General features: G+C 28.3%; 47 protein-coding genes and 1 pseudogene (2 of these 48 cut by a window edge). 11 read left to right on the forward strand and 37 right to left on the reverse strand.

Annotated features, from left to right (window positions below):
* From ARA56_RS02615 to ARA56_RS02630, 4 genes are all read left to right on the forward strand, one after another.
* A protein-coding gene (locus ARA56_RS02615) for an SDR family oxidoreductase (protein ID WP_055263659.1) crosses the window boundary here: on the forward strand, nucleotides 1–342 show its 3' end. It extends 435 nt beyond the left edge of the window; only the last 342 of its 777 coding nucleotides appear in the window; its start codon lies off the left edge, out of view; the stop codon is at nucleotides 340–342.
* 83 nt (nucleotides 343–425) lie between these two features.
* Entirely contained in the window at nucleotides 426–746 is a 321-nt protein-coding gene (locus ARA56_RS02620; protein ID WP_055263661.1) for a PadR family transcriptional regulator, read from the forward strand.
* A 2-nt stretch (nucleotides 747–748) separates the two neighbouring features.
* Nucleotides 749–1,099 (forward strand): hypothetical protein, encoded by a 351-nt coding sequence (locus ARA56_RS02625; protein ID WP_055263663.1) that lies wholly within the window; start codon nucleotides 749–751, stop codon nucleotides 1,097–1,099.
* 31 nt (nucleotides 1,100–1,130) lie between these two features.
* Nucleotides 1,131–2,699, forward strand: a complete 1,569-nt coding sequence (locus tag ARA56_RS02630; protein ID WP_055263922.1) for a MutS-related protein — start codon at nucleotides 1,131–1,133, stop codon at nucleotides 2,697–2,699.
* Between the two features lie 247 nt (nucleotides 2,700–2,946).
* On the opposite strand, the gene ARA56_RS02635 is transcribed toward ARA56_RS02630, so the two are convergent.
* From ARA56_RS02635 to ARA56_RS02680, 10 genes and pseudogenes are all read right to left on the reverse strand, one after another.
* Nucleotides 2,947–4,362, reverse strand: a complete 1,416-nt coding sequence (locus tag ARA56_RS02635; protein WP_055263665.1) for an aminotransferase class I/II-fold pyridoxal phosphate-dependent enzyme — start codon at nucleotides 4,360–4,362, stop codon at nucleotides 2,947–2,949.
* Between the two features lie 139 nt (nucleotides 4,363–4,501).
* On the reverse strand, nucleotides 4,502–5,716 hold the full coding sequence (locus ARA56_RS02640) for a M16 family metallopeptidase (RefSeq protein WP_055263667.1): 1,215 nt from the start codon (nucleotides 5,714–5,716) through the stop codon (nucleotides 4,502–4,504).
* A gap of 226 nt (nucleotides 5,717–5,942) precedes the next feature.
* A complete protein-coding gene (gene scfB, locus ARA56_RS02645) occupies nucleotides 5,943–7,295 on the reverse strand; it encodes a thioether cross-link-forming SCIFF peptide maturase (protein WP_055263669.1) in 1,353 nt (450 codons plus the stop codon).
* A 218-nt stretch (nucleotides 7,296–7,513) separates the two neighbouring features.
* Nucleotides 7,514–7,651 (reverse strand): six-cysteine ranthipeptide SCIFF, encoded by a 138-nt coding sequence (gene scfA / locus ARA56_RS02650; RefSeq protein ID WP_003371542.1) that lies wholly within the window; start codon nucleotides 7,649–7,651, stop codon nucleotides 7,514–7,516.
* 189 nt (nucleotides 7,652–7,840) lie between these two features.
* Nucleotides 7,841–8,419, reverse strand: coding sequence for a CDP-alcohol phosphatidyltransferase family protein (locus ARA56_RS02655; protein WP_055263671.1), 579 nt, complete (start codon nucleotides 8,417–8,419; stop codon nucleotides 7,841–7,843).
* A 148-nt stretch (nucleotides 8,420–8,567) separates the two neighbouring features.
* Nucleotides 8,568–9,233, reverse strand: a complete 666-nt coding sequence (locus ARA56_RS02660) for an HAD family hydrolase (RefSeq protein ID WP_055263673.1) — start codon at nucleotides 9,231–9,233, stop codon at nucleotides 8,568–8,570.
* 126 nt (nucleotides 9,234–9,359) lie between these two features.
* The gene (locus ARA56_RS02665; protein WP_055263675.1) at nucleotides 9,360–10,157 is read right to left on the reverse strand and encodes a MerR family transcriptional regulator; all 798 of its coding nucleotides are present in this window, start codon (nucleotides 10,155–10,157) and stop codon (nucleotides 9,360–9,362) included.
* Between the two features lie 182 nt (nucleotides 10,158–10,339).
* Nucleotides 10,340–10,432 (reverse strand): annotated as a pseudogene (locus ARA56_RS17100) (NUDIX hydrolase); the annotation flags it as partial.
* A gap of 97 nt (nucleotides 10,433–10,529) precedes the next feature.
* The gene (locus ARA56_RS02675; RefSeq protein ID WP_055263679.1) at nucleotides 10,530–11,882 is read right to left on the reverse strand and encodes an MATE family efflux transporter; all 1,353 of its coding nucleotides are present in this window, start codon (nucleotides 11,880–11,882) and stop codon (nucleotides 10,530–10,532) included.
* Between the two features lie 91 nt (nucleotides 11,883–11,973).
* On the reverse strand, nucleotides 11,974–12,924 hold the full coding sequence (locus ARA56_RS02680) for a substrate-binding domain-containing protein (RefSeq protein WP_055263681.1): 951 nt from the start codon (nucleotides 12,922–12,924) through the stop codon (nucleotides 11,974–11,976).
* Nucleotides 12,925–13,201: 277 nt separating this feature from the next.
* Here ARA56_RS02680 and modA point away from each other — a divergent pair, with 277 nt between their 5' ends.
* From modA to ARA56_RS02695, 3 genes are read left to right on the forward strand one after another with little or no spacing between them, the layout of a single operon-like run.
* Nucleotides 13,202–13,987 carry a molybdate ABC transporter substrate-binding protein gene (modA, locus tag ARA56_RS02685; protein WP_055263683.1) on the forward strand — a complete coding sequence of 262 codons (786 nt, stop codon included), beginning with the start codon at nucleotides 13,202–13,204 and terminating at the stop codon, nucleotides 13,985–13,987.
* A 32-nt stretch (nucleotides 13,988–14,019) separates the two neighbouring features.
* Nucleotides 14,020–14,703: a molybdate ABC transporter permease subunit gene (gene modB, locus ARA56_RS02690; RefSeq protein WP_148315732.1), complete on the forward strand. Its 684-nt coding sequence runs from the start codon at nucleotides 14,020–14,022 to the stop codon at nucleotides 14,701–14,703.
* A 1-nt stretch (nucleotide 14,704) separates the two neighbouring features.
* Complete coding sequence (locus tag ARA56_RS02695; RefSeq protein ID WP_055263685.1) at nucleotides 14,705–15,751, forward strand: sulfate/molybdate ABC transporter ATP-binding protein; 1,047 nt, start codon at nucleotides 14,705–14,707, stop codon at nucleotides 15,749–15,751.
* Between the two features lie 171 nt (nucleotides 15,752–15,922).
* On the opposite strand, the gene ARA56_RS02700 is transcribed toward ARA56_RS02695, so the two are convergent.
* The 9 genes from ARA56_RS02700 to ARA56_RS02740 form a co-directional block, all read right to left on the reverse strand.
* Entirely contained in the window at nucleotides 15,923–16,456 is a 534-nt protein-coding gene (locus tag ARA56_RS02700; RefSeq protein ID WP_055263687.1) for a DUF308 domain-containing protein, read from the reverse strand.
* A gap of 137 nt (nucleotides 16,457–16,593) precedes the next feature.
* A complete protein-coding gene (locus tag ARA56_RS02705; protein ID WP_055263689.1) occupies nucleotides 16,594–17,061 on the reverse strand; it encodes a MarR family winged helix-turn-helix transcriptional regulator in 468 nt (155 codons plus the stop codon).
* 21 nt (nucleotides 17,062–17,082) lie between these two features.
* Complete coding sequence (locus tag ARA56_RS02710; RefSeq protein WP_055263691.1) at nucleotides 17,083–17,790, reverse strand: lysoplasmalogenase; 708 nt, start codon at nucleotides 17,788–17,790, stop codon at nucleotides 17,083–17,085.
* Nucleotides 17,791–18,167: 377 nt separating this feature from the next.
* On the reverse strand, nucleotides 18,168–19,025 hold the full coding sequence (locus tag ARA56_RS02715; RefSeq protein WP_055263693.1) for an AraC family transcriptional regulator: 858 nt from the start codon (nucleotides 19,023–19,025) through the stop codon (nucleotides 18,168–18,170).
* 166 nt (nucleotides 19,026–19,191) lie between these two features.
* Complete coding sequence (locus ARA56_RS02720) at nucleotides 19,192–23,196, reverse strand: pectinesterase family protein (protein WP_055263695.1); 4,005 nt, start codon at nucleotides 23,194–23,196, stop codon at nucleotides 19,192–19,194.
* A gap of 382 nt (nucleotides 23,197–23,578) precedes the next feature.
* Complete coding sequence (locus tag ARA56_RS02725) at nucleotides 23,579–25,555, reverse strand: CotH kinase family protein (RefSeq protein ID WP_148315733.1); 1,977 nt, start codon at nucleotides 25,553–25,555, stop codon at nucleotides 23,579–23,581.
* 156 nt (nucleotides 25,556–25,711) lie between these two features.
* Complete coding sequence (locus tag ARA56_RS02730; protein ID WP_055263699.1) at nucleotides 25,712–26,953, reverse strand: sensor histidine kinase; 1,242 nt, start codon at nucleotides 26,951–26,953, stop codon at nucleotides 25,712–25,714.
* A gap of 2 nt (nucleotides 26,954–26,955) precedes the next feature.
* On the reverse strand, nucleotides 26,956–27,639 hold the full coding sequence (locus tag ARA56_RS02735) for a response regulator transcription factor (protein WP_055263701.1): 684 nt from the start codon (nucleotides 27,637–27,639) through the stop codon (nucleotides 26,956–26,958).
* A 124-nt stretch (nucleotides 27,640–27,763) separates the two neighbouring features.
* Nucleotides 27,764–28,291 carry a GNAT family N-acetyltransferase gene (locus tag ARA56_RS02740; protein WP_055263703.1) on the reverse strand — a complete coding sequence of 176 codons (528 nt, stop codon included), beginning with the start codon at nucleotides 28,289–28,291 and terminating at the stop codon, nucleotides 27,764–27,766.
* Nucleotides 28,292–28,513: 222 nt separating this feature from the next.
* Between ARA56_RS02740 and ARA56_RS16570 the strand changes: the two genes are divergently transcribed.
* Nucleotides 28,514–28,681 (forward strand): hypothetical protein, encoded by a 168-nt coding sequence (locus ARA56_RS16570; protein WP_156334249.1) that lies wholly within the window; start codon nucleotides 28,514–28,516, stop codon nucleotides 28,679–28,681.
* Nucleotides 28,682–28,767: 86 nt separating this feature from the next.
* On the opposite strand, the gene ARA56_RS02745 is transcribed toward ARA56_RS16570, so the two are convergent.
* From ARA56_RS02745 to ARA56_RS02825, 17 genes are all read right to left on the reverse strand, one after another.
* On the reverse strand, nucleotides 28,768–30,240 hold the full coding sequence (locus tag ARA56_RS02745) for a glutamate synthase subunit beta (protein WP_055263705.1): 1,473 nt from the start codon (nucleotides 30,238–30,240) through the stop codon (nucleotides 28,768–28,770).
* Nucleotide 30,241: 1 nt separating this feature from the next.
* Complete coding sequence (gene gltB, locus ARA56_RS02750; RefSeq protein WP_055263707.1) at nucleotides 30,242–34,786, reverse strand: glutamate synthase large subunit; 4,545 nt, start codon at nucleotides 34,784–34,786, stop codon at nucleotides 30,242–30,244.
* Nucleotides 34,787–34,806: 20 nt separating this feature from the next.
* The gene (locus ARA56_RS02755; protein WP_055263709.1) at nucleotides 34,807–35,358 is read right to left on the reverse strand and encodes an ANTAR domain-containing response regulator; all 552 of its coding nucleotides are present in this window, start codon (nucleotides 35,356–35,358) and stop codon (nucleotides 34,807–34,809) included.
* Between the two features lie 122 nt (nucleotides 35,359–35,480).
* Nucleotides 35,481–36,812: a type I glutamate--ammonia ligase gene (gene glnA / locus ARA56_RS02760; RefSeq protein WP_055263711.1), complete on the reverse strand. Its 1,332-nt coding sequence runs from the start codon at nucleotides 36,810–36,812 to the stop codon at nucleotides 35,481–35,483.
* Nucleotides 36,813–37,106: 294 nt separating this feature from the next.
* The gene (gene trxA / locus ARA56_RS02765) at nucleotides 37,107–37,412 is read right to left on the reverse strand and encodes a thioredoxin (protein ID WP_055263713.1); all 306 of its coding nucleotides are present in this window, start codon (nucleotides 37,410–37,412) and stop codon (nucleotides 37,107–37,109) included.
* Nucleotides 37,413–37,669: 257 nt separating this feature from the next.
* The gene (locus ARA56_RS02770) at nucleotides 37,670–38,446 is read right to left on the reverse strand and encodes a M15 family metallopeptidase (protein WP_055263715.1); all 777 of its coding nucleotides are present in this window, start codon (nucleotides 38,444–38,446) and stop codon (nucleotides 37,670–37,672) included.
* A gap of 120 nt (nucleotides 38,447–38,566) precedes the next feature.
* Nucleotides 38,567–39,865, reverse strand: coding sequence for a VTT domain-containing protein (locus ARA56_RS02775; protein ID WP_055263717.1), 1,299 nt, complete (start codon nucleotides 39,863–39,865; stop codon nucleotides 38,567–38,569).
* A gap of 153 nt (nucleotides 39,866–40,018) precedes the next feature.
* Nucleotides 40,019–43,243, reverse strand: coding sequence for a ligand-binding sensor domain-containing protein (locus ARA56_RS02780; RefSeq protein ID WP_055263719.1), 3,225 nt, complete (start codon nucleotides 43,241–43,243; stop codon nucleotides 40,019–40,021).
* Nucleotides 43,244–43,363: 120 nt separating this feature from the next.
* Nucleotides 43,364–43,831, reverse strand: a complete 468-nt coding sequence (locus ARA56_RS02785) for a hypothetical protein (protein WP_055263721.1) — start codon at nucleotides 43,829–43,831, stop codon at nucleotides 43,364–43,366.
* 143 nt (nucleotides 43,832–43,974) lie between these two features.
* The gene (locus tag ARA56_RS02790) at nucleotides 43,975–46,029 is read right to left on the reverse strand and encodes an FtsX-like permease family protein (RefSeq protein WP_055263723.1); all 2,055 of its coding nucleotides are present in this window, start codon (nucleotides 46,027–46,029) and stop codon (nucleotides 43,975–43,977) included.
* Nucleotides 46,019–46,786, reverse strand: coding sequence for an ABC transporter ATP-binding protein (locus tag ARA56_RS02795; RefSeq protein ID WP_055263725.1), 768 nt, complete (start codon nucleotides 46,784–46,786; stop codon nucleotides 46,019–46,021). The genes ARA56_RS02790 and ARA56_RS02795 overlap by 11 nt, the downstream gene beginning before the upstream one ends.
* Nucleotides 46,787–47,138: 352 nt before the next feature.
* Nucleotides 47,139–48,149, reverse strand: coding sequence for a sensor histidine kinase (locus ARA56_RS02800; RefSeq protein ID WP_055263727.1), 1,011 nt, complete (start codon nucleotides 48,147–48,149; stop codon nucleotides 47,139–47,141).
* Nucleotides 48,146–48,817: a response regulator transcription factor gene (locus ARA56_RS02805; RefSeq protein WP_055263729.1), complete on the reverse strand. Its 672-nt coding sequence runs from the start codon at nucleotides 48,815–48,817 to the stop codon at nucleotides 48,146–48,148. Before ARA56_RS02805 ends, ARA56_RS02800 begins: the two co-directional genes overlap by 4 nt.
* A 328-nt stretch (nucleotides 48,818–49,145) precedes the next feature.
* Entirely contained in the window at nucleotides 49,146–50,630 is a 1,485-nt protein-coding gene (locus ARA56_RS02810; protein WP_055263731.1) for a sensor histidine kinase, read from the reverse strand.
* Nucleotides 50,631–50,843: 213 nt separating this feature from the next.
* Nucleotides 50,844–51,305 carry a YdeI/OmpD-associated family protein gene (locus tag ARA56_RS02815; RefSeq protein ID WP_055263733.1) on the reverse strand — a complete coding sequence of 154 codons (462 nt, stop codon included), beginning with the start codon at nucleotides 51,303–51,305 and terminating at the stop codon, nucleotides 50,844–50,846.
* On the reverse strand, nucleotides 51,302–51,835 hold the full coding sequence (locus ARA56_RS02820) for a hypothetical protein (RefSeq protein ID WP_055263735.1): 534 nt from the start codon (nucleotides 51,833–51,835) through the stop codon (nucleotides 51,302–51,304). The genes ARA56_RS02815 and ARA56_RS02820 overlap by 4 nt, the downstream gene beginning before the upstream one ends.
* Nucleotides 51,836–51,906: 71 nt before the next feature.
* On the reverse strand, nucleotides 51,907–52,344 hold the full coding sequence (locus tag ARA56_RS02825; protein ID WP_055263737.1) for a MarR family winged helix-turn-helix transcriptional regulator: 438 nt from the start codon (nucleotides 52,342–52,344) through the stop codon (nucleotides 51,907–51,909).
* Between the two features lie 107 nt (nucleotides 52,345–52,451).
* On the opposite strand from ARA56_RS02825, the gene ARA56_RS02830 reads away from it, so the two are divergent.
* The 3 genes from ARA56_RS02830 to ARA56_RS02840 all read left to right on the forward strand — a co-directional run bounded on the left by ARA56_RS02830 (nucleotide 52,452) and on the right by ARA56_RS02840 (nucleotide 55,590).
* Nucleotides 52,452–53,846, forward strand: a complete 1,395-nt coding sequence (locus tag ARA56_RS02830; RefSeq protein WP_055263739.1) for an MATE family efflux transporter — start codon at nucleotides 52,452–52,454, stop codon at nucleotides 53,844–53,846.
* Between the two features lie 79 nt (nucleotides 53,847–53,925).
* Nucleotides 53,926–54,936 carry a PLP-dependent cysteine synthase family protein gene (locus tag ARA56_RS02835; RefSeq protein WP_055263741.1) on the forward strand — a complete coding sequence of 337 codons (1,011 nt, stop codon included), beginning with the start codon at nucleotides 53,926–53,928 and terminating at the stop codon, nucleotides 54,934–54,936.
* Nucleotides 54,937–55,083: 147 nt separating this feature from the next.
* The gene (locus ARA56_RS02840; RefSeq protein WP_055263743.1) at nucleotides 55,084–55,590 is read left to right on the forward strand and encodes a hypothetical protein; all 507 of its coding nucleotides are present in this window, start codon (nucleotides 55,084–55,086) and stop codon (nucleotides 55,588–55,590) included.
* A 345-nt stretch (nucleotides 55,591–55,935) separates the two neighbouring features.
* Here the strand turns inward: ARA56_RS02840 and ARA56_RS02845 are convergent, their stop codons facing one another.
* On the reverse strand, nucleotides 55,936–57,671 hold the 3' portion of the coding sequence (locus tag ARA56_RS02845; RefSeq protein WP_055263745.1) for a S8 family peptidase. Its footprint extends 40 nt past the window's final position; only the last 1,736 of its 1,776 coding nucleotides appear in the window; the start codon falls outside the window, past its right edge; its stop codon occupies nucleotides 55,936–55,938.

The raw sequence follows: 57,671 nt of genomic DNA on the forward strand, positions 1-57,671 counted from the left end.
GATACAGAAAGCTATACTGCAGCAAAAGGTGGGATAAGTGCATTAACTCATGGCCTTAGTATAAGTTTAGCTGGAAAAGTTAGAGTAAATTCTATAAGTCCAGGATGGATTGATACAGGTGCATATCAACATAGTGAAAATTATAAACCACAATATTCTATCGGAGATACTTCACAGCATCCATCAGGACGTGTTGGTGAACCTCTAGATATAGCTAATATGGTTTTATTCCTTTGCAGTGATAAGGCCGGTTTTATTACAGGCGAAAATATAACTATCGACGGTGGTATGACTAAGCAAATGATATACCATGATGATTGTGGTTGGAACTACGTAAAATAATTTGATACCACACTACTTGACAATACATAGTAGTGTGGTATTATTTTCATATAGCTATTACGTATTACAAAGTAGGTGAATAAATGGCAAATTCAACACAAATGTTAAAAGGTTTATTAGAAGGATGTATCTTAAAAATAGTTTCTACTGATGAAACCTATGGATATGCAGTTTGCGAAAAATTAATACAATACGGCTTTGAAGATATATCTGAAAGTAGCGTCTATCCTATTCTTATTAGGTTAGAAAAGAAAAAATTATTATATTCTAAAATGAAAAAGTCACCGCTTGGACCTATGAGAAAATATTATTACTTAACTGATGCTGGTATAAAAGAGTTAGATGAATTTATTGATACATGGAATTTTGTAAAAAGAAATGTTGAGAATGTATTGGAGGGGTAATTATGTTAGAAGTCTTAAAACTTAGAAATCTAAGATTAAAAGAACAAAAGAATTTTAACGAAAATAATCTTTGTTTATATGAACATATAACAAGCTATATAAAAGCAACTAATCTAACTTCATATGAAAAAGAAGAAATACTACATCAAATTATGGATATGCTACTACAAGCTCAATATGAAAATAGAGATGTAACACTTATATTTCAACTTATATTAGATAAAATGTTTTATATTGATCCTTATAAGTATTTTATTAATCTAAATGATGTTATACTTATAATTATTCCAATCATAATATTAGTTTTATTAGGAATAGCAGTTTATAAAAAGAATTATAATCTAAAATATTAATAGTTTTGCGGAGGAAAAAAGTATGAGGCTAATGGACAAATTAATGTGGCTTTATGATTGCATGAAAGCCGACTTTGGTGAAGAAAGAAAAAAGAAAAGATATATTAATAAAATAAGAACACTATTTGATATATATGAAGAAGATGAGTATACAATAGATGATCAAACTTGGGATGATTTCAACATGGATGAGATTTTCACAAAGCTAGATAGAACTTATAGTAGTGTTGGAGAGGCTGCATTATATAAAATGCTTAGAAATCCACTTCATGACAAAAGTGAACTTAATAAAAGATATGAATTTACTGAAACTTTAAGAACTAACACTGATTTAAGAACTAAATTACAAATGGTTTATTACAATCTTGGATATGACAAAAAAAATGCTTTATTAGAAATGTTAACTGAAGAATTAGTAGAAAATAAAAGTAAGTATTATATCTATACATTCTTAGGTAAATTTCTAACTATATCTAGTGCATTATTAGCTATAATATTTCAAAATCCATATATGCTTTTAGTTACAGCATTCACAATATTTATCAATATGTTTATAAATGATAAAGAAAGAAAAAATGTAAAATCTCAAGGATTACTTTATTTAAGAAGTATAATAATTGCAGCCAAAGAAATAAAAAAAATAGATTATCCTGAAATAAAGGAATATACTGATAAAATAAATGAACTTCTTAAAGATATAAAATCTATAGATAATGCAACTAAATCTATTCAATTTGCAAATGCTGGTGGTGGTGCTTTTGAAGTTTTATCTATGCCATTTTTATTAGAAGAAAGTGCATACTATAAAATTGCATCTTTATTAAAAGATAAAGAGGATTATATTCTAGACTTATATGAATTATTAGGTGAGCTTGAAAGCTATATTGCAATAGCATCATATAAAGAAGAAATGAAAGGTAAATATACAAAGCCCAAATTTACTGATGAAATCAACATAAACATAGTAGATGGTGTTCATCCACTTATTAAAGATGCAGTCCCTAACTCTATTACTTTTACTAAAAAAGGTATAGTTCTTACTGGTACTAATATGTCTGGTAAATCTACATTTTTAAGAATGATTGGCCTAAATATGATTTTAGCTCAAACATTCAATATTACACTAACTAAAAAATACGAAGCTTGCTTCTTTAACATAGTTTCTTCTATAAGTCCAAGTGATGACGTTACTTTAGGTAAAAGTTATTATATGGCTGAAGCAGAAGCTCTTCTTAGAATAATAAAAGCATTAGATAAAGAGTTACCTGTATTCTGTCCTATAGATGAAATATTTAGAGGTACTAACCCTATTGAAAGAATATCCTCTTCTGCTGAAATATTAACTTATATTAATAAAAAAAAGAGTATATCAATAGTAGCTACTCACGATAGAGAATTAACAGATATACTTAAAGATAACTATGAATTCTTCTACTTTAGTGAGCGAGTTAACAAAGAAGGATTAAGCTTTGATTACAAGCTTAAGAAAGGTGTTTCTAAGACACGTAATGCTATTAAATTATTAGATCACATAGGCTATCCTAAGGAAATAATTAAGAAATCTTATGAAAGAGCTGAAACTCTAGATAAATATATGTAATATAATTAATACTCACTAATAGAGATAACTCATTGGATGGAGAAGAAAAAAAATTATATAAGCTAGATAATACTTTCTTATCTCCTGAAAAAGTAGCAAAAATTATAACTTATAAAATGAAAAAAGCCAGTATAGGTTTCTAATACAAATCTATGCTGGCTTCTATACATGTCTTATTAATTAAAGTAAATTAATTAAAATCATTTAATTTCTATCTTATTATATTTTTGATATGGTTCCATAATTATTAGTCTAAAACAACCTTAATTCTATTATAGTACACCCCTAAAACTGAAATACATTTTCCTTGATACCATCTTATAGCCTTTACTACATCTTCTGTTATTTCTTCCCCTGGTAAAACTAATGGAATTCCTGGTGGATATGGAACTATAAAATCTTTTGACACCATTCCAACAGCATGATTTATTTCTACTTCTTCAAATTTCGCATTATGTACTTCAAAAGGTTCTAACCTTTTAATCTTCTCTAAATTAACATAGCCTATATTTTTTTCTTCGTCTTTAAGTGTTTCTATATCTAAAAACATTATAGCATGATATATCTTTTCAAAATCATCTCTTGTATTAAATGGAGATAATATTAGTACTACACCTCTTGAGAAACTCATTTCACTTTGGATATTATTTTCTAATAAATAGTCTAAAAGCTTATTACCACTATATCCTATTGGAAGTGTCAAGATATATCTACTTTTATCTAATTTATAATCACCTTCAATATCTTCTTCACTTAATATTTTAACTTTATCTAAAGAATTTATCTGATTTTTATAAACTTCTGCTAAATCTATTAATAAATCATAATCTGAATCACCGTAATTCTCCAAATAATATCTTGCATAATCTAAAGATGACATAATTAAATATGATGGTGATGTCGTATTAAATGCACTTATAAAAAACTCTACATTGCTATTAATATCATTTACAAGTAAATATGCACCTTGCGTTAAAGCTGGCAAAGTTTTATGAGCACTTAAAACAACGTAATGAGCTAATCTAGCCATACTTTCTGGAAGCCTTTGATTTACTCCATAATGAGCTCCATGAGCTGAATCTATTATTATCTTTAATCCATTTCCTCTTAACTTTCTTAATATTTTTTCTAAATTATAGGATATTCCGTAATAGTTAGGAGATGTTAATATTACACCTCTCGGATCTTTAGCTTTAATTAGAGCATCTTTTATATTTTTTTCATTACAAGGTAAAAGGATACCGTTATCCAAATCAATATTAGCTTCTATGTACACTGGTTTTAATTTTCTTAAAATAAGAGCATTATAAATAGATTTATGGCAATTTCTTTCTACAAGAACTTCATCACCTTCATTAAAAGCTGCAAATACGCTTGCTAAATTTCCAGAACTACTTCCATTAACTAAAAAATAAGCTCTATCAACTTTATACAAATTAGCTAAAAGCTCTTGTGCTTCTTTAATAACACCTTCTGGATGATGAAAATTATCTAGATTTCCGACCTCTGTTATATCTAAAAAACCCATACTATTTACAAACTCTTTCCCTATATCATCTCTTAAGAACCCTATACCACTTTTATTTCCTGGCATTGATAAAATTAAATTTTTTTCTTTATGGTATTTTAATACCTCTTCTAATAATGGTAGTCTATTCTTCATATCAACCTCGTAAATCTTCCTTTTTTATAATTTATATTTAAACATAAAAATTATAGCCATAGGACAAAGTTCCTATGACTATCTTATTATATTACATATCTTTATACTATTTAATATAATTAGTATAATTTTTAATATATTAATTTCTAATAACTTGTATACTCATATTTCTTAATACCTTAATAGCTGTATTTATTATATATTCTGGTGTAAGCTTTTCTAAATCTCTGCTTTCATCTAAATATATATTGTAATCTCCAAACATAGTATCATAAGTAGCTAATTCTTTTGCAAGCCTTACTGTCTGCTCTTCTCCAAATAACCTCTTAAGCTTGAAGCTTTTTATCATCTTAGCTATATTTTCAGTATTTAACTCTTTTTTTAAGTTATCCACATTTGAAATTAAATTTTCAACAATTTTAATAGACTTTTCAATATTCTCCACTGCTGTACCATATGTAATTTTATAAACCTTTATATATTCTTCATTTGCAACTCTTGTTAACACATCGTATACTAATCCATTAGTTGTTCTTAAGCTATCAAAAAGTACAGAGTTTACTCCTTCACCAAAATATTGATTAAATACTTTTAATGCTTTTATTTCCCATTGATTCAATTCATTAATAGGGAATATAATTTGAACCTTAGCACTATTTATATCATCTTTTTTATCTATAAATACCCCTGTATTTGGTGTGCTATATATTATCTCATCTTCTGGTAGACTTTCGCTTCTCCAATCTATAAAATATTCCTCAACCTTATCTACTACTTCATCAAATTCCAGACTTGATATCACCGTAATAGTTGCATTATTAGCACAATAATAGTCATTAAAGAAATCTATTGCATCATCAATAGTTAATCTTTCTAAAGATTCTTCTGTTCCTATGATTGGATACTGAAGCCTTCTGCCATCCATACAATTTAAATAAAGCTTATCCTCAGTATACTGCTCTAATTCTTCATCCCATTCTTTAAGTTCCTGCTTTATTACTTCCATTTCTTCCTTAAATCCCTCTTCAGTGAATACAGGGTTTAGAAGAATATCAGAAAGAATCTCCAATCCCTTACTTAAATCTTCATTTAATAAAGTTCCATAAAAAACTACATATGGATAATTTGTCATTGCATTTTGAAATCCAAAAGTATCGCTTAGCACTTTATTTATTTCTTTTTCACTTCTTGTTTCAGTCTGCTTATATACCATATGCTCAGTCACATGCGCAACCCCTAAATTTTCTCCATCACGGGCTGCCCCTGCATCTAATGAAATAGCAATAGAGCTTAATTCACTATTACCCTTTTTATATACTAACTTCAAGCCATTATCTAAAATATAATCTTTCATTTATTACACCTCATTTAAATTTCATCTATTTTGTATATTTCAACTTCTGATTATTTCATCGATAATCTATATTTTTTAATTTAAGTATAATTATATACTATATAAATAAATTTAGCTTAAAAAGATATAAAATATGAATAAAGTAAGCAGCTAACGTATTCTTCTAACATTAACTGCTTACTAGTTTTAATTATAACCAAAATCCTAACATTTTAGTTCTTAATTATTATTCTGCTTTTAGAGCGATTGCACATTCAATTCTCTTCTTTTGCATCTTACATCCGATTTCGTAAGGAATGTTCATATCTCCATTAAATGCAAAGTTATTTGATTGACATCCACCAGAGCAGTAGAATCTCGCCCAACAGTTTCTACATTTTGGCTTATTGTAGATATGTGCTTTCTTAAATGTCTTACCTAATTCAGTATCGTATGTGTCATCATATATAGAACCAAGTTTAAATTCTTCCTTACCTACAAATTGGTGACACGGATAAACTTCACCTTGTGGAGTTATTGCAACATATTCAAATCCTGCACCACAACCTGAAATTCTCTTATAAACACATGGTCCACCATTTAAATCTATATTGAAGTGATAGAAGTTGAATTCATCTCCTTCTTTCTTTCTTCTTACCATTTCTTCATATAACTTATCGTAGTTTTCAAATATTTCTGGCAAATGTTCTTCTTTAAGTTCTAACATATGACCTGATTCTAAAACTACTGGCTCTATTGATATTTCTCTAAATCCTTCATTTACCATTGCTTTAACATCTTCAAAGAAATCTGTATTAGCTCCTGTAAATGTTCCTCTTACATAGTAGTGCTTAGATTTATCTCTCTTTTCAATCATCTTCTTTATGTTAGGAAGTATATCATCATAAGAACCTGAACCATCAACTTTTATTCTTACATTATCATTTACTTCTTTTCTACCATCTAATGATAAAATTATGTTACCCATTTCTTTATCCATGAAATCCATCATTTCATCAGTTAAAAGAGTAGCATTAGTAGTCATAGTAAATCTAATATTCTTATTCCAAGCCTTTTCATTTTCTCTAGCATAAGCTATTATTTCTTTAACCTTGTCCATGATCATTGTTGGTTCTCCACCAAATAAATCAATTTCAATGTTTCTTCTTGGGCCACTTCTCTTAACTACATAATCTATAGCTTTCTTTGCTGTTTCCACAGACATTACACCTTTATGTCCATTATATTCACCTTCATCAGCGAAACAGTATTTACATCTTAAATTACATCCATGTATTATATTTAAACATACAGCTTTTATGTAATCTCTATCATCCATTGAAGAATGAGCTATCTCTTCATATTGATCTTTTGAGTATAATATTTCTTCATCTACTAACTCTTTTATCTCGTCATAAGCTTCTGATACAACATCAGCACCGTATTTTTCTCCAAATTCAGCTATAAGCTCTTCCTTTGATCTTAATATATTATCATCTACTAAGTCATATACTAGCTCGTCTACTATATGAACTGCTCCTGTATTTACATCTAACACAAAGTAGTTTTCACCTTGTTTAAACTTGTGAATTAAACTCACGTTAATCTCCTCCTAAGCATTTATATTGGTATCTATATTAAAAGCCTTCATCGGTTAAAAGTTAATAGTTAATAACTAAGAGTTACTATTGAAACTTCTCCGACCTTCTCTTCAAGAAACTCTTACCTCTACACTCTCAACTTTTAATTAAAAAAAAGCTAGAACTTTCACTAATGATATAGTAAGAGCTGTTGAGAGATTTCAACAGCTCTTATTGACTAGTTTTCACATTCTAAGTTAGCTACTGTACAAGATGTTTTACAAGCAGATTGGCAAGAGTTTGCACATTCTTTACATCCTGGTTTGCATAAGCTGTTCTTAATGTTTGTTTTATTGATTGTCTTAATATGTTTCATACTAAATCCCCTCCGGTATATTAATACTTTGACATTGTATCACATATAATACTCCAAATAAAGATATATTTTCGTTAAATGTTACTTATTTGGATAAATTAGATTTTATATCCTCTTAATATTTCATCTATTAAACAAAAAATAGCATCTTCTTCTTTCAAAGAAAATTCTATTTTAAATCGATAAAATTTATAAATCTTTATACATTTTTACATATTCTATCATATACATTATAAATGATAATGCCATAAAGAATGCCGATATTACCATTAAAATATTAACTACCATAGAATTCAACATTGGAAATGAAATTATTATAAATGTTGAAAAATAAAATACCGCTGTGGATACCTTACCAAACCACATTGCACCATCTAATTTTTTACCTTTTCTTAATAAGATAATCCCATTAATAAGCATTGATAGTTCTTTTATTACAAATAAAACTACTAAAAAGAACATCCACTTAAACTTAAACATCAGTGCAATTATAATCGCTGCTTGTGTTAACTTATCTGCAACAGGGTCTATCAATTTCCCAAGTTCAGTTACTTGATTAAACTTTCTAGCTATAAAACCATCACAGAAATCAGTAAGTCCTGATAAAAGTATAATAATAGCTGCTAAATAATAATCTACAGTATCCTTTGCATTCACATAAATATAAATAAAAGCAGGTATTAATAGAATCCTTATATAACATAATATATTAGGTATCGAGTATGCTTCTTTAAAAGTAATTTTTTTGTATTCAGTATTTTTATTCATTTATTTGTCTCCCCATAATTCCTTCTCATCTTAATTCTTACTTTTTTTCGATATAAATCTCTTATATTTAGATTCCTATTTATTTTTAAATTGTATTATAGCATAAATCTATATTTCTTTTTCTTTTATTAATATAATTCATAGATAATTAATAGTTTATTTGAAAATTCAAGTATTCTTTAAAGTCTATTAAATTTTTGAAAACTTTATGCGAAAATTTCTTCATTTCATCATCATAATCTCTTAAATCAGGAATATTTACTACTAACATTCCTGCATTATAAGCAGCCTTAACCCCCGCTAAAGAATCTTCAACTACTATGCAGTTTTCACTATCAACCTCTAACTTATTTGCTGCTTTTAGAAATATATCAGGATTTGGCTTAGCTTTCTCTACCTCATCACCACAAACTGAAACATTAAAAACACCTTCAAGATTAGACTCTTTTAAATGCTTGTCCACTCGTTCTCTCTTAGCAGATGTGGCTAAAGCTATATTATAATTATTTTCTCTTAAAAACTTTAAAAGTTCATATACCCCTTCCTTTGTAGGTACTGTTCCGTTCTCTATTCTATTAAAGAGAATATCATCCTTCTCCTTATACATCTTATCTATAGGTAAACCTTCACCATAAATACGCTTAAATGTATTTATTACATTCTTACGCCCTACTCCCATAACTGAAGTATAGACTTCTTTTGTCATTTTATATCCATACTTATCAAAAACCTCTGTCCAAGCTTCTAAATAAATTCTTTCAGTATCAAAAATCACTCCATCCATATCAAATATTACTGTATTTATTTTATCCATAGCTTGCCTCCAAACTCTTATCTTTCGTAAATCTTAATTCTAGCATATTATAAAATAATTTTTAGATTATGGCTAACTACATTTTATTCCACATAAAAAAGGTAGCACATTGTGCTACCTAAAGTATTAACTACTTATAATCCATTGCCATGTTTCTTCATTAAATTTTGCATTATAATAAGCTGCTATAGAATCTCTTAAGAATATTGCTGCACCTTCTCCAGCTGCATTATCATAGTAATCAGAAAATCTTTCATCATCTACATACATTTGCCCTAGCGATAAATGTGCTTGAACTGGATAGTTTCCAAAGAATGATAGCCATTTCTTATGAAGCTCTACTACTTCTCTAGCTTTTTCTCCCTTAGGATTTCCTTCACTCATAGCTTCTTTTAAAGTTTCATTTATAAGAGTACCTATCTTTTCTGCTTCACTCCACTGCTCCTTAGATAACTTACCAAACATAGCATAGCTTTCTTTTACTTTTTCTTCACCATACTTTTCTCTTATTTCTTTACCGTACTTTTCTTCATTTTCTTTTATTTTCTTCTTTTTAAAACCTTCAAACTTTTCTTCTGCTGACATTTCATTTCCTCCTTCTAAAGAACAAATAGTCTTTTCTACATTGATTAATAATCTTCTTAATTCTTCCTGTTTCCTTAAGATATTTTCCTTATGATCATATAGAGCTGTCTTAGGATCAAAATCCTTGCTAGTTATTATTTCTTTTATTTTTTCAAGAGGTAATTCTAATGCTTTATAAAATAATATCTGCTGAAGAATATCTACTTCTTTATCTCCATATATCCTATAACCTGATGAGTTTATTCTAAGAGGTTTTAATAATCCAATTTCATCATAATATCTTAATGTTCTAGTGCTGATACCTGCAAGTTTAGCTAAACTTTTAATGGAATATTCCAAGAAAATCACCTCCTAATATCAATATAGACTTTTACGTAACGTCAATGTCAACATTATTTATAAATATTTTTTATATTATCTAATATTCGTAAGTAACAATATGCTCTATTCCATCTTTTATACTTTTTAATCTATCTTTAAAAAATGTAGGATATGCTCTATACTCACTTAATTTATCAATAGGCAAAAAGTACATGTCCATTTTCAATAATAATTGCTGCTGCTCTATAACGAAACCATTTATTCTCTCTTTCAAATCCACAATCGTGATCCAATTACCATACCTCCATAAATCTCAAAACTTTTTACCATTATTTATTTTATATATTCTTTACTATAAATATAATTTACTTTAACGTAATTATTTTGACCTTACACCGTTGTGTAGTGAATCCATTTCCCTTTCCATACACGAGGTATAGTTATCAGTGCTTTAACACATTCATCACTTGATAAAATTAGGTAAACTAAAACTGGATGTAGTTTTAAAACAAAAGCGCATAGTAATCCTAAACCTATCTTGCATATCCATAACGTTGCTATATCTATCGCAGCACAGAATGCTGTATCTCCTCCAGCTCTTAATATTCCTACAAATATAGTTATAGTTATAGCTTGGAAGAATAATAAAAACGCTGATACATATAACATACTCTTAATTAATTCAGCTGTCTGTTCAGATGCATTTATAAATGATGGTGCTATCGGTCTAATAATTAATACCATTGTTATTACTATTATTCCTAAAATAATGCTTATCTTTACTAAAAATTTAGAAAAGCTTATTACTTCCTCTTCATGCTTTTTACCTTTACCTATAAGGTTTCCTAATACTACTCCAGCTGCTCCACCAAGTCCCATCATTGCAACACCTGAAAGTTGTTGAAATACATTTATAAAACTATTCGCTGCAATTACATTTGAACCTAATCTTCCAATAATAGCTGCCTGCATAGAGATACCTAATCCCCAATTTATTTCACTTAATAATACTGGCAAGCTATAAGTTGCAATACTCTTCCAATACTTAGATGTTTTGCAAAAAACATCTCTAACTCTGTATCTAACTTTATCTTCAATCTTATACATATAAATTAAAACTAATATACTTTCAAAAATTCTACTTATTAATGTTGCTATTGCCGCACCTCTACATTCTAATCTTGGCATACCAAACTTACCAAATATAAAAGTATAATTTAAAAATACATTTAGTATAAATGATAATCCATATATGTACATAGATATTTTTACATTCTGTATACTTCTAAGACCCATTAAATAAATTCCAGTAAAAGCTGAAAATACATATGAAAGTCCTACTATTCTTAAATATTGAGCTCCATAGTTAATTACTTCAGCTTCATTAGTAAATATAGAAACAGCTTGTTCTGGGAATATAAGAACAACTGCTGAGGCTAGTAGTCCCCCTATAATTCCTATTCTCATCATCAATCCCATAATAGCCTTTATAGCTCCTGTATCTCTTTGACCCCAATACTGAGCATTTAAAACCATTGAACCAGATGCTAGTCCAAATATTAAAGTTGTAAATATAAAATATGGTTGATTTGCTTGCGAAATACCTGCTAATTGTATTTCACTTATATTTCCTATCATAAGTGTGTCTGTAACACTTACTCCAACATTTATTAAGTTTTGTATAGCTATTGGAATAGCAATAATAATTATTTTCTTCAGTAATTCTCTATGTCTTTCTGTCATCCTCTTTCCTCCCATAATACCCTTTATTGTATTAATTATTTTAATAAAATATAAGGAGGTACTTTAACCATCTTTCACCTCCTTAATACTTTTATGTCTGAGCAATAATTTTCCCTATATCTCTTAAATCATATCCACTTAATCCATCAATTTCATCTCTAAAATCTTTTGATTGAATTATGTCAATAATAGCTTTATATATTGGTGATGATAAATCAGACTTTTTAATAACTAAATCATATCTCTCTTCTTGCATAGGAATAAAATCTATTCCTTTAACCTGAAGTGCTACTTTTTCTATTCCCATACCAACATCACCTTCTCCCCTCGCTATACTACTAGCTACTGAAAGATGTGAATTTCTTACTATGTCATATCCTCTAATACTATTTGAATCTATATTATTAGCCCTTAATTTTTCATCAAGTAATACTCTTGTTCCTGAACCTTTTTCTCTATTTACAATAGATATATTTTTATTAGCTAAATCATTCCATGCTTTAATATTATTAGGATTCCCTTTTGCTACATAAAAGCCCTGCATTCTATAAGCTAAATTTATAAGTATACAAGGTATCCCCGGCAGTAATCTTCTAACATACTCATAATTATAACCATTACTATCTCCATCCCATAAATGTGACGAGCATACTGATATCTTATCATTATATAAATCGTAAAGGTTAGTATAGCTTCCTACATTATTTCTTAGAACTCTTACATCTTTAATATTAGCCTTTATATACTCACTTAAAATATCTAAAATTTGATCCTGACCTGCAATTATTATATCGTTACTACTTATAGTATTCTTATCAATTTTCGGTACAACAACTTCTTTAGTTTTAGTTAAACTTTTCTTGTTATTACCTGACTTTTGATTCTCTATATATTCATTAACATCACATTTATCTATTCTTAACTTCTTACCTACTTTATAGCCTGGTAGCTCTCCCCTTTTTACCAATTCATATACTGTGTTTTTAGTAATATTCAGAAGTTCAGCAACTTCTATGGCATTTAGAGATTCATTCGAATTCATTTAAATCACTCCTTACTTCTATAATATTTTACCATTAAATCCTTAATAGATACAATTATGAACATTTGGTTCTAATATACACCTTCTTTAAACAAAACATGACGAAACATAACAAAACGTATTAAAACTTATCATTTTGGTATTGTATTTATAAGTTTTCAATGATAAAATACTACTTGTACACATTTACTGAAAATTACATTTTTCTAATTATTTTATAATAAACGTAAATTAATAAAATACTATAAAAAAATACAAATATAAAAGGGAGTTTATCATGAAAAAGTTTAGTAAAATTTTATCTCTATTACTAACATCATCTTTAATATTATCTTCAGTTGGATGTGGATCAACTAAAAAAGATGATACTACTTCAGTGGAACTTACAGTGTCAGCAGCTGCAAGCTTAAAAGAAGCAATGGCTGAACTTGAACCAATCTTTACTGAAAAGAACCCTAATATTTCTTTAACTTTTAACTTTGGAGCATCAGGTTCACTTCAACAACAAATTGAACAAGGAGCACCTTGTGATGTATTTATATCTGCTGGTAAAAAGCAAATGACAGCTTTAGCTGATAAGGATTTATTAGAAACTGATACAAATAAAGATTTAGTAAAAAATAGATTAGTATTAGTAAGTACAGATAATACAACTGTTACTAGCTTAGATGACTTAACTACTGATAAAGTTAAGCAAATTGCCGTTGGTGAGCCAAGTTCTGTTCCTGCAGGAAAATATGCTGATGAAGTTTTAGAAAACTTAGGGATTAAATCTGAAGTAGAATCAAAACTTGTTTTTGCAAAAGATGTTAAAGAAGTTCTTGCTTGGTCAACTTCTGAAAATGCAGATGTTGGATTTGTATATTTAAGTGATGCTTTAAGCAACAATTCTGCTAAAATAATAGAAACAATTTCTGAAGATTTACATTCACCAATTACTTATCCTGTTGCTGTAATAAAAGATAGTAAAAATATTGATGCTGCAAAAACTTTTGAAGATTTCTTATTTACAGACGAAGCTCAACAAGTATTCGAGAAATACGGATATAATAAAGTTCAATAAGTTCATTAATAATCAACCTTGGAGGAATTAACATGAGTATGAATCTGTCACCTTTATGGATATCCATTAAGACAGCCTTTTTAGCAACAATAATAACATTTATACTTGGTGTAGCTGCCGCTTACTGGATAGCTAATTCTAAAAATAAACTTAAAGGACTAATTGATGGTTTATTTACTCTTCCATTAATTCTTCCACCAACTGTTATAGGATTCTTTTTATTACTTATATGTGGCAAAAATGGTCCCGTAGGTAAGTTTTTATTAAACTTTGATATTACTTTAATATTTTCATGGACTGCTACTGTAATTGCAGCTACTGTAGTTTCTTTCCCTATGATGTATAGAACAAGCAGGGCTGCTTTTGAGCAAATTGATATTAACGTAATATCTGCTGCTAGAACTTTAGGCTTAAGTGAAATGAAGATATTCTTTAGAATTGCCCTTCCGCTAGCTTGGCCTGGAATTATTGGTGGATTAGTTCTTTCTTTTGCAAGAGCTATGGGTGAATTCGGAGCTACTTTAATGCTTGCTGGAAATATTCCTGGAAGAACGCAAACTATGCCTCTTGCAATCTTCTTTGCAGTTGAAGGTGGAGATATGAAAACTGCAATGCTTTGGGTATTAATAATAGTAGCAATATCATTATTTATGATAGTAATTTTAAATTATTGGTCTGATATTCAATTAAAACTTATGGGAAGGAGAAAGAGATAGTATGTCATTATTAATAGATATTGAAAAGCACCTTCCTACATTTGATTTAAAAGTTAAGGTAAATCAAGATAAAGGTGTCCTTGGATTTCTAGGAGCATCTGGTTCCGGTAAAAGCCTTACCTTAAAAACTATAGCTGGTTTAGATAAGCCTACTAAAGGTAAAATTATCGTTGATGGAACTGAGTTTTATAATTCAGATAAGAAAATAAACTTATCACCACAAAAAAGACAAGTAGGATTTCTATTTCAGAACTATGCGCTCTTTCCTAATATGACTGTATCTGAAAATATTCAAATTGGTTTAGGAAATCTAAAAGGCAACGAAAAATCTAAATTGTGTAAAGAATATATAGAACGTCTTGACCTTGGAGGATTAGAAAAACATTATCCTTGGCAATTATCAGGTGGACAACAACAAAGAGTTGCTTTAGCTAGAGCCTTAGTAATCTCACCCAAAATCTTACTTTTAGATGAACCCTTTTCAGCTTTAGACCATCACTTAAAACACTCTATGGAAAAGGAACTTATGTCTATATTAAAGGATTATAACGGAAATGTTATATTTGTTACCCATGATATAGAGGAAGCCTTCAGGGTATGTGATAATATAATAGTTTTTGATAAAGGAACTGCTTTAAACAATAGAAATAAGCTAGAGTTATTTAACTCACCTAAATCATATGCTGAAGCTAAACTAACAGGCTGTAAAAATATATCACCTGCAAAAGCTACTTCACCTAATAAAGTTTATGCTGAAAGCTGGGGGTATGAGTATACTGTTAATTCTTCTTTAGATGCTGATATTAGCTATGTAGGAATAAGAGCTCATCATATAGAGTTATCAACTTCTGATGACGAAGTAAACTCTTATCCATTTATTGTAGAAAATATAATTGAAAATCCTTTTGATTATACTATTTACATAAAGAATCCTAATCTAAAGACTGGAGATTTAATAAGATTTTCTTTAGATAAAAAGAAACTTAACTTTAAAATATCAGATATAATAAATGTAAAGTTTCCAAAAGAAAGTTTATTTTATTTTTAATAATATTTAAGGACTGTATCAAAATTAATTTTGATACAGTCCCTTTTTTCAATTAATTCTATCATATTTTATTTTTAATACATAAGTAGTCTATGCTTCATTTAAAGTATCAGATACTATAAATATAATACTGCTTAAAGAATGTTTGTTTATTTTTTTAGTACATATTAATCAAACTAGTTCCTCTTCTCCAGAATGTATTTTTATAATTTCAAATATACCTTCAATAATTAATTCAACACCTAATATAACAATATGTTCTAAAGCTTTTCCTAAGGGATCAAAAATTAATAAAATAGATAAGGTAAATTCAATAACTGCTTTCAATAAAGCTACAATACCTCCTTCTTTTTTATGAATTTTATATAACGCCTCATTTAAATAATTTGCAGATTTATTTAGTCCTAATAATCCCCAGAATATAACTACTACAACAAATGCATCATTCTGCTTTATTAATATTGCTATTGAAAAAGCTATCATTACAAGAGCTACTTCAAATTTCTTTCCATTTAAATCTTTATGATGGTCCTCTTTAATTCCTTCTATAAGCTTAACTACACCTTTTACTAATAAAACTATAGCACATACATCTGTTAGCCATTTGTATATTTCTTCATGAAAAAATATACATATAACTCCATTTATAATTATTAAAATAGTTGATATATAGTCCCAAACTCTTGAGCTAATCTTTCCTTCCATTTTATCACTATCTTTCTATATAGTTATATTAATTGATATATAGTTTGCCCAAATATATTATTAATATAATAATTATATTGATTATATTTATAAAAAAAAGCACTCTATCCCTTTAAGAATAGTTGTGCTTTTTCATTTTATTTTTCATTTAAGTATGAATCACAAATCATCTCAAGATTATATGTAATATAGAAGAAAACACGATAAAAGTTTTTTCGTTCATCTTCATCTAAACTTTTAGAAGCATTAGTAACTGCCTTAGCTATGGCTTCATTTATCTGATTATTTATTTCCTTACCTTCCTCTGTAAGTATAATTCTTGTACGATACTTACGACTAGGATATGTCTCAGAATATTTTACAAATTCCTTTTTAGTAAGCTCAACAATTGTTCTTGATACAGCTGCCTTATCCTCAATACATAATTTGCATAACTCTGTAGCTGTAAGTCCTTCTGGATTCTTACCAAGATAGTACATACACATCACATGACTTGGTTTCAATCCCATACGCTTAGTTTCAGCAAGCTTAATTTTTTGGATACACTTATATGCTTTTGCAACAGAAGTTGTAAATGACTCGAAACGCTCTATAACTTCAATCATAGTAATACCATTCCTTTCATTTTAAGAAGCTTTTGACATACTATTATTTTTCTCTTGTTTTGATGAATTAACACAAGCATATATAAATAGTGACATTGCAAGTAAAAATTGAGCTGGATAATATGTACTAAGACATAAATAAGAAGCAACTGAAATACCTCCAAACAAATCTAGCATCAACATAAAATCTGATATAAAGAATAATATACTTCCTATTGCAACTATGATATTAACCTGATTCTTCTCCTTTAATAAATTTGAAATTGCCTTACCAACCATAAATGAAATAATAATAGCATAAGTACAACACACACTTTGCATTAAAGAACCTCCAAAATCTAAAAATGGAGTAAATAATATAATAGTTACTGAAATCAATGAAATACAAATACCACATATTAAATCTCTAATGTTAATGGTCTCTAGCATACAGTAAGATACTAGATAAAATATATGTCCAAGAGCAAATACTGCTGTACCAAGATAGAAATTAAGTACAAGTAATATATCTCCTAGCATAGCACATACTAAAGCCACTATCATCCATATCGGAAATTTCAAGTTATTTTTATTCTTAAAACAGTATACTAAATTTATAACTCCTGCTCCAACAAACATAATACTAGCAATAGATTTAGCAGGTAATCCACCACCAAACATATAACAAACATCAAAAACTAATATAAAAATTAGCACAATAATATTTGTCAATATAAATGATTTCCTCATAATTTTCACCTTTCAATACGTCTAAAATTTGTTGAATTATCAACAATTTAAAATATATCAACAATTTGTTGAGTTGTAAACAACTCCATATTTTATGATATATTTATTAAATGAAAATATTGTGTATCTAAACTAAATAAAAAAACGATAAGCTACGTTAAACAAACATATCTTATCGCCTCTTTTATACTATAATATTACTTTCTAACTCTTCTTATAAATAGAATCCTACTATTATTAATAAAACTGTCATAGCTCCAGCCATTACGGAAGATGTTCCTCTTTTATCATTTGCTTTTCAAATAACCGTATAATGTTAGAATATCCTCCTACATTTAACTACTTCTGCTTATATATATATCTTATATAATTAATATCTATTTTTTCTTTACTGGAATCCAAATTTCACTATAATAATTTTTATCTAAGATCCCCTTTTCATACTTACTTGGGTCATTATACATTTCTATATTATAACCTGCTGCAATAGTGTATTCTCTTTCATTCGGTAGCCACTCTGAGAATATTTTCTTATTAGCTTCCTGAATTGCCTGTGGACTTGGTCCATAACAAGGGAAAATAGCCCATGTAAACTTAGGAATTGTTTTAACTATATATCCTTCCATTCCATCTTTCTCTTGAGAATAATCCTCTGCAATAAGATATTCAAATTCATCTCCACTCATTTTTTCATCAATGTTAATACCATACATTCCACAAATATCCTTTAATTTTCCTTGTGAAATATGCTCATTCCAGAATGAAGGAACCTCCATAAATGCAGATTCATACTTAAATTTCTTAGATGCTCCTATAACCTTAAACTCATCCTTCTCAACAATTTTATAATCCATAATATATCCACCTTCCAATGAAAATTTGATTCTAAGGGCAACGAAAGACTTTACCATTGCACCTTCTTTACGAACAGCAGATGGTGTAACTCCGTGAAATCTTGTAAAAGCTTTAGTAAAGCTATCTGGAGAATCATATCCATACTTTATTGCAATATCTATTATTTTTTCATTAGTAGATAAGACATCACTGCCGGCAAGCGAAAGTCTTCTTCTTTTAATATACTCACTTAATGAATAGCCACATAACATTCCAAATCCTTTTTGAAAATAAAAAGGAGAAATATTTACTCTATCTGCAATTTCTTCTATGGATAAATCCTTTGTAATATTATCTTCTATATAAGAAATAGCTTCTCTAATACTTTCAATCCATTCCATAATTTTACCCCCTCTTCATTTCGTTAATCTAATATTATCATCGTAAAAGATTGGCTTCCCGATTTTTTAGGCTTTCTTTTGTCCTATAATTATTATACTAAAAAAGTTATAGCAAAAAGCGATAAGCTATGATTTTCTTACATAACTTATCGCCTTTTTTATAATTTTACTTTTTGTCTTTTTTTCTAAATAAGAATACCCCTGCAACTATTAATAGAAGAGCTATTCCTCCTACTGCTACAGCAGACGTTCCACCTGTATTAGGTAAGTTATTAGAATTATTTTCTGTTGTATTTCCACCTACATTATCAGTTGATCCATTTACAGAGTCATCAACAGATTCATCATCTGCAGCATTACCATTAGAATTTCCATTATTGTTATCTTCAACAACTTCATCTACTACTTCTACTGTTACCTTTATCTCTTTAGTTACAGATGCACCTTGACTATCAGAAACTTTGTATACTACTCTGTATTCTCCAGCTTTTGATGTATCCACTGTATTTTCTACTACTTCGATATTTGATGTTATATTTCCATCTTCTTTATCATTTGCAGTTACATCTTCCATTACATCAAAGTTATCTCCTACCTTAATAGTTATATCTTTTGCTACTATTTCTGGTACACTGTTCATTCCTACTAATATAGGTAGTACTGTTACCTTTATTTCCTTAGTTGCTGATGCTCCTTGGCTATCTGTAACTTTATATACTACTTTGTACTCTCCAGCTTTTGCTGTATCTACTGTATTTTCTACTACTTCGATATTTGATGTTATATCTCCATCTTCTTTATCATTTGCAGTTACAGCTTCCATTGCACCAAAATTGTCTCCAACCTTAATAGTTACATCATCTGCTGTTATTACAGGTACTTTGTTCATAACTGTTAATGAAGGTAATACAGTTACTGAATATTCCTCTGAAATATCTCCTGCTGATACTGTTATAGTTTTTGTTCCAACAGCTACTGCAGTAACTACTCCATTTTCATCAACAATTGCTACATTTTCATCATTTGTTTTAAATGTTATAGTCTTTTCTGAAGCATTTTCCGGTCCTACTAAAGCATTAATAGTAGATGTTTCTCCAACCTTTAACGTAGCTTCTTTTTCCTCTAATGCTATTGAAGTTACTGGAATAAAAATTCCATATAATGTTTCAATATTAACCTTTGCTTCAACAGAAGTTGGTATCCAATCAAAAGTAAATGCATCATTGCCATTAGTCGTTGCTGAATTTTTAGCAAATACATTATTCATTTCATAATTTTTAACTTCTTCAACAGTTAATTGATTTCTTGTTTCACTTAATTTTGCTCCTAGTCCAAAGTTTCCAAATTCAAAGAAACGTGAGTCTACAGCTAAAGAGTCTGCTCCCATGTCTTCCCATCCTTTAGCAGTTATATGACTTCCCATATAATTATTAACATAAGTTACTGCTGGAGTCATTTTTTGAGTTTGGCTACTTGGTCTCCATGGTCTACCTAAAGAAACTGTATTATCTGCAATTCCTTCTTCCCCTAATAATCTTGAATTTATTATTAAGTATCCATACGCATCTTTATCCCATGTATCTGCTGCTGTAACATATCCATTATTACTTGTTGAATTTCTGTTTAAAGAAACTATTTCACAATCATTAAATACTGCCTGTGCACGTCCAAAAATAAAATCAACATCACCTTCAATATAACTTTTGTAGTAATATTGTCTTGCTGGCACTGAACTACTTGCATCAGCTAATAATGTGTCTTGGTTACCAATAAGTCTAACATTTATAAAAATACTTTGATCTGCTTGGTTATTTAAAGCAACTGCTTGCTCATTATTATTACCTTGTTCTTTAAATTCATTTGCTATAGTAATATTTTCTGCAGTAAATCCAATAGCTTTTGATTTTACTGTCACACTTGCACTTCCACTTGTTCCATATGCTTTACCTGTTTCAGGATTGATAGTCCCATTAGCAACATCATATGTCCATACAGTATTTTCACTATCTTCACCTATTATACTTATATATTGTGATTGAACTATTGTTTTTTCTTTATAAATACCATTCTTAACAAATATAACAACACGCTCTTCATTTTTAGTGCTTACAGCATTAACTGCAGCTGAAATTGTCTTATATGTTTTTATACCTTCAACAGTATCTCCATCATTTCCGCTGTAATTACTGTCTACTATCATATTAACATTTTCTTTACTTAATCTTACTATATTAAAGCTTTTTAATGTTTTCTTACAATCTTCTGTTGTTTGATATATATTAATAGTATTTCTTCCAAGCTTCAAGTTTAGCACTTGTTCAAAGCTTTCATTAGCAGCTTTAACTTCTGAATCTACTAATACTTTACCATTTTGCTCTATTGTTATAGTTCCATCTTTATCTGTATAACCAGCTATTTTTATAACAGAATCAAATACTGTATCATTTGGTTTTTCTGTAATAGTAAATTTAGCAGCATCTTTTCCATATTGAAGATTTAGTGGATTACTATTATTAGGCATCGCACTTGCTACTTGTGAATTATGACTTATTCCTTTTTCGTTTGTAGCAACTATTACATAGTAGTAATTATAATAATTACTTACATTATTATCTATATACATATTCTCTGAAGCTATTGCAATCTCTTCATAGTTTCCATCTACTGATGTTGCTCTTTTTACTATATAGCTTGTAGCATCTTCAACATTATCCCATGATAAAGTAACCTTTGAGTCACCTGCTACAGCTTTTACATTTTCTACTGTATCAACAGGCATAATATCTATCGTTGAATCATAATAAACCTTATCTGCAGTTTCTATTCTTACATTATCAAATGTAGCTGTGGCTGGAGATTCACTTCCACCATTACTTACTACAAATCCTACATTCCAAGTATTATTATCAGATGTAACGCCTTGATTTATAGGCTTAACATTAGAGAAGTCACTTGTATCAGAAATATATAAACTAAAGTTATTTCCTTGTTTAACTATTTTTATGTACTTACCTTTATCTGAAGCTGTTAAACCACTAATAGCTGCTGCACCTGTTTTGCCTTGAGCATTATCTCTATAAGCATATCTATATTGATCTTTGCTTGGTTCTACATATACTCCAAAATAATCCGCATTATTAGTTGTATTATTACCACGAATAAATACTCCAGCTTGTCCTTTAGGTGCATTGCTCATATCAAAATCTACAAGTCTTGCAGTAATTGTTGCATCACCTTCAACTTCATAATTAACAAATTGGTAATTATCAGTTACTCCATTATCTTTACCTATTAAATTTCCTGAACCTTCTATTGTAAAATTCTTATTTTCTTTATCAAAATTAGCATATGAAGTATTGTTTTCATTTCCAATGCTACTATTTACAAAACCTTCTGGTAAAATACCTCTATCTACAGGTGTCGTAAATGTATTACTATCAAAAACTAATCCTGTAGCATCGGTTATTGAGATATTATCAAAATTAGCTATGGTATTTGAATCTGATTCTCCGTTGCTTACTGCAAATCCAACATACCATTCATCATTATCACTTATAATTTCCTGACCTTTCATCAAAGTCTTATCAGCCGGGAAAGTTACATCATCTGAGATGAAATATTTAAAATCATTTCTCTTTTTAACTAACTTGATATATAAGTTCTTATCATTTGAAGTTATTCCTTCAATAGTTTCTGCTCCTGTACCACCCTTTTCTGAGTTGGCATCAGAGACATCTCTATAAGCATATCTATATCCATCTAAACTTGGTTCTACGTACACACCAAAATAATCTGCATTATCAGTATTATTAGTGCTACGAATAAATACACCAGCTTGCCCACTAGTTGCACTACTCATATCAAAATCTGCAAGTCTTGCAACAATAGTTGCATCTCCTTCAACTTTATAACTTACAAATTGATAGCTATCAGTTGCACCTTTGTCTTTACCTACGTATCCCCCTGTTCCTTCTATATTAAATTGTTTTGTATTATTATCATAATAAGCATTTCCTTCTGCATTGCTACCTATAGCAATACTTGAAAATCCTTCTGGCAAATATGTAAGCATATTTGCATATACTGTTTTCATATCTGGAATAATAAATCCAAATGTAAACATAACCATCAAAATACTACTTAGTATTTGATTTTTTAATCTTTTGTTCATAGCTTTCTCCCTTTCTATTTATGGTAAAATAAAAAACCGGCTAAGATCTAAAACTTATTAGATCTTAGCCGGTTGCACTGCTGACTTTATATATTCTAAGTGCCCATATTACAAATTGTAATTCTCTGTTTCTAATATATTACCATAATTATTAAATACTAAACTATCTTACTATTATTACAGATATTTAGTCTACATCCTATAACTGGCAACTACTGGTCTATATTGAAATATTTGTATTTTAATGAAGCTTAATCATAGATTTTCAAGGTGTTTTTGGATAATATTCATATATTTCCTTTAAAAATATCCTTATTAGATAGAATATATGTTGGATTTAATTTGTTTCTATTTGCTTACCACTTTCATTATCTCCACTCTATTACTGACTATTTCCAACTTCACCTTCAATATTCTGTTGCATATCATTAGTATTTATATTGGGCTGCTGTTCCATATTAACCCCATTCATATTTGGTGGCATCTGCTGAATATTTGCACCGTTCATATCCGTCGGCATCTGTGGTAGATTTTCTCCATTCATATCAGTTGGCATTTGTGGGATATTTTGTCCATCAATATTTCCTGGGATATTATTCATATCGAACATTCCACCTTTATTTCCACCCATACCCATTTGTTGTTGACCACCTAATACTGATAAATCAACAGTAGTTTCGATAGTACCATATTCTGTTGAAGGCTGTTCACCATTAAGTTGAGCAATTACACTTGATGATCTATCTTGCATAAATGTTCTTAACTCTGAAACTGCACTTTCATATTCATCGTAATTATAAAAAGCTGTCACATCTTCTTTAACATAATCTTTAATCATATTATCAATTTTAGTTACTAAATTATTAAAGCCATCATTGCTTATATAATTTTCTATAATTTGATTTAGATAGCTATGATATAATTCTTTATACTCATCAACTTCCAATAACTTCCCTATTAAAGGAGCATCTTCTAATGTACCTGTTACTGGTGAATCAATTGGGAAATTTACTGCACTACTAGCATTATTAACACCAAATCCTGCAAAGGACATATTTAAGTCCCAAGGCAGCATTTCAAATACTCCATCTCTTTCATAAAGATAATAATTATGATACATTCCACCGGAATAACTATCTAAATTAACTAAAAACGTATTTACTGCAAAGTATTTTAATATTTCTTCTACATTTAGATACTCTTCAAGATTTTCCCCCTTATTTAAGTTTTTTATCATATCTACAATCTTTTGATAATCAGCTTCTGTTGTAGTTTTAAATTCAGCGCTTTCAGTTATTGTTGAATAACTTACTATATCATCATCTATATATTTAAGATCTGCACCCCCATTATTTCCTTTATTAAATCCGCCCATCATTCCTTGCTTATTACCCTGCATATCATTTGGAATTCCTTCTGGAAGATTTTCTGGCATTCCTTGCATCATATTACCTTCAGCATTTTCTGTTGTTCCATTAAACATAACTCCTTCCATATTAGCAGGCATATCAGTAGGAACGTTGCCTTCCACTCCTTCAGGTATATTTTCTGGAATATTTGGCATATTTCCTTCCATTCCTTCAGGTATGTTTCCAGGCATACTTTGCATATTGCCATCCATTCCTTGTGAATTACTATTTGATGCTGCTGACTCTCCACCTATATCTTCATTCATTTGGAAATCAGGCTTTATCATTTCTTCACCTTTTTGCCCCATATCATTATTATTCAAATCCATAGTTTCAGGTTTATAAAGATTTCCCTCTACTGAACCATAATATTTTTCTATATATCTTTCATCAATATCTTCTATAGCAAGATAAAATCCCCATGGCTCTCCATTTATACTTATACTTGCATAAGAATACTCTGGAGTTGGAACCCCTAAAGATTCATATATCTCATATGATAAATATTCCTTCATGTATGTAGGGTCTTGATAATTATTATTTAAAGCTAATTTTTCTATTCCATTGTATGTTTGACCATCAACATATTTATCAAATTTAATCTTTAAACTATATCTATCTGTAGTATCATCCTTAGCTATATTACTAAGACTTGAATTTCCTTTAGCTCTTACCCCTACACTATAAAAAGTCTCTCCATTTATTGTTACATTTGCCTCATAGTATTCTTCTGCTGTTGCATTTTCTTTTAAATCCTCCCAGTCACTATCAGCAATTTCAATATTAATATTTGTAATATTATCTTTATCTAAGACAGTATCAACATTTTGTATATTTCCATAACCATTTTCAGTATTTGGATTAAATTTAACTAAATATACTCCAATTAAAGCTAAGCATATAATAATTAATGTAATTAAAATATACTTTGTCTTTTTATCATTCATTATTAACCCACCTCCATATATTTCTATTTCATTCTAATAGATGAATCTTAACATTAACTTAACATAAATAAAAAACTCTACGCAGAATTTATCTGTACCGTATACAGCATCAATTCTCTTTTGCATAGAGTTTATATTTTTACTTAATCTAAGTTATCATTACTTTATTGATTTAGGAATTAATAAAGTAAATTCTGTTCCAACCAATTCTTTTGAAGTTAATTTAACCTTAATATCTAAAGTTTTAGAAATAGATTTTAAAAGACTTAATCCTATTCCACTACCACTTATATTCTTAACTCTCACATCAGCACTTCTAAAGAATCTATCAAAAATACGCTTTTGATCTTCTTCCTTTATACCAATCCCATTATCTTTAACAGTTACTTTTATATTCTTTCCTGCATCTTCAAAACTAAGTTGAATTTTACCATTATCACCAGTATATTTAAAAGCATTCTCGATTAAGATAATTATCATTCTCTTAATTTTATTGTAATCCCAGCTCACTTTCAAATCAGAATCTACTGTTTTTACTTCAAAGGTCTTCTCTTGAATTTCAGCTAAATCAATATAGAATTCACTTAAATCTGTAATAAAATCATTTAAAGAAAATTCTGTTATATTAATACTTCCATCAACATCTTCCTTTGATAGTAATAGTAAATCACTATTAAGCTTTTCTAAACCTCTTACCTCACTCATCATTTTTGATATATGTTCAAAATTATTATCAATAGTATCTCCCCACTTATTAGCAAGAAGTTCTAGCTTCCCTCTTATTACTGCAAGAGGTGTTCTCATCTCATGGGATGCATCTTGAACAAAAAATACCTGCTTATCATAAGCCTCCTTAACAGGCTTCATTATCTTTGAAGAAAGATAATAAGATAATACAAGTGCTATTATAATTAGTATAACAAAACTTAATATTATTGAACTCATAAGCTGATTTACAGACTGTATCTCTGAATCTACATTTATTAATAATGATACAACTAAATCATTAAATTTAAATTTTATTCCTCTAAATGTATATTCCCCAAAGGTTAAAGTCACTATTTCATCTTCAGAGTTATCAGGAAAAACTGGTAGATTATCAGAGTCAAAATAGTAATTTTGATTCATTAATGCAACTCCATTACCAGTCTGTATTATCATAATAATATTAGGTGGTAGCTTAGGTATACCTCTCCACTCTCTTACATCTCTCCCTGTATTCATTGCATTGCTATAAGTATTTCTCTCATTCATAAGCTGTTGATCTATATGACTAAATACTATAGAAGTATATAAAGTTTTAGTGATTATCGCAAATATTAACAAGCAAATAAATACTATAGATAAACTCAAAATTATTACTTTCCTCTTGGTCTTTAAAAATATATCTTTCTTCATCATAGTTAGTCCTCAATGCTTTCGTCCATTAAATACCCCATACCTCTCTTTGTAACAATATATTTATCATATCCGTATTTACTTAAATTTTTTCTAAGTCTACTCATATAAACTTCTATTATTTCAGTTGATGCATCACTATTGTATCCACAAATATTATCAAATATCTGTTCCTTAAATAATAGTACACCCTTGTTCATTATTAAATATTCTAATAAACTATACAGCTTCTCATTTAAATCAATTTCATTGCCTTTAATATAAACCCTCTTAGTCTTCATATTAACTTCCATGTCTTTAAACTGAAGCATATTTGAACTTTTTATTTTTCCTACACTCTTTAATATTGCAATTATCCTTGCTTTAAGCTCTTCCATATAAAATGGCTTTGTTAGATAATCATTTGCCCCTAAATTGAAAGCTTTAAGCTTATCTCCAAGCTCTTCCTTTGCTGTAAGAACTATAACTGCTGTGTCTATACCTTTTTTAGACATATACTTTAATACTCCCATTCCATCTATTTCAGGAAGCATTAAATCTAAAATAATTATATCAAAATCATATAGCTCTAAATAATCAATAGCATCTCTTCCGTTATATACATTTTTAATATCCATTTCATCTTTAAAATACTCTAATATATTCTCACTAATCTTCTCATTATCTTCAACTAACAATACCTTTATCATCACTATTCCTCCATAATAAGCTACATTATTTCTTATTATTTTTATAATCCTAATTATAGCTTACATTTCTGTACATTACCTTAACTAATATGTACAGAAATTTTTCGTAAAATTTATATAGATTTTAACTGAATATTTTTCTATATTCATCCTCAAGTATAGACATTATGTATATACCTCTATACTGATTATCTATAAATATTCCATCTCTTTTTAATCCTTCAACCTTAAATCCTACTTTTTCATACATTTTCTTTGCTCTTAGATTATAGTCAAAAACTTCTAACTCTACTCTATGTAATTTTAACTTTTCAAATGCAATTCTTAATATTTCTACTGTTGCCTTATATCCAATTCCTTTTCCAAATGATTCTTTATTAAATATAGCTATTCTAAAATGACAGCTCTTATTATCATCATCTATTTCCATTAACACAGCTTCACCTAAAATATTATTATTTAAATCACAAATAACATAATCCTCCCTTGAATCATCTTTTACTACTCTGTCTATATAATTACATATTTGTTCCTCAGTTGGATTATTTGTTGTCCCAGTATAATACATCACTTCTTCATCTTGATTTTTAAACCCACTATTCCAATATTCCTTTTTATCTTCTAATGATAATTTTCTTAAGTTTATATCCATGTTAACCCCCATCTTCCTTATAACTAAATATTTGTGCACATTATTTTCATCTTTATTCACTCAACTATATTGAATATCAATACTACATATATCCCTATATACATTTAATTACGTAGTTAATCTTAATTATACATTTTTTATATCATTATTCCAATAAATGTATAATCAATATATAGTTTAACATATATTTTTTATATTACTAAAAATATTTGGAGGTATTACATGAATAAAAAAACTATTAATACTATTTTCAAAGTAGTTGGTTTATCTATGGGAGTAGCAACTTTAGCTTTATCAATTATAACAACTATTGATATAAACACATCTATAACTCTATTATCAATTGGTCTTACATCATTAGGAATAGCTCAACTTAGTTCAGAAAATTAAACTAGTTGCTCGTGCAAACATATTAATATGAAAAACTTATTTCTATTACGCATATAAAGGATGTCCAAATTGGACATCCTTTAATCCTATTTAACAAGATATTTATGAACATTATAAGCTACATCTATTCCTTCTCTTATAGCCCATACCACTAAAGATTGACCTCTTCTAGCATCTCCACAAACAAATATATTATCTTTATTTGTTTTATAGCTTTTATCATCAGCTTTTATATTTCCTCTATTATTTAATTCTATTTCTAATGCTTGAGCTAAATAATCTTCAGACCCTAAAAATCCCATAGCAATTAAAACTAAATCTACACCTATTAATTTTTCACTATTTTCTACTGGTATAGGTACAACTCTATTATCTTCAGTTTTTTCCCATTTTACGTTTGTTATTACAGCTTTTTTAACATTGCCGTTTTCATCACCAATTAACTCTTTTACTGAAGTTAAATATTTTCTTGGATCTTTCCCAAACTTAGCTACATACTCTTCTTGACCATAATCTTCTTTAAAAATATTTGCCCATTGTGGCCAAGGATTATTATCACTCCTAGCTTTTGGTGGCTTATCTGTTATTTCTAGTTGTATTATAGATTTAGCTCCTTGTCTTAAAGCTGTCGCAACACAATCTGTTCCTGTATCTCCTCCACCAATAATTAATACATTTTTATTCTTTGCATCTATATAATTATTATTATCTATTTTCGGTGATAATAAAGTTCTTGTATTTTCTTTTAGATAATCTACAGCAAACTCTATACCTCTTAACTCTCTGCCTTTAACATTTAAATCTCTAGGTTTTGGTGCTCCTGTTGCTAAGATAACTGAGTCATAATTATTGAGTATCATAGAAGTTACCTTGCTCTCTTTTCCAACATCTACCCCAGTTAAAAAGGTTACTCCTTCTTCTTTCATTAACATAACCCTACGATTTACAACGGATTTATCTAGCTTCATATTAGGTATACCATACATAAGTAGTCCCCCAACTCTATCTTCCCTTTCATAAACAGTAACTGTATGTCCTAACTTATTTAAAATATAAGCTGCTGAAAGTCCTGCTGGACCTGAACCTACTATAGCAATAGTTTTTCCCGTTCTACATATGGGGGGTTTTGCCTGCATTGTTCCATTGCTAAAAGCTTTATCTATTATAAATCTTTCATTTTCCTTTATGCTAACTGATACACCATTAAGTCCAACTGTACATCCATGTTCACAAGGCGCTGGACATACTCTTCCAGTAAACTCTGGAAATGGATTTGTCATTAATAATCTTTGTAATGCCAACTTATAATTACCTTTATATAATAAGTGATTAAATTCAGGGATTAAGTTGTTTAGAGGACAACCAGATACTCTATTATTTATTAAAATACCACTTTGACAATATGGAATTCCACAATCCATACATCTAGTCCCTTGTTCTTTTTGCTTATCTTCACTTAAGCTCTTATGAAATTCATCATAATTATTAATTCTATCTAGTGGAGCTATATTTTCTCCTGTTTCTCTTTCATATACTAAAAATCCATCAGGCCTTCCCATATTAAACTCCACTCCTTTCATAAAAAGCTTCTAAAGCTGCATCAGCTTTACTTAATCCACTCTTAACTTTTTCATTTATTAATTTTATAATCTTCGCATAATCCTTTGGCATTACTTTCTTAAAGTATCCTGATTCAAAGTCAAAATTATCTAAAATATTTTTAGCAATCTTAGAGTTTGTCTCTTTATAATGTTCTCTTATAAGATTTCTAACTTCCATTACTTCATCATAATTTAGACCTTCTATAGATACCATATCTTTATTTACTCTATTTTCTAAAATAAGTTTACTATCATAAACATAAGCAACTCCACCGCTCATACCTGCAGCAAAGTTAATTCCCATTTCACCTAAAATAACTACTGTCCCACCGGTCATATACTCTAAACCATGGTCTCCAACACCTTCAACTACTGCTATTGCTCCTGAATTTCTAACTGCAAATCTTTCTCCTGCTACACCATTAATGAAAGCTTTACCACTAGTTGCTCCATAAAGTGCTACATTTCCAATTATTATATTATCTTCACCTTCTAATGTACATTCCTTAGGCTTAGACACTATAAGCTTTCCCCCAGATAATCCTTTTCCAAAGTAGTCATTGGCATCACCTATAACTTCTAAAGTAATTCCTTTAGGTACAAATGCACCAAAGCTTTGCCCTGCAGAACCATTACATTTAATTCTTACAGTTTCATCTTGCATAGCATCTTTTCCGTATCTTCTAGTTAGTTCTGAACCTAGTATTGTCCCTAAAGTTCTGTGGATATTTCTAATATCTATATTTAAAACTAAATTTTCTTTTTTCTCTATAGCTTCACTTACCATAGGTAGTAATAAAGTTGTATCTATAACTTTGTCTAGGTTATAACTCTTTCTATTCTTATCTCTCACTACTGATTTACCTTTAAATCTTTCATCAACATATAAAACTGAAGATAAATCAACCTTGCTACCTTTAAACCCTTTTATATCATCTCTTTGCCTAAGCTTATCTACTCTACCAATCATATCTTCAACATTTCTGAAACCTAGTTTGGCCATATATTCTCTTAATTCTTGAGCTATGAAATACATAAAATTAACTACGTACTCTGGTTTTCCTTTAAACCTTTTTCTAAGCTCTTCATTTTGAGTAGCTATTCCTACTGGACAAGTATCTAAGTTACAAACTCTCATCATTACACAACCTAATGTTACTAACGGTGCTGTTGCAAACCCAAACTCCTCTGCCCCAAGAAGAGCTGCTATAGCAACATCCCTACCAGTCATAAGCTTTCCATCCACTTCAATAGTAACTCTATCTCTTAACCCATTTAATAATAACGTTTGATTTGCTTCTGCTACTCCTAACTCCCACGGTATCCCAGCATGTTGTATTGATGTTCTTGGTGCTGCCCCTGTACCACCATCATATCCTGAAATTAAAATTACATCAGCTCCACCTTTAGCTACCCCTGAAGCTATAGTTCCTACTCCTGATTCTGCTACAAGTTTTACTGATATTCTAGCTTTTCTATTAGCATTTTTTAAATCATATATAAGTTGAGCCAAATCTTCTATTGAGTAAATATCGTGATGTGGTGGCGGTGAGATTAATTCAACTGCTGGTGTAGATCCCCTAGTTTTAGCTATCCATGGATATACTTTCTTTGAAGGAAGATGTCCTCCCTCACCTGGCTTTGCACCTTGAACCATTTTAATTTGAATCTCATCAGCATTTACTAAATATTCTGTGGTTATCCCAAACCTACCAGAAGCTATTTGCTTAATTGCTGATCTTCTAGAATCTCCATTTTTGTCTAATATATATCGAGAACTATCTTCTCCACCTTCGCCTGTATTTGATTTGCCCCCAATTCTATTCATTGCTATTGCTAAAGCTTCATGAGCCTCTTTTGATATAGACCCATATGACATTGCCCCTGTTTTAAATCTTTTTACTATAGACTCTATAGATTCAACTTCATCAATAGGTATAGGATTTTCTTCAAAGTTAAAATCTAATAAGCTTCTTAAAGTTATTTCATTATTCTCTTTATTTAATAAAGCTGAATACTCTTTAAATAAATTATAATCATTCTTTTTAGTAGATTCTTGTAACTTATGAATAGTTAACGGATTATATAAATGCTCTTCTTTTCCACTTCTCTCTTTATACATTCCATTACTTTCTAATGAGAAATCAAAATTATTATAGTACTTATCAAAAGCTTTCTTATGCTTAATTAAAGTTTCTTTATGGATTTCTTCTAACCCTATTCCACCTATTCTACTTACTGTCTTTGTAAAATACTTGTTTATAACATCTTCTTTTATACCTAAAGCTTCAAATATCTGCGCTCCTTGGTAAGATTGAATAGTTGATATTCCCATCTTAGAGCATATCTTGATTATTCCTTTAACTAATGCTTTATTTATATTTTTAACAGCCTTCTTATACTCTATATTTGTTAATCCTATCTCTTTACATTCTTGTACTGATTCGTAAAGCAAATATGGATTTATTGCTGAAGCACCAAATCCTAAAAGAGTAGCGAAATGATGTACCTCTCTTGGCTCCCCACTTTCAACAATTATATCTACAGCAGTTCGTATTCCTTTATTTATAAAAAATCTATGCAATCCTGAAACTGCTAATAAAGATGGTATTGGAATCTGAGTTTCATTTACCTTCTTATCACTCAAAATAAACAAATTGTATCCTTCTTTATATGAACTATAAGCATTTTCAAACAGATTATCTAAAGCTTTTTCTAAATCTTTATCAGAACTTGTCTTTTCATATACTATCTCTAATACCTTAGCCTTAAAATTATCATCATACATTGCCTTTATCTTTGCTAAATCTTCATCAGATAATATAGGATCATTTAACTTAATTAAATTACAATTATCCTTTTTATCTTCTAATATATTTCCACCTGTACCTAAATAAACATTAGTAGATGTCACAACTTCTTCTCTTATAGCATCAATAGGTGGATTTGTTACTTGAGCAAATAATTGCTTGAAGTAATTAAATAAAAGTTGCTCCCTCTTCGAAAGAACTGCCAGTGGAGTATCTATCCCCATTGAACCTAAAGGTTCTTCTCCACTTTCCATCATTGGTAAAATTGTACCTGTTAAATCCTCATAGCTATAACCAAAAGCTTTAAAGAGTTTCCCTCTTCTTTCTCTTTCAATCTCTTCAACTCTACTTTCATATAAAGAATCTAATGTAACTAATCCTTCACTTAACCATTCATCATATGGATGTTGCATATAATATCTTTCTTTTAGCTCTTTATCTTCAATAAGTTTTCCCTTCTTAGTATCTACCAGTAACATCTTACCTGGAGTTAATCTACCTTTATATCTTATATCTTCATTTTTTATATCTAATGCCCCAACTTCTGAAGAAAGAATTAAGGTATCATTTTTAGTAATATAATATCTTGCTGGTCTTAAACCATTTCTATCTAAAACAGCCCCCATTTTATCTCCATCAGAAAAAACAATAGCAGCAGGTCCATCCCAAGGTTCCATTAAAGTTCCATTATATTCATAAAAAGCTTTTTTCTTTTCTGTAACTCTAGTATTCTTAACCCAAGGCTCTGGAATTAACATCATAACAGCTCTTGCCATATCTCTACCATTCATAGTTAAAAACTCTAAAGTATTATCTAAAATAGCTGAGTCAGAACTTTCTTTATTTATAATTGGTAATACTTTTTTAATTTCATCTCCTAAAACTCTTGAGGTTATAGTCTCTTCTCTTGAATATAATTTATTTACATTACCTCTTAGTGTGTTAATTTCACCATTATGAATTATATACCTATTAGGATGAGCTCTCTCCCAGTTTGGAACTGTATTTGTACTATATCTAGAGTGAACCATGGCTATAGCTGATTCAATTTTTTGATTTGTTAAATCCTTATAAAAGTTTTTAAGTTGTCCAGCTAACAACATCCCTTTATAAACAATAGTTTTTGAAGATAGAGATACTACATATGTCTTCTCATCCTTAACTCTTTTTTCAAAACTTCTTCTTAAAACATATAATCTTCTTTCAAAATCCATTCCTGAAAATATATTTTTAGGCTTCTCAATTATAACTTGCTTAAAATACGGCATAGTTTTTAAAGCCTCTACCCCTAAGCCATTTGTATCATATGGTACTTCTCTCCAAGCTAAAATCTTTAAACCTTCTTCAGTAGCAACATTTTCAAACAATCTTATAGTTTCATTTCTTTCAACTTCATCATTTGAAAAAAAGAACATACCAACAGCATATTCTCCCTCTTTAGGTAAGATGAATCCTAAATTTTGAGCTTCTTCTTTAAAAAATCTATGTGGTATCTGCAACAGTATTCCAGCACCATCACCAGAGTTTTCATCAGATCCACCTCTATGCTCTAAATTTATTAATATATTAAGAGCATCCTCTATGGTCTTATGAGTTTTTTCACCATTTATATTGGCTATAGCTCCTATTCCACACGCATCATGCTCAAATACCCCTTTGTATAAACCACAATCCTTATGCATACACCCCTCCATTTAGCTTGGACAAAATCCAATTATATCTCATCTAATATTTCATCAGCTATTTCTCTTATAGTTTTCCTTCTATCCATAGCTTGTTTTTGAATATATCTAAAAGCCTCTTCCTCACTAATAGCTTCTATTTTCATTAATTTACCTTTTGCTTTATCAATAAATTTTCTATCTTCAATCTTCTGCTCTAAAGAATGAATTTTCTTCTTATAAATTCCAAATCTTCTTTGACTTTGTATCACCATATCTATGGAATTTAGAAGTACTGCATTATTTATAGGACTTGTTATGCAAAAAATATCTACTTCTTCCTGTATATAAGCCTTATGTTGTTCATTAACTATTGCTAAAAAACTAGTTAATTCTCCAATATTATCATACACATCCATGATAGTCATATCACTTAGCTTATACCCAATTAAAACAATACTTATATCATTGCTTCTAACTATTCTAGTAAGTTCATTTCCTGACTTTGTAGTAGCAACTATGTAATATCCTGCGTTAGATAATACCATTCTTAATTTGTCTGCAACATCAAGATTATTTATAGCTATTACAATTCTTTCTTGCATATTTTCCCTCCAATCAAACAGATGCTTAAAATCGTATTAAGCAAAAATTCTTTCAGCTTAAGTATATGTTATATATTTAGCTGATAGAATTTCTACTTTAATACTATTAATCTAACAATATCTTAATATTGCTCTAAATAATTATCAATTTCCCATGGAGTTACCTTAGTTCTGTACTCATCCCATTCTATTTTTTTAGCTTTAATATAATTATAGAAAGTATGGTCACCTAAAGTTTTTCTTATTAATTCACTTTCTTCCATATACTTAATAGATTCTTCTAAGCTTCCTGGTAAACTTTCTATACCTTCTTTCTTTCTTTCTTCAACACTCATTCCGAATATATTCTTTTCAATTGACGCTGGTGGTGTTAAATTATTTTTAATTCCATCTAATCCCGCTGCTAAAAGACAAGCTAGAGCTAAATATGGGTTTGCACTTGGATCTGGGCATCTTAATTCTATTCTTGTACCTGCTCCTCTAGTTGCTGGAACTCTTATAAGTGGACTTCTATTTTTTGCTGACCATGCAATATAAACTGGTGCTTCGTAATCAGGCACTAATCTCTTATAAGAATTAACTAATGGATTTGTTATAGCAGTTAATTCTTTTACATGCTTCATAAGTCCTGCTATAAAGCTATATGCATCTTTGCTTAAAGCTAATTTATCACTTTCATCATAAAATGCATTCTTACCATCTTTCATAAGAGACATATTTACGTGCATTCCTGATCCATTTATTCCGAAGAAAGGCTTAGGCATAAATGTTGCATATACTCCATGTCTTTGAGCTACTGATTTAACTACTAACTTAAATGTCATAATACTATCTGCTGTAGTTAATGCATCAGCATATTTAAAATCTATTTCATTTTGACCATATGCTACTTCATGATGAGAAGCTTCTATTTCAAATCCCATATCTTCTAACATCATGCACATATCTCTTCTTGCATTTTCAGCACCTTCTAATGGGCTTAAATCAAAATATCCTGATTTATCTTGAGTTTCTAACTTTGGTCTTCCCTTCTCATCAGTTTCTAATAAGAAAAATTCACATTCTGGCCCTACATTAAAGCTATATCCCATATCCTCTGCTTCTTTTAATACTTTCTTTAATATATTTCTTGGATCTCCTTCAAAAGCATGTCCTTCAGGAGTATAAACATCACAAATTAATCTAGCAACTCTTCCATGTTGTGGTCTCCATGGTAATATAGAAAATGTATCTAAATCTGGTCTTAAATACATATCTGATTCTTCAATTCTTACAAATCCTGAAATAGATGAACCATCAAACATTATATTATTGTCCAAGGCCTTCTCTAATTGTCTATCAGTAATAGCTACATTTTTTAAGAATCCAAATATATCTGTGAATTGCAATCTTATAAACTTAATGTCATTCTCCTCTACTAATCTTAAAATATCTTCCCTTGTATACTTTGACATAATATATTCCCCCTTTATAATAAAAAAAAAGACGACAATAGAATAGGGATTATCCCTCTATTGAACGCCTTTGTTCACTCAAAATATTAATTTAATATATTCATATTATACAACCATTTTATTGAAAATGGAACAAATATTTATAAATTTTATAAATATTTTTTCAATTCTTTATGAAAACATTTAAATAATGTTAATATTGTAATTGATTTAATAAATTAATTATATTACTAAATATAAAAATAAATCACACAGAAATTTACTTAAATAAAATCTCTATGTGATTTTATTAATTTATTTTCCTCTTGCTATAAACTCTTCTATTTTTTTCTTAGGATTGAAACCTATCATCCTATGGATAAATTGTCCATCCTTCAATAAAACTAAAGTTGGTATTGATTGTATTTGATAATATGATGCTATATTTCTTGAATTATCAATATTAACCTTAACAACTTTAATATCCTTATTTTCTTTATTTATTTGTTCTAAAACTGGTGAAAGCATCTTACATGGGCCACACCATTCTGCATAAAAATCTACTAAAACTAATCCATCTTTAACTTCATTTACAAATTCTGATTCATTAATGACTTTCATCTTCTTACTCTCCTATAATTCATTTAAGTTGATAAATTAATTATCACTTAATAAATTATATTCCTCACACCAGCAATTGTTATCATTTTACATCACCTTGTGTAACTTTATCACATATAATATTCATCACTTATCTATAAATTAAACTTTGGCGTATATAATCTCTATGTAGTAAAAAAACTTCTAAAGAAAATATCTTTCTTTAGAAGTTTTTATACATTCTTACTGTAATCCTAGTATTATAAATATATATAATACTAACTATTTAAATATTCTTCTAAGGTTATGCCTTTACTCATTATCTCTTCTGCAACATCAACTCCAACATACCTCAAATGCCATGGTTCATAATCATATCCTGTTATATCTTCTTTTCCTTTAGGATATCTAAGTATAAATCCATAATTACTCATATTCTCCTTAAGCCACTGAAAAGCTCTTGTATTCTCAAACCCCTCATCTAAACTTAAATATTCATCTGATAATAAATCCATTACTAATCCAGTTTGATGCTCACTTGTTCCTGGTACAGCAACATAGTTATTTGTATACTCCTGACCTTCTATTGCAACGCTTCTATCATAAACTTCTTGTTGATACTCATATGATCTATATCCTGAAATTGCAATTAAGTTTATTCCTTCTTTCATTGCATCATTAAACATATTTTCTAAAGCTTTTGCAGCATCTACTCTCATTTCTCTGCACATATCATCAGCTACTCTAAATTTAACATTTGGAATTACTAAATCCGGAGGTATATAGTTTTGGTTTATACCACTTACCTTATTAATCAACATTAAGTATTCATTAGACGCTGATCTACTATTTTTAATAGTTGCTTCTTCATTCTCTATATATTTATTTTCTTCAATAATTACACTTGCCACTTCCTTTTGTTTGCAATAATAATTAATTTTATATATTCCAAAAGTAGTTATAATAATAACTCCTGCTACTATATACTTTCTGCGTTTTCTTTTTCTATTTCTTGTAACTCTATTATTAACTTCCTCTCTCATACTTATAGGCATATCACTTTATCTCTCCTCCATCCATTTTCCATGATTCCTAAAATATAAATTATCATATTAATTTTATAATATAAACATTACAAATAGATGTCAAAGCTAAAAAATTCCTTATACCTTTTACTAATCCTCTAACTTACTTGCAACTTCAGGTATAATACTCCATAATTCTAAAATTGTAATACATAAGATAATCCAAAGAGTAGCAAATAAATAAGCTACAATTACACCACTAGCATATTGAATTTTTAAATATATATCACTTATTCCTACAAAAGCACAAATAGATATAAGTATAATCATCGATATAGTTTTTATAATTTTACTATAACTTTGCCTTAATATATAATATGTAATAATCCCAAATAAAATAGAAACTATAAAAACATCTTTACTTGGAAAGCTATTATAAATACTTCCTATATCTATAGCTGAATTACTCTTCTTAAATATATAGTTAGAAATGTCAACAAATATCTCTCCACCTAGAATTGTAAAAATTATAAATAATATATTTTTTACTTTCTGACTTTGCTTTACTGTTATCCACCCAACCATTAAAATACTTACCAAGATTACAATATATACAGATGATAAATTTTTAAATCCACTTATAACCTCTATAAAACTCTTTGAAAAAACACCTCTAAAAATTCTATAGGTTATACTATCAAATAAGCTCATTTCATTTGATAAATGCTCATCTATTAATTTAAAAGTAACTATTATTAAAGCTATATACACTATCCCTGCAATAACTATGCCTAATTCAACTTTCTTAATTGAATTATAAACCGAAATTATATTTTTCATATATAAGTAAATATATTTCTTTATCTCTTTTTCATATCTCTTATAACCATATATAGCTACTATGATAATCCCTAATAATATTGCTCCTATAATTAAGTACTTTGTAGCATACTTATGTAAATAATTCCAATCTTCACCTAATGCTTTACCAATAGTAATAAATGTTATAGCCCAAATAAATGCACCTATATAGGCATGAATGGCAAATTTACTAAAAGATATATTGGTTATTCCTGATACATATCCAGTAATATGTCTTACTCCAGGTATAAAGTAAGCTATAGTCAATAATTTATTTCCAAATCTATCAAACCATCCTGATATTTTATCTAACTTTTCTGGAGTGAGATGAACATATTTACCATACTTATGAAAAAACGGAACTCCTAATAATTTACCAATAAAATATGATAATGTTATACCACATATAGCTCCTAGTGCTGCTGTTATAATACTTAATGTGTAATTCAAACTTCCATTATAAATAAGAAATCCACAGTATCCCATTAAGATTTCTCCTGGTAGTGGTAATGCTATCAATTCTAAAAATAATGATAAAAAAATAATAATATATCCATAATTATTTATTAATTCTGCTAATCTTTCCATTAATAATCTCCTAAGTATATATTTATTTCTTTATTATCTTTTCTTTATTTAATTAATTAATTCTTATATTTAATAAAAAATTAGCATATATATCTCCATAAATATACATGCTAATTTATTTTAATTATTAAGTTGTAAAGTTACCTTCTAGAATTAAACTAAAGGTAAAGTTATTGTAAATTTACTTCCCTGATTTTCTTCACTTTCTAATGAAACATTACCATTATGAAGCTCTACTATATATTTAACTAATGTTAAACCTATCCCACTACTACTTACTTTAGTTGAATCAGAACCTTTTCCTTGCTCAAATCTGTTAAAAATGAACTCTTGGTCATCTTTTGATATACCAAGTCCAGTATCTTCAACAGAAATGCTTACAAAATTCTCATTTTCTTTAATTACAATACTAATTCTTCCACCACTTTCAGTGAATTTAACCGCATTTCCAATAAGATTTATAATACATCTTTCTATTTCTTTTGGGTCGCAACATATTGTTTTTTCTTCTATCTCTGGGTCAATTATTAGTTCAAGTCCTTTTTCTTTTATATAATCGCTCATATTAAGAGCTGTTTCTTCTACTAAATAAACTATATCTACATTATCTTGTTTATTTATTTTATAAGCTCCAGACTCTATCTTTGAACTATCTATAATATCATTTATAATCTTTAATAAATTATTAGAGCTTTTCTTTATTACATCCATATAATGTTTTGCTTTTTCTTTAGTAACATTTCCACTATCCTCTAAAGAATTTAACAATTGTAAAACAGATAATATTATATTTATAGGAGTTCTTAACTCGTGAGAAAGATTTACAAAATAATCATTTTTAAATTTCTCATTTTTTAAACTTCTTTCATATAATTTTTTATTTTCATCCATCTGACGATTTATTTCTTTAGTCTGTTTTTCAACTATAGCTTTTAATAATTTAACTCTGTTCCATATAAAGTAGATTATAGCTAAAAAAATAAAAATATAAAAACAATATGCTGCTTTAGTTTTCCAAATAGGACTATTTATCGTAAAATTTAAACTTGTTTCTTCTGTAATGTCTCCAGTATTATTCATAGCCTTTACTTTAAAAGTGTAGTTACCTGGTGATAATAATGTATAGTTTGAAAATAACCCTCTATTAATATATTTCCACTCATCATCTACTCCTTCAAGCTTGTATAAATAATTTATCTCTCCTAATCTTCCATACTCAGGAAGGAAATATTGAAACATTATGTTGTTCTCATTGTACTTTAAATTTAGGTTCTTATCTCCCAAAGTAATTAACTCACCATTTATTCTTACTTTTCCTATTACAACATTTTCATTTCTATATGTATCTTCATTAATCTCCATTGGATTAAAAGATACTACTCCAGTAGATGTTCCAAATAGTACCTGACCACACTCCATATTTAAGCTTACCCCTCTATTGAAGTGGCTTCCTTGAATTCCATCTATTTCAGAAAAATTTATAAATTTATTTTCTTCAATATTAAATTTACTTAATCCATTATTTGTTCCTAGCCATAAGTTTCCACAACTATCTATTTCAATTGAATTTATATAATCACTAACTAGTCCATCTTTTTGAGAATATCTTATAAATGTTTCAGTTTCTATATCAAATTTATTTAATCCTGAATTTGTTCCTATCCACAAAACTCCATTTCCATCACCTTCTATACAATTTACAAAGTCATAGCTAATAGAAGTGATGTCTTTACTTGTTACATAGTTTTTTATAATACCATCAGTTTTATGAAATTTTATAAGTCCGCTATATCGTTCTCCCGCTAGCCATAATATATCTTTATCTCTTTCATCTTGAAAGATATCTACAACTCTATAATTATCTATTCCTTTCTCTTGAAAATTCTCATTGTAGTTTACTAATTCATATGTTCCATTTTCACTTTTAAAAAAACCATTATTAGTACCTATCCACAAATCATATCCATCATTAAAAATAGTTAATATTTCATTAGTATACTCTTCTCTTAAGTCTCTAGTTACGTTACATTCTATCTTTCTTGTATCTTTATATAAAACATCTACCCCTCTATCTGTAGATATTACAAATCTATTTTTTTCAATCTCGAAAATATTATTTATTTTATTACTAGATAATGAGTTATTATTATTCTCATCATATATATATCTAACAGTCTCTTTAGTTTCTACAATAAAGTTTATTATTCCATTACTCTCTGTACCTATCCATAAATCGTTATTACTATCCTCGATTATAGATGTTATACTACTATATGGTATATCCATTTTCCTTAAAGCGTCATTTATGCTATTACTAAACTGTTGAGCTGTATTTAATATGCTCACTCCATTATCAGTTCCTATCCATAAAACTCCATTTCTATCTTGAAATAAACAGGTGATAGAATTACTAATTAGACTAGTATTAAATGCTATGTCTTTTTTGTAAGTTTCAATTGTATTATTTTGTTCATTATATTTTACTAGTCCATCTGAGGTTCCAAGCCATACATTGCCTTCAATATCACATAGTACTGTAACGATACTGTTTTCTATACTATCATCAAATCTAACTTTATAAATATTAGTTTTTTTATCAAATACATTATGTTTATATATCCCACTTTTACTAGCAACCCACATATATCCATCTATACTTCTACCAATTGCGTATATTTGCTTAGAATTTTCTTCCCCAAAATTCTTAGCATAATAATCTAATTCATTTATATTTATTCCACCTATACCACATTTAGTAGCTATCCATAAAAATCCATTTTCATCTTCACTTATATCAGTAATATAATTATTAGCAATTTCATTATCCCTATCATTCCAATAATATTTAACAAATTTATCACTTTCGGAATCATACCTATTTAACCCTGAAGCTGTTCCTACCCACATAGTATTATTACTATCTTTATAAATATCTGTTATATATGGGCTGCTCAAGTTATTTTTATCACCATAGCAAACTATATTTTCTGTTTCACCATCAATGATATTTAAACCGCCATAAGTTCCAACCCATATATACCCCTGCTCATCCTCCGCAATACTTGTTATATATGTAGAACTCAAACCATCTTCTGTGCTGTTTTCATAATTATAAACTTTTACCCCATTTCCATCATATTGATTTAACCCATCTTCAGTTCCTATCCATATATACCCCTTAGAATCTTGAAAAATACAAGTTATAGCATTACTAGATAAACCATCTTTCATAGATATATTTTGAAAGTTAACTTTGCCATTATCTAAATTTTTTTTATTGGAAAGATTAATTTCATCAGCTAGTACTACTGTATTATAAAAAATGCTTATAAAAAATACTATTAAGATTATTGCTGTATATCTTACACGTTTAGTCATTTTTTGCCCCCATCGCTATAATATAGTATTATCCCCTCCATAATTTTAACATTATTTACTATTTTCATCAATATTTCCCGATAGTTTTTCGCTAATATCTTTAATTTCTAGTGTCTAAGTTTATCTAAATCCGAAAATAGGTTGTAAGTTATCCCTATCATATAATCCATTGGCAGCTTTTATATAGTATATTGCTGCTGTTACATTTAGAACATTTGCAGTAATTAAGTCTATATTAGGTTGAATCGAATAATCAGCTCCATTATTTATATCTTCATATGCTAGGTTATAATTAATCATTGCAAGCTGAGCTGATAATAATCCAGTTATTAAAAATATATAGACTGCCTGCTTTACCAAAGTATCTGCTTCTATTTGAAGTTCATTATTTGTAAAATGTGTCTCAACTAGTTCAACTCCTAATAATGCAGCTTTATATAGTAATACTTGTCCATATATATTTAGTATTATTACTGATTGTTGTACAGCAAGAAGTTGTAACTTTTCACTTTCTTTATCATTATAATAAGTAGATTTCTCTTGCTTATCTCTTTTTCTTTTTTTATATTTAAAAGATTTTTTTCCCATAATAACAACCCTTTGTCTGTACTCATACTCTATATTATTTAATATATTTTTTATTTGCTCCAACCTTGAAGTAATAATCGAAAAAGACCATATTAAAATCATTTCAATTTCTTAAAATGGATTTTAACATAGCCTTTATTTATCTATTTTGAATTTTTAATTATAATCTTATATCCTGTATATGTTGTATAAAAATATCCTCCATAAACGACAATAAGTATTCCTAAAGTCATTAATGCTGTTGGTACAATATTAGGTTTTCCATATAAAGCTATAAATTTATTAACTACCGATATTCCAACTATTGAGCTTACTATTGCAAGTGTTAATGGCATTGCAAAATAAATTACTGTTTGAGTAAATATAGTTTTATTTATCATCTTTTCTGTTGCACCAATTTTCTTTAATGCCTTGTATCTATCACTACTATCACTAGCTTCTGATAATTGTTGAAGAGCTAAAACCGCTGCACTAGAAATTAAAAATACAATTCCTAAATATAATCCCATATAAAGTATCATTGTAGTCAGCCCTTTACTTTGTTCATAAAGCTGCTTCTTTGTATATCTTAACATTGGTAGATTATGAATTTCATCTTTCTCTCCTCTAGTATAACTACTACTAAGTGCTCCTTCACTCTTATATCCACTTAAAGAATCAAATAAACTAATCATTTCCTCTTCTTCTGTAGGATTATTAGGATTCTTATAATTCATATTCATATATGCTGAATCTAAAGTCATATCTTTAAAATCATCTGGCACTATAATAGTTAACACATTATCTGCTATTTCAGAGTTATATACTGCTTCGCTTAAATATTCTTTATTAGCTACCTTATACTCTTTTCCAGCTATGCTAATCTGTGGATTACTTTCAATAAAGTTTTTTACTGAATCTTTCGCTGATGTAAAATTAGATGTAACTAATATTTCATTATCACTTATATTTAATGGCTCTTCACCATATAAACTTCTTATTTTATTATAATCTGAAATCTTAATAGCATCTATATATTCCCATCTGTGCTTTCCATCATCTAAGCTCCTTTTAAACTCTCCTACTGCATAATCCTTTAGTATAGTGTTAGCATCTATCCCATTAATTACATATCCATTAATAAATATAGGTTCACTATAAGAAAATTCATAATTAATTTCTTTTAATACATCCTCCATACTTTTATAAGTGCTATCTTCATCTGTAAATAACTTTATTGAAGCATCATATGGAGCAACTATACCTTTTTCTAAAGCACTTTTGAAGCTTAACCCTGTTGATAAAAGTACTATAGTTATAAATAACATAAGTGAAATTACTGTCATTGATACAAAATTAGTATTTACTTTACTACTTATTTGCCTTGTAACAAAAATATTTAACTTTTTAAGATATATATTCTTACTTCTTTGAATTATTGATAATAAAAATCCTGAAATTCCATAGAAAAATCCTGCTGTTCCTATTACACCTAATACTATTGAAAGCTTAAATCCTAGCTTTTCCATATTTAGTCCACTTTTACTTACTAAATAATATGCTGTAAATAAAATTATCATAGATATGATAAATATAATTGATGAAACTATCGGATTTTTTATTTTAATATCTTCACTTTTTCTTGCTGCAGTTAACATATCAATTAATTTATATTTTGATATAATTCTCGTATTAAATATCATTAAAACACCAAATATTAAAGCAAAATATAATACTGTTTTTAAAATAGCACTACCTGATACTACAAATTTAAATTCAGACATTCCAACTTCAAATAATTTAGCTGTAAACAATGATAGACCTTGTGATACACCTAATCCTAATAATAAACCTGATAAAAGAGATAATACTCCTACTATTAAAGTTTCACTTAATAATATCTTTGATATTTTTCTCTTACTCATTCCAAGTGTCATATAAATTCCAAGTTCTTTTTTTCTTTTCTTTATTAAGAAATTATTTGCATATAGAATTAATCCACCTAAAACAAATGATACAAATACTGAAACATATGATATTAAAGTCGTTATAAGTGCTATATATTCTGCTTGATTTTTATTAATATCTAATAATGCTTTTTGTGATTCTATAGAGTTAAAGCTATAAAATATACATACAGCAAAAGATATTGTTAAAAAGTATATTGCATAATCCTTAAAACTTCTTTTTACATTATTTATAGCTATCTTAGAATACATTCTCAACATCACCTCCAAGCAGAGTTACAACTTCAATTATTCTATTAAAGAATTCTTTTCTTGAATCGTTTCCTCTTACTAACTCATTAAAAACTTTTCCATCTTTTATAAATAGAATTCTATGAGCATAACTTGCTGTAAAAGCATCATGAGTAACCATAAGTATTGTAGCATCTAAATCTTTATTTAATTTTTCGAAAGAATCTAATAATAATCTTGATGACTTAGAATCTAGTGCTCCTGTTGGTTCATCTGCTAAGATTAATGATGGGTCAGTTACAATTGCTCTAGCAGATGCAACTCTTTGCTTTTGTCCTCCTGACATTTGATATGGATATTTATTTAATACTTCCTCTATTCCAAGATTTTTTGAAACATTTTTTATTTTTTCATCTATTAAACTCGGCTTAACTCCTTGTATAGTCAATGCTAAAGCTATATTTTCATATGCAGTTAATGTATCTAAAAGATTAAAGTCTTGAAATATAAACCCTAATTCATCTTTTCTAAAATTTTCTAATTGCTTTGATTTCATCTTAGTTATATCTTTATCATTTATTATTATATTACCTGTAGTTACTGTATCTATAGTTGAAATACAATTAAGCAGTGTTGTCTTTCCAGATCCTGATGGACCCATTATTCCAACAAATTCCCCTTTATCAACTCTAAAGCTAATATTATCTATAGCCTTTGTTATATTATCTTTATTTCCATAATACTTTTCTACTTTCTCTACTTTTAATATGTTCCTCACTCTTCCTACCTCCAAAATTTATAATAAATTTAACTTCTTGCATTTTTCTTTTTATATTTAAATTCTTTAATATTGCTTTCAACATAATTTATTCTATACTAAAATATCATAGCCACATATTGATTAAGCTTTCATATAAGTTACAAATTTGTAAGATAAAATCCTTAATCAATATTGCACATACTTGTATATGAGATATATGAAAATATATCTATGTGGTTATTTTCAAATATAAAAATAACCACAGCATATAGTATTAGTAATTATTTTTCTAATATCATATACTATGGTTATCATATTTTTAGTTTTTATAATCTTATTTACTACAATATATAAATACTCTTAACTAATCTTAAAAATCAGTAAATCTTCCTTTTGGAAATACTATATTAACCTTTGTTCCTTCATTTACTTTAGAAGTTATAGTTATTCCAAGTCCTAATTTTCTACAAAGATTTTTACAAAGATAAAGACCTATACCTGTAGATTTACCAAATCGCCTTCCATTCTCTCCAGTAAATCCTTTTTCAAAAACTCTATCTATATCTTTATCACTTATACCTACACCATTATCTTTTATAGTTAGTACTATATTATTTTCATATTCTTCAGAATAGATTTCTACTACTCCTTTATTAGCTTCAGAAAATTTAATAGCATTTACTATTACCTGATTTATTATAAATTCAATCCATTTTGCATCACTAAATATCTTTCCACTTACTTCTTTTAGCTCTAATTTAATCTTTTTATTTATAAAATCTCTAGAATTTGATTTAATAGATTTCATTACTACTGCTCTTAAATCAAATTCTTTAATTATGTAATCTTTGCTTACATCACTACTTCGAGCATAATATAAAACTTGATCAATATAATTTTCTACTTTTCTAATTTCATAATTAACTCTTTCGCTTAATTTACTATCATCATTCTCTAGAATTAACTTAGTTGATGATATAGGTGTCTTTATTTCATGAACCCATGTTTCAATATACTCTCTATATTCTAACTGTTCATCTTTAAAATATTTTACTCGTTCATTCATATCCTTACTAAGAGTTTTTAAAATATTATTTAATATCTTTCCTTCGATAAAATTAGCTTCATCTATAACCTCTGGTAATAAATACTTTTTATCTAAATTCTCTAATACATTATTTATACTATCAAAATACCTTTTACTCTTAATTAATTCTATTACTATATAAGATACTAATGGTAAAAACCAAATTGAAAATACTATTATTATTATACTTTTAGGCACATTAGCTATATACATAAAAATTGCAACAATAAAAAATAAAACTAAATTTATTATTAGAAAAGGTATCCTTTCTTTTATATATTCTACAATATTCATACCATTATATAACCTAACCCTCTTCTTGTTTCAATTATGTTAGATAATCCAATCTCCTCTAGCTTCTTTCTAATTCGTGTAACATTTACTGATAAAGTATTATCATCAATAAACATCTCACAATTCCAAAGATAATTTATAAGAGATTCCCTTGATACAATTTTTCCTCTATTCTTTATTAAATATGATAGAATTTTCAATTCATTTTTAGTTAATTCAATAACTTTATCATTATAAACTATAGTTCCATTAGATAAGTTCAACTTCATATCTCCATACTCCAATACATCTTGAACCGTGGAATTTCTGTATACTCTCTTTAATATAGATTCAATTCTTGCCAATAATATTTGTGTATTATAAGGTTTAGTTATAAAATCATCAGCCCCTAAGTTCATACTCATAAGCTCATCAACATCACTATCTCTACTAGTGACTATAATTATAGGAACCTCTGAAAATTTTCGTATCTCTCTACATATATAATACCCATCAAATATAGGTAAGTTTATATCTAATAATATTAAGTTTGGATTTTTACTTTTTACGTAATCAATAATATTAGAAAAGTCATCTGGAACTAATACCTCATACCCATACCTAGTTAAAAATACTTTCAACTCTTCCCTAATAGTTACTTCATCTTCTATAATCATAATTTTGGACATTTCGTTACTCCTTTAATGAAACACTTTCAGTTAAGTTCGCCATCAAAATCATAGATTTTGGGTCACTTAATGAAACACTCTACTCACTGACGTTCGTAGGTGTATACTCTGTATAACTTCAAGTTACCAAATTACAAATTTGGACTTTCAGTTGACTTCGACCATCAAAATCATAGATTTTGGGTCTTACTTATATTTTACAACAAAATCTTATAAAATATCTTAAGTTAATCTTAATATTAATTTAAAGTATTTTAATATTCTATATTTAATACAAATTAAAACACCTACTTATATAGCAGGTGTTTACTTGTCTATCTATATTAAATTATATAATAGCATATATATCTGAAAATTCTATCATACATTTTTCAAAAATTGTTTGGTTACAAATATTAAATTTAAGTTGCTCACTCTTAACTACTCTTTTTGCTGGTAGTGTAATTATAAAATTTGAACCTTTTCCTAGTTCACTTTGTACATTAATAGTTCCATTGTGCATTTCTACTACTGACTTTACTAATGCCAGACCTAATCCACTTCCCTCTTGTTTCCTTGATAAGCTTTTATCCTCTTGTCCAAATCTCTCAAAAATATTATTAATATTCTCTGGTGATATTCCAATTCCATTATCTTTTACAGAAATCTCAACACTATCTTCATAAGAGTTTATATTAACAAAGATTTCACCATTATCATTACCATATTTCACTGCATTAGATAGTAAATTAAGTATAACTTTTTCTATTTTTTCTTGATCACAGGCAACTATTCTTTCTTCTACGTTTGTATCAAAAATAATTTCACCACTGAAATTCCCCATGCAATCACAAGCTGTTAATACTACATCTTCAACTATAGATACAATATCTTTATTTTCTAAATTTATTTTATATTCTCCAGTATCTATTTTAGTCATATCAATAAGATTATCAGTTAATCTCAATAACCTATAAGAATTATTCTCAATCATTTCGATATAATTTTTAATCTTCTCTCCACTTATCTCTTTAATATCTCGCTCTTTTATATGGCTTCCTATTAATTGAGTAGTAGATAAAAGAACATTTAGTGGAGTTTTAAATTCATGAGAAATATTATTAAAAAATTCATTTCTAATCTTTTCTACTTCAATCTCTTTCTCAAGTTCTCTTCTTTTTTCTTCTATCTTCTTAATATCTGTAATATCATGTGCCACTCCAAAAACATATTTAACATCCCCATCTTTATCTACTGCCACATCCTTAGCTACAAAAAACAGGGCTAATTTATTTTTTATTCTAAGCTCCTCTTGCTCAATAATATTACACTTTTCTTTTATTAGTCTTCTATCTTCCTCTTCTATAACAGATGAGTCTTCTTTACAAAGAAAATCTCTATCTCTCTTTCCTATTATTTCATCTTTACTTAGTTTCATAAAATCACAATATGCTCTATTCACATAAATATATTTACCTTCTAAATCTCTCATCCATACCAATAGCGGAATATTTTCTAATATCTTTTCTAAATCAGCCTTGGTATATAATTCTTTTTCTTTTAAAACTAAAATTTTTGCACTATTTCCTTTCCATATTGCATTGTTTACTTTATATGTAAATTGAACTGGAGTATTTTCTTTGTTATAAATAATTACTTCTCCATCACTATCGAAATTATTAATCCCTTGTATAATATTAATCAAATTCTTTTTTTGTATATCATTCAAATTATAGCCCAATATATTTAACAAACTCTTATTACAGAATTTTATTATATTTTTTTCATCTAGAACCATTATGCATTCATCAATACAATTAAAAACAGATTCCATCTTTCATCCCCCGTATCCCATAAATACTACTCATTTATTTTATCATAAGCAAATTTTTTATACAAATATTATATTTAGAGTATTTTTTTCCATTTTCGACATTCTATTCTTTTTTCATTTCGACATTAATTTACAAATATTAATTTAAACATAAACCCCTTCTGCATTTACAGAAGGGGCTTACATATTAAAATTTCCTATAAATAATCTTATTTACATTTTTTCTTTATTTGATAATTTTATTATAGTATCATTAATTCTTTTCTCAAATGTTTCTTTTTTCTTAGCAGAATTTATCCACGTAACATATTTTTTCTTTTGAGAATATGATAAATCATTATAAAAATCATATGCCTCTTTATTATCATTAAATCTCAATTTTAACTCTTCTGGAATTTCTATAATACGCTCTTCAACATCTCTTTCTACTATTACTTTAACAGTATCTCCATAAGTTTTTCCTATTTTATTGCGTATATCCTTAGTAAGTCCTATCATATAACAAGGTAATCCCATCTTAACAATAGAACCTCTATACTCAATTCCATCAAATGAAGCTTTAACTTTTATTCTTTTTGCTCCAAACTCCTTTTCCACATCAAATGGTATCTCTATATATGATGCATCTTTTCCATCTACCTTCTTTATCTCTGCTTCAAACTTATACTCTTTCACAACTTTAACTCTTCTCCTGTACTCTGATTGATATTTACGTTAATTAACCTTTTAACATGTATTTTATCTAAATCTACCTTTGGTTGAACACTTGGATTGAGTGGATATCTACCTTCTTGATTTTTTAATGCTGTATAAAATCCATTCTTAACCCCACCACCGGTAACATACACAATTATATCATTAAATCCATTAGTTTTTGAATTACTTATTATTATTGGCATATTAACACTCGTAGTCTTAGATATAAAACTATAATTTCCATTCTCTTCAGTAAATACTAATAAAGTATCTCCACAGCTATTGCTAAAGTCTGGTCCCCATATATAAACTAATACTTCATTATTAGTTCCTCCATTTATATCTTCATAAAATGTCATATATCTATTACCTTCAGTTGTTACCTTAACATTACTAATTATTGCTTTTTCAAGTTCAATATTATTCTTAACATTTTCAGCACTTGTATATGAAGTAATTATAAAAGTTAAAATTAAAACAAAAATTGTACTAATAAGTATCTTTTTCATAAAAAAAACTCCTTATAACTATAATAATTATTCTTATTATTTGTTATAAAAAGATTTTTAATACATATTTTTTACCTTTTTTTAGAGTTTTTATAAAAACTATCCATAATTTTTATGTATGTTTTTATATCTTCTTTATCAATACCATCAGTAATAATATCAATAAATTCTCTTTGCATCTTTAATAATATATCAAGTAATGGTTCTGATTTTTCTGTAAGAAGAAGATGTTGACATCTTCTATCTTCTTTATCTATCTCGATTGTTATTAATTCTTTATCTAATAAAGGTTCCACAGCCTTAGATACATATGCTTTTGAAAATCCTCTAAGTTTAACTATATCCTTTGCAGTATTAAATTCTGGGTTATTTTTTATAAAAAGTAAAATATCTGCTTCTGGTTTTGTTAAATTACATTCCTTTGCAGCTTTAGAAGAAAGGTCATAATATAAATCACCAATATGTTTCATATTATATAAAATATTAGAAATTTTAAAATTTGTATCCATTTTTCCTCCAAGATAGTTGAATTATAAACTGTTTCCTTGTAAACTATATTATAATTAATATAAATCATTGTCAATTTTATTTTAAAATAAAGAAGGAGACTGATATTATGCAACATAATCAAACAGAAGAACTAGGAACCTGTAGTGTTGGAAAATTACTTTTTAAATTAGCAGTACCTGCAATTGCAGCACAAATTATTAACTTACTTTATAACTTAGTTGACCGTATGTATATTGGTCATATTGCTAATGTGGGCAAGCTAGCTTTAACAGGTGTTGGTGTTTGCTTACCTTTAATAATGATTATTTCTGCTTTTGCAGCACTTGTTAGTATGGGTGGCGCTCCAAGAGCATCTATATTTCTTGGAAAAGGTGAAAAAGACACTGCTGAGAAGACTTTAGGTAACTCTTTTACCTTACTTGTAATTATATCTATTACACTTACAATAATATTTTTATTCTTCGCTGAAGATTTACTTTTATTATTTGGTGCAAGTGAGAATACAATAACTTATGCAACAAGCTATATGAGAATATATAGTTTAGGTACTATATTTGTTCAATTAACGCTTGGTCTTAATGCCTTTATAAGTGCACAAGGCTTTGCAAAAACAAGTATGCTTACTGTTTTAATTGGTGCAATAACAAATATTATCCTAGATCCTATTTTTATTTTCGGATTTAATATGGGGGTAGCTGGTGCCGCTCTTGCAACTATAATTTCACAATCTTTATCAATGATTTGGATTTTATTCTTCTTAACAGGAAAGAAGACTACCTTAAAGATACGTAAAAAACATTTACGTCTATCAAAAGAAATTATTCTTCCATCAATAGCACTTGGACTTGCTCCATTTATTATGCAAGCTACTGAAAGTTTAATCGCAGTTTGTTTTAATTCTTCACTATTAAAATATGGTGGTGATATCGCTGTTGGTGCAATGACAATACTTACAAGTGTTATGCAATTTTCTATGCTTCCACTAACAGGATTAACTCAAGGTGGACAACCAATTATTAGTTATAATTTTGGTGCTAAGAATGCTGATCGTGTAAAGAAGGCCTTTAAGCTTTTACTTATTTCATGTTTAACTTACTCTACTGTGCTTTGGGCTTCTGCAATGATTTTCCCTCAAGCATTTATATTAATATTTAATAACGACCCTGAGCTTGTAGATTTTGCAAGTCGAGCACTTAGAATATATATGGCTGTATCTTGTATTTTCGGTATTCAGATTGCATGCCAACAAACATTTATTGCTCTAGGTAATGCAAAAGCATCTTTATTCTTAGCATTGCTTAGAAAAATAATTTTATTAATACCTTTAATTTATATTATGCCAATGTTTATGGAAGATAAAACAACAGCTGTATTTACTGCTGAACCTGTTGCAGATATCTTAGCAGTTACAACTACAGCAATATTATTTATAATTCAATTTAAGAAAGCAATGAAAGAAATTTCTACACCTTTAGATGATAAAAATTCTATAAATGCTTAAGAATTCGTAAAATTTATAATAAATATTTCTAAATCTAAGACATATATTTAATATTAATAATCTTAGTTTAGGAGTCTTAATTATGAATATTTCAAATAAAATAAGTAATTTAGAAAAACTTATAGGAAACACTCCATTAGTTGAAATTTCTTTTACTTATAAAGGAAAACCTCTTAAGGTATATTCTAAAATTGAACACTACAACTTAACTGGAAGCATTAAAGATAGAATCGCAATATATATGATAAAAAAAGCATATTCAGATAAGAGATTAAAAGAAAATGATATTATTGTAGAAGCTACTAGTGGGAATACTGGTATATCTTTTGCAGCTATAGGTGCTTATTTAGGACATGAAGTGCATATTTATATGCCTGACTGGCTTAGTACAGAAAGGATGAAGCTATTAGAAAGCTATAATGCAAAACTTCACTTAGTATCAAAAGAAGATGGTGGATTCCTAAAATGTGTATCCTTAGCAGAGGAATGTTCTAAAAATTGTTCTGATATATTTTTACCTGGACAATTTTCTAACGTAGATAATACTTATGCTCATTATTACTCTACAGGTCCTGAAATATATCATGCATTAAAAAAGCATGGTCTAAAAGCTGATTTATTTATTGCTGGTGTAGGAACTGGTGGAACAGTAATGGGTATAGGTAAATATTTAAAAGAAAGAAATCGGAATTTAAAAATTTATCCTCTTGAACCATCTAACTCTCCAACTTTATCAAAAGGAAAACATACATCTAGCAAGCATCGTATCCAAGGAATTTCAGATGAGTTTATACCTGCGATTTTAGATTTATCGAAATTAAATGATGTAATTAGCGTAGATGATGGTGATTCAATAATCATGTCTCAAATGATATGTAAAAAATTCGGTTTAGGTGTTGGAATATCTTCTGGTGCTAACTTTATAGGTGCAATAAAAGCCCTTGAATTAAATAATTTCAAAGGCAATATAGTTACTGTATTTGCAGATGATAATAAAAAATATTTATCGACAGACCTTATGAATGTTGAGCCTATAAAAGAAGGTTTTATATCTTCTGATGTAGAACTTCTAGACCTAAAAGTTCTATAACACAAACATATAAATTTCAACTTTTTTATATCCTTACTTAGCTATAAAAAAGTTGAAATTTATTTTCTCCATAAAAGCATGCTTTACGCTTTCAAATAATCATCTTTTTGCATATACTATCATGAAATTCTTTTATGGAGGCATCTTTTGAAAAAAAGTAAAGACAATAAAAATTCAAATAAAAGCACTTCCTCAACAGATGCTTTTGAATTATACCTAAAAGATTTAGAATTAGCCTTAGCTAACTTAGAAAAAATAGGAGCATTATTTGCATCTTTCGGATATCTAACATTTTTCTCTGCTGCCAATTTAGATACATTAGATATATTAAATATAAATAACACTGGTCGTACACCTGAAGAAACCTTTGTTTATGGTCAAATATTAATTTCTATTGGATATACCTTATTATGGATAGTATCAATGAATAGATATTCAGAGGCTTTACTTAAACTTAATAATACCGAAGAAAATCCTGATTTAGCAACATTACAACAACTTAAGGATTCTTATCTAATAAGCTTATTTGCGAACTTCTACAGACTAGATGCATTTATTAAACTATATAAAGATAGTCTAGAAGAAGACTCTAGTTCTAATAGTACTACTGAAAGTAATACTCAAGAAACAGAATCAAACAACTTCTTTTATTAGATTACTTCAACTTTGAAATTTCTATCTCGTAATATTATATATAATATAAAAATAAGCCGTATTACTAAACTAGTAATACGGCTTCTCTACAACTTGTAGGTATAAGTTTCATATCAAGGAATTTAAGACTTTAAGATGATAGATTCATAACACATATATTACCTATAACTCCTTGTATGTTTATTATTAAATCTAGTACTGAACATGAAAATAAATCTATCTAACGAACCCCGTCTTTTCCCCTACAATATATAATATAATAATTCATTATTTTTGTTACTTCTTTATGATATATTTAAACTTTATAGAGTAACTTTGTATTGTGAAAATTTCATCTAAATAGTTTTATGTCATATTATTAAATATTTTATAAAAATTAATTATTCCATATCCAAGATGCGAATTAGGATATTTATCTCCTCTTCTTCTTTCAGCCCCTCTCCTAAAAAATGTCTTCATACTCTGTGTATACATATATGGATAATTGCCATTTACTATCCCCCACTGAAATAATAATACACAAGCTCCTGCTCCAATAGCAGCTGCAAGACTTGTACCATTAATAATCCTTGTAGTATTATTAAGTCCTACCGTTAACGTATTTACTCCTCCTGCGGCAAAGTCTATCTTATCATCCTTATCATCTCTAAATGCTGTACCTGAGTAGCCCAAAAGATTATTATTATTTTGATTATATGCAGCTACAATTATAACAAAAGATGAGTCTCCTGGAATAGTTATAGTTCCATATGGATCGCTAGGGCTAAATCTTGTACCTTTCTCCAAAAGCTCTCTCTGCATTGTCCACATATTATATCTTGCATTTGAACCAAGCTTTAATTTTAATACTATACTCCAAATTCCCGGAGTAATATTAGAAAAATTAATCATTATAAACTCATCACCACTATATTTTTCTGGAACAAAATAATTTATCATCACTTTTGTATTTTCTATAGTAAATTCATATTTTTCCTGAAGGTTAAATGATAGCTGAATAATTCCAGTGGCCTCTCCTGATGGAGATATAAGACCAACCTCCATTATATTAGGCAAATCTACCCACACTTCTACAAAACAGTCTTTCTGATTTTCATCCATTATCAAATCCACTACCTCTTCACCTGATACTTCCTGTATTATCCCTGAAACATGTTCATCTTCAATTCCTTCATTACCAGTTCCACTAACTACAGCTATTCCTATGTTTCTAGTTATACTTTCTATATAAGAATCCAAAAGATTTATTCCTTTATGACTTCCAGCATTACTTCCCAATGGAAGAAGGATTACGACAGGTTTTTGCTGTATTAATAAATATTGATTTAAAAATTCTATTGCTGCGAAAATAACTGATGCATCAAATACTGTTACACTTTCATCATACCCATTTCTATATTTAAATCCTATGGATTCAACTAATTTTATTACTACAAATTCACATTCTGGTGCAATACCTTTTATATCTGGATTTTTCCCTGCTGCACCAACTATTCCCGCCATACTTGTTCCATGTCCATTCATATCTCTGCTTGGAACTATACTATATGGATTTTCTCCATTCCTTTTTGCCTGTATTGCTCTATTTATATCATCTTTTGTATACACTTCTCCAAAAGGAATCTCTCTATTCTCTTCCTTAATAGAATCAATAGTTTGATCCCATATAAGATTAATTCTGGTATTTCCTTCACTATCCATAAACTCTTCATTTAAATAGTCTATACCTGTATCTATTATCCCAACAACTACCCCTTTACCTGTTAAATTCAATTGCATCTGGTCCTGTAAAAGATTTACTCCTACTGCTTCAATAGCTGATATTTGTTGTAATGAAAACAGTGTTAACGGTTCAAGATATACTATATAAAATTTATTACTTACTTCACTTTCATTAATTTTATTTACAATTTCCGTTGCATCAAAGGTATACTCTATATTACTCTGTTCAACAGAAAGTATCGCAAAACTATCATTTATTACAGTTATGTGTGTTCCTGAAATCTCTTTTATATTACTTATTTCTCCTTCATATTGAATTACGTAATGTAAATAATTCCTATTGATAAAAATATTCTCTT

Origin of the sequence: Clostridium disporicum (assembly GCF_001405015.1) — a bacterium.
Taxonomy (GTDB): Bacteria; Bacillota; Clostridia; order Clostridiales; family Clostridiaceae; genus Clostridium; species Clostridium disporicum_B.

Coding starts and splice junctions, on each gene's coding strand:
- ARA56_RS02620 (WP_055263661.1), top strand. CDS start 426: ATGGCAAATTCAACACAAATGTTAAAAGGTTTATTAGAAGGATGTATC.
- ARA56_RS02625 (WP_055263663.1), top strand. CDS start 749: ATGTTAGAAGTCTTAAAACTTAGAAATCTAAGATTAAAAGAACAAAAG.
- ARA56_RS02630 (WP_055263922.1), top strand. CDS start 1,131: ATGGACAAATTAATGTGGCTTTATGATTGCATGAAAGCCGACTTTGGT.
- ARA56_RS02635 (WP_055263665.1), bottom strand. CDS start 4,362: ATGAAGAATAGACTACCATTATTAGAAGAGGTATTAAAATACCATAAA.
- ARA56_RS02640 (WP_055263667.1), bottom strand. CDS start 5,716: ATGAAAGATTATATTTTAGATAATGGCTTGAAGTTAGTATATAAAAAG.
- scfA (WP_003371542.1), bottom strand. CDS start 7,651: ATGAAACATATTAAGACAATCAATAAAACAAACATTAAGAACAGCTTA.
- ARA56_RS02655 (WP_055263671.1), bottom strand. CDS start 8,419: ATGAATAAAAATACTGAATACAAAAAAATTACTTTTAAAGAAGCATAC.
- ARA56_RS02660 (WP_055263673.1), bottom strand. CDS start 9,233: ATGGATAAAATAAATACAGTAATATTTGATATGGATGGAGTGATTTTT.
- ARA56_RS02675 (WP_055263679.1), bottom strand. CDS start 11,882: ATGACAGAAAGACATAGAGAATTACTGAAGAAAATAATTATTATTGCT.
- ARA56_RS02680 (WP_055263681.1), bottom strand. CDS start 12,924: ATGAATTCGAATGAATCTCTAAATGCCATAGAAGTTGCTGAACTTCTG.
- modA (WP_055263683.1), top strand. CDS start 13,202: ATGAAAAAGTTTAGTAAAATTTTATCTCTATTACTAACATCATCTTTA.
- modB (WP_148315732.1), top strand. CDS start 14,020: ATGAGTATGAATCTGTCACCTTTATGGATATCCATTAAGACAGCCTTT.
- ARA56_RS02695 (WP_055263685.1), top strand. CDS start 14,705: ATGTCATTATTAATAGATATTGAAAAGCACCTTCCTACATTTGATTTA.
- ARA56_RS02700 (WP_055263687.1), bottom strand. CDS start 16,456: ATGGAAGGAAAGATTAGCTCAAGAGTTTGGGACTATATATCAACTATT.
- ARA56_RS02705 (WP_055263689.1), bottom strand. CDS start 17,061: ATGATTGAAGTTATAGAGCGTTTCGAGTCATTTACAACTTCTGTTGCA.
- ARA56_RS02710 (WP_055263691.1), bottom strand. CDS start 17,790: ATGAGGAAATCATTTATATTGACAAATATTATTGTGCTAATTTTTATA.
- ARA56_RS02715 (WP_055263693.1), bottom strand. CDS start 19,025: ATGGAATGGATTGAAAGTATTAGAGAAGCTATTTCTTATATAGAAGAT.
- ARA56_RS02720 (WP_055263695.1), bottom strand. CDS start 23,196: ATGAACAAAAGATTAAAAAATCAAATACTAAGTAGTATTTTGATGGTT.
- ARA56_RS02730 (WP_055263699.1), bottom strand. CDS start 26,953: ATGATGAAGAAAGATATATTTTTAAAGACCAAGAGGAAAGTAATAATT.
- ARA56_RS02735 (WP_055263701.1), bottom strand. CDS start 27,639: ATGATAAAGGTATTGTTAGTTGAAGATAATGAGAAGATTAGTGAGAAT.
- ARA56_RS02740 (WP_055263703.1), bottom strand. CDS start 28,291: ATGGATATAAACTTAAGAAAATTATCATTAGAAGATAAAAAGGAATAT.
- ARA56_RS16570 (WP_156334249.1), top strand. CDS start 28,514: ATGAATAAAAAAACTATTAATACTATTTTCAAAGTAGTTGGTTTATCT.
- ARA56_RS02745 (WP_055263705.1), bottom strand. CDS start 30,240: ATGGGAAGGCCTGATGGATTTTTAGTATATGAAAGAGAAACAGGAGAA.
- gltB (WP_055263707.1), bottom strand. CDS start 34,786: ATGGAGGGGTGTATGCATAAGGATTGTGGTTTATACAAAGGGGTATTT.
- ARA56_RS02755 (WP_055263709.1), bottom strand. CDS start 35,358: ATGCAAGAAAGAATTGTAATAGCTATAAATAATCTTGATGTTGCAGAC.
- glnA (WP_055263711.1), bottom strand. CDS start 36,812: ATGTCAAAGTATACAAGGGAAGATATTTTAAGATTAGTAGAGGAGAAT.
- trxA (WP_055263713.1), bottom strand. CDS start 37,412: ATGAAAGTCATTAATGAATCAGAATTTGTAAATGAAGTTAAAGATGGA.
- ARA56_RS02770 (WP_055263715.1), bottom strand. CDS start 38,446: ATGCCTATAAGTATGAGAGAGGAAGTTAATAATAGAGTTACAAGAAAT.
- ARA56_RS02775 (WP_055263717.1), bottom strand. CDS start 39,865: ATGGAAAGATTAGCAGAATTAATAAATAATTATGGATATATTATTATT.
- ARA56_RS02780 (WP_055263719.1), bottom strand. CDS start 43,243: ATGACTAAACGTGTAAGATATACAGCAATAATCTTAATAGTATTTTTT.
- ARA56_RS02785 (WP_055263721.1), bottom strand. CDS start 43,831: ATGGGAAAAAAATCTTTTAAATATAAAAAAAGAAAAAGAGATAAGCAA.
- ARA56_RS02790 (WP_055263723.1), bottom strand. CDS start 46,029: ATGTATTCTAAGATAGCTATAAATAATGTAAAAAGAAGTTTTAAGGAT.
- ARA56_RS02800 (WP_055263727.1), bottom strand. CDS start 48,149: ATGAATATTGTAGAATATATAAAAGAAAGGATACCTTTTCTAATAATA.
- ARA56_RS02805 (WP_055263729.1), bottom strand. CDS start 48,817: ATGTCCAAAATTATGATTATAGAAGATGAAGTAACTATTAGGGAAGAG.
- ARA56_RS02810 (WP_055263731.1), bottom strand. CDS start 50,630: ATGGAATCTGTTTTTAATTGTATTGATGAATGCATAATGGTTCTAGAT.
- ARA56_RS02820 (WP_055263735.1), bottom strand. CDS start 51,835: ATGAAAAAGATACTTATTAGTACAATTTTTGTTTTAATTTTAACTTTT.
- ARA56_RS02825 (WP_055263737.1), bottom strand. CDS start 52,344: ATGGATACAAATTTTAAAATTTCTAATATTTTATATAATATGAAACAT.
- ARA56_RS02830 (WP_055263739.1), top strand. CDS start 52,452: ATGCAACATAATCAAACAGAAGAACTAGGAACCTGTAGTGTTGGAAAA.